Annotated in this window: 51 protein-coding genes (2 of these 51 only partly in view); 24 read left to right on the top strand and 27 right to left on the bottom strand. The window is 72.1% G+C overall.

Annotated elements, in window-relative coordinates:
- The 5 genes from AB0M95_RS05075 to AB0M95_RS05055 all read right to left on the bottom strand — a co-directional run.
- On the bottom strand, positions 1-470 hold the 5' portion of the coding sequence (locus AB0M95_RS05075; RefSeq protein WP_363759674.1) for a glycosyltransferase family 39 protein. Its footprint begins 1,780 nt before the window's first position; 470 of the gene's 2,250 nt are visible here — the first part of the coding sequence; its start codon is at positions 468-470; its stop codon lies beyond the left edge, outside the window.
- Entirely contained in the window at positions 467-1,762 is a 1,296-nt protein-coding gene (locus AB0M95_RS05070; RefSeq protein ID WP_363759671.1) for a bifunctional glycosyltransferase family 2/GtrA family protein, read from the bottom strand. The genes AB0M95_RS05075 and AB0M95_RS05070 overlap by 4 nt, the downstream gene beginning before the upstream one ends.
- Before the next feature lie 75 nt (positions 1,763-1,837).
- Positions 1,838-3,232, bottom strand: a complete 1,395-nt coding sequence (locus tag AB0M95_RS05065; RefSeq protein WP_363759668.1) for a HAMP domain-containing sensor histidine kinase — start codon at positions 3,230-3,232, stop codon at positions 1,838-1,840.
- Positions 3,233-3,243: 11 nt separating this feature from the next.
- A complete protein-coding gene (locus AB0M95_RS05060; protein ID WP_363759665.1) occupies positions 3,244-3,978 on the bottom strand; it encodes a response regulator transcription factor in 735 nt (244 codons plus the stop codon).
- A 78-nt stretch (positions 3,979-4,056) separates the two neighbouring features.
- Complete coding sequence (locus AB0M95_RS05055; RefSeq protein ID WP_363759662.1) at positions 4,057-5,601, bottom strand: NAD(P)/FAD-dependent oxidoreductase; 1,545 nt, start codon at positions 5,599-5,601, stop codon at positions 4,057-4,059.
- Positions 5,602-5,692: 91 nt separating this feature from the next.
- On the opposite strand from AB0M95_RS05055, the gene AB0M95_RS05050 reads away from it, so the two are divergent.
- The 3 genes from AB0M95_RS05050 to AB0M95_RS05040 all read left to right on the top strand — a co-directional run bounded on the left by AB0M95_RS05050 (position 5,693) and on the right by AB0M95_RS05040 (position 9,529).
- On the top strand, positions 5,693-6,628 hold the full coding sequence (locus AB0M95_RS05050) for a pseudouridine-5'-phosphate glycosidase (protein ID WP_363759659.1): 936 nt from the start codon (positions 5,693-5,695) through the stop codon (positions 6,626-6,628).
- Positions 6,629-7,570 (top strand): PfkB family carbohydrate kinase, encoded by a 942-nt coding sequence (locus AB0M95_RS05045; protein ID WP_363759656.1) that lies wholly within the window; start codon positions 6,629-6,631, stop codon positions 7,568-7,570.
- Positions 7,571-7,648: 78 nt separating this feature from the next.
- A complete protein-coding gene (locus AB0M95_RS05040; protein ID WP_363759653.1) occupies positions 7,649-9,529 on the top strand; it encodes a hypothetical protein in 1,881 nt (626 codons plus the stop codon).
- 92 nt (positions 9,530-9,621) lie between these two features.
- Here AB0M95_RS05040 and AB0M95_RS05035 read toward each other — a convergent pair whose 3' ends face one another.
- The gene (locus AB0M95_RS05035; RefSeq protein WP_363759650.1) at positions 9,622-9,987 is read right to left on the bottom strand and encodes a hypothetical protein; all 366 of its coding nucleotides are present in this window, start codon (positions 9,985-9,987) and stop codon (positions 9,622-9,624) included.
- Positions 9,988-10,172: 185 nt separating this feature from the next.
- On the opposite strand from AB0M95_RS05035, the gene AB0M95_RS05030 reads away from it, so the two are divergent.
- Entirely contained in the window at positions 10,173-11,024 is an 852-nt protein-coding gene (locus AB0M95_RS05030; protein WP_363759647.1) for a helix-turn-helix transcriptional regulator, read from the top strand.
- Between the two features lie 8 nt (positions 11,025-11,032).
- A complete protein-coding gene (locus AB0M95_RS05025) occupies positions 11,033-11,248 on the top strand; it encodes a DUF397 domain-containing protein (RefSeq protein WP_363759644.1) in 216 nt (71 codons plus the stop codon).
- Positions 11,249-11,334: 86 nt separating this feature from the next.
- Here AB0M95_RS05025 and AB0M95_RS05020 read toward each other — a convergent pair whose 3' ends face one another.
- Together AB0M95_RS05020 and AB0M95_RS05015 are read right to left on the bottom strand one after the other, a co-directional pair.
- Positions 11,335-11,736, bottom strand: coding sequence for a PIN domain nuclease (locus AB0M95_RS05020; protein ID WP_363759641.1), 402 nt, complete (start codon positions 11,734-11,736; stop codon positions 11,335-11,337).
- A complete protein-coding gene (locus AB0M95_RS05015; protein ID WP_363759638.1) occupies positions 11,733-11,957 on the bottom strand; it encodes a type II toxin-antitoxin system VapB family antitoxin in 225 nt (74 codons plus the stop codon). Before AB0M95_RS05015 ends, AB0M95_RS05020 begins: the two co-directional genes overlap by 4 nt.
- A 341-nt stretch (positions 11,958-12,298) precedes the next feature.
- Between AB0M95_RS05015 and AB0M95_RS05010 the strand changes: the two genes are divergently transcribed.
- From AB0M95_RS05010 to AB0M95_RS04990, 5 genes are all read left to right on the top strand, one after another.
- Positions 12,299-12,439 (top strand): hypothetical protein, encoded by a 141-nt coding sequence (locus AB0M95_RS05010; RefSeq protein WP_363759635.1) that lies wholly within the window; start codon positions 12,299-12,301, stop codon positions 12,437-12,439.
- Positions 12,440-12,476: 37 nt separating this feature from the next.
- Entirely contained in the window at positions 12,477-12,713 is a 237-nt protein-coding gene (locus tag AB0M95_RS05005) for a hypothetical protein (RefSeq protein ID WP_363759632.1), read from the top strand.
- 2 nt (positions 12,714-12,715) lie between these two features.
- Positions 12,716-13,231, top strand: coding sequence for a DUF6879 family protein (locus AB0M95_RS05000; RefSeq protein WP_363759629.1), 516 nt, complete (start codon positions 12,716-12,718; stop codon positions 13,229-13,231).
- Positions 13,179-14,093 (top strand): helix-turn-helix transcriptional regulator, encoded by a 915-nt coding sequence (locus tag AB0M95_RS04995; protein WP_363759626.1) that lies wholly within the window; start codon positions 13,179-13,181, stop codon positions 14,091-14,093. The genes AB0M95_RS05000 and AB0M95_RS04995 overlap by 53 nt, the downstream gene beginning before the upstream one ends.
- 578 nt (positions 14,094-14,671) lie before the next feature.
- A complete protein-coding gene (locus AB0M95_RS04990) occupies positions 14,672-15,106 on the top strand; it encodes an NUDIX domain-containing protein (RefSeq protein WP_363759623.1) in 435 nt (144 codons plus the stop codon).
- A gap of 137 nt (positions 15,107-15,243) precedes the next feature.
- On the opposite strand, the gene AB0M95_RS04985 is transcribed toward AB0M95_RS04990, so the two are convergent.
- Positions 15,244-16,692, bottom strand: a complete 1,449-nt coding sequence (locus tag AB0M95_RS04985) for an amidohydrolase family protein (protein WP_363759620.1) — start codon at positions 16,690-16,692, stop codon at positions 15,244-15,246.
- Between the two features lie 211 nt (positions 16,693-16,903).
- Here AB0M95_RS04985 and AB0M95_RS04980 point away from each other — a divergent pair, with 211 nt between their 5' ends.
- The 5 genes from AB0M95_RS04980 to AB0M95_RS04960 are packed head-to-tail and all read left to right on the top strand — an operon-like array spanning position 16,904 to position 21,116.
- The gene (locus AB0M95_RS04980; RefSeq protein ID WP_363759617.1) at positions 16,904-18,094 is read left to right on the top strand and encodes a CoA transferase; all 1,191 of its coding nucleotides are present in this window, start codon (positions 16,904-16,906) and stop codon (positions 18,092-18,094) included.
- Positions 18,087-18,947 (top strand): citryl-CoA lyase, encoded by an 861-nt coding sequence (locus tag AB0M95_RS04975; protein WP_363759610.1) that lies wholly within the window; start codon positions 18,087-18,089, stop codon positions 18,945-18,947. The genes AB0M95_RS04980 and AB0M95_RS04975 overlap by 8 nt, the downstream gene beginning before the upstream one ends.
- Positions 18,940-19,803, top strand: a complete 864-nt coding sequence (locus AB0M95_RS04970) for an extradiol ring-cleavage dioxygenase (RefSeq protein ID WP_363759607.1) — start codon at positions 18,940-18,942, stop codon at positions 19,801-19,803. Before AB0M95_RS04975 ends, AB0M95_RS04970 begins: the two co-directional genes overlap by 8 nt.
- A complete protein-coding gene (locus AB0M95_RS04965; protein ID WP_358509483.1) occupies positions 19,800-20,159 on the top strand; it encodes a hypothetical protein in 360 nt (119 codons plus the stop codon). The genes AB0M95_RS04970 and AB0M95_RS04965 overlap by 4 nt, the downstream gene beginning before the upstream one ends.
- A 3-nt stretch (positions 20,160-20,162) precedes the next feature.
- On the top strand, positions 20,163-21,116 hold the full coding sequence (locus tag AB0M95_RS04960; protein ID WP_363759604.1) for a zinc-binding alcohol dehydrogenase family protein: 954 nt from the start codon (positions 20,163-20,165) through the stop codon (positions 21,114-21,116).
- Between the two features lie 21 nt (positions 21,117-21,137).
- Here the strand turns inward: AB0M95_RS04960 and AB0M95_RS04955 are convergent, their stop codons facing one another.
- The 4 genes from AB0M95_RS04955 to AB0M95_RS04940 form a co-directional block, all read right to left on the bottom strand.
- The gene (locus AB0M95_RS04955) at positions 21,138-21,938 is read right to left on the bottom strand and encodes an IclR family transcriptional regulator C-terminal domain-containing protein (protein WP_358509489.1); all 801 of its coding nucleotides are present in this window, start codon (positions 21,936-21,938) and stop codon (positions 21,138-21,140) included.
- A 370-nt stretch (positions 21,939-22,308) separates the two neighbouring features.
- Positions 22,309-23,214 (bottom strand): hypothetical protein, encoded by a 906-nt coding sequence (locus AB0M95_RS04950; protein ID WP_358509492.1) that lies wholly within the window; start codon positions 23,212-23,214, stop codon positions 22,309-22,311.
- Between the two features lie 409 nt (positions 23,215-23,623).
- Positions 23,624-24,727 (bottom strand): glycoside hydrolase family 43 protein, encoded by a 1,104-nt coding sequence (locus AB0M95_RS04945; RefSeq protein WP_363759601.1) that lies wholly within the window; start codon positions 24,725-24,727, stop codon positions 23,624-23,626.
- Positions 24,728-24,794: 67 nt separating this feature from the next.
- A complete protein-coding gene (locus AB0M95_RS04940) occupies positions 24,795-25,247 on the bottom strand; it encodes a GNAT family N-acetyltransferase (protein ID WP_363759598.1) in 453 nt (150 codons plus the stop codon).
- Between the two features lie 159 nt (positions 25,248-25,406).
- Between AB0M95_RS04940 and AB0M95_RS04935 the strand changes: the two genes are divergently transcribed.
- Positions 25,407-26,435, top strand: a complete 1,029-nt coding sequence (locus AB0M95_RS04935; RefSeq protein WP_363759595.1) for a HAMP domain-containing sensor histidine kinase — start codon at positions 25,407-25,409, stop codon at positions 26,433-26,435.
- Between the two features lie 27 nt (positions 26,436-26,462).
- Here the strand turns inward: AB0M95_RS04935 and AB0M95_RS04930 are convergent, their stop codons facing one another.
- From AB0M95_RS04930 to AB0M95_RS04915, 4 genes are read right to left on the bottom strand one after another with little or no spacing between them, the layout of a single operon-like run.
- A complete protein-coding gene (locus tag AB0M95_RS04930) occupies positions 26,463-27,632 on the bottom strand; it encodes an acyl-CoA dehydrogenase family protein (RefSeq protein ID WP_358509506.1) in 1,170 nt (389 codons plus the stop codon).
- 3 nt (positions 27,633-27,635) lie between these two features.
- Positions 27,636-28,589 (bottom strand): hydroxymethylglutaryl-CoA lyase, encoded by a 954-nt coding sequence (locus tag AB0M95_RS04925; protein WP_363759592.1) that lies wholly within the window; start codon positions 28,587-28,589, stop codon positions 27,636-27,638.
- Positions 28,586-30,700 carry a biotin carboxylase N-terminal domain-containing protein gene (locus tag AB0M95_RS04920; RefSeq protein ID WP_363759589.1) on the bottom strand — a complete coding sequence of 705 codons (2,115 nt, stop codon included), beginning with the start codon at positions 30,698-30,700 and terminating at the stop codon, positions 28,586-28,588. Before AB0M95_RS04920 ends, AB0M95_RS04925 begins: the two co-directional genes overlap by 4 nt.
- Before the next feature lie 2 nt (positions 30,701-30,702).
- The gene (locus AB0M95_RS04915) at positions 30,703-32,289 is read right to left on the bottom strand and encodes a carboxyl transferase domain-containing protein (protein WP_363759586.1); all 1,587 of its coding nucleotides are present in this window, start codon (positions 32,287-32,289) and stop codon (positions 30,703-30,705) included.
- Between the two features lie 85 nt (positions 32,290-32,374).
- Here AB0M95_RS04915 and AB0M95_RS04910 point away from each other — a divergent pair, with 85 nt between their 5' ends.
- From AB0M95_RS04910 to AB0M95_RS04890, 5 genes are all read left to right on the top strand, one after another.
- A complete protein-coding gene (locus AB0M95_RS04910; protein WP_363759583.1) occupies positions 32,375-32,971 on the top strand; it encodes a TetR/AcrR family transcriptional regulator in 597 nt (198 codons plus the stop codon).
- 180 nt (positions 32,972-33,151) lie between these two features.
- On the top strand, positions 33,152-33,322 hold the full coding sequence (locus tag AB0M95_RS04905; RefSeq protein WP_358509520.1) for a hypothetical protein: 171 nt from the start codon (positions 33,152-33,154) through the stop codon (positions 33,320-33,322).
- Positions 33,319-34,302 (top strand): ATP-binding cassette domain-containing protein, encoded by a 984-nt coding sequence (locus AB0M95_RS04900; RefSeq protein ID WP_363759580.1) that lies wholly within the window; start codon positions 33,319-33,321, stop codon positions 34,300-34,302. The genes AB0M95_RS04905 and AB0M95_RS04900 overlap by 4 nt, the downstream gene beginning before the upstream one ends.
- A 4-nt stretch (positions 34,303-34,306) precedes the next feature.
- Positions 34,307-35,179, top strand: coding sequence for an ABC transporter permease (locus tag AB0M95_RS04895; protein ID WP_358509526.1), 873 nt, complete (start codon positions 34,307-34,309; stop codon positions 35,177-35,179).
- Positions 35,180-35,324: 145 nt separating this feature from the next.
- On the top strand, positions 35,325-37,535 hold the full coding sequence (locus AB0M95_RS04890) for a thiamine pyrophosphate-dependent enzyme (RefSeq protein ID WP_363759577.1): 2,211 nt from the start codon (positions 35,325-35,327) through the stop codon (positions 37,533-37,535).
- A gap of 157 nt (positions 37,536-37,692) precedes the next feature.
- Here the strand turns inward: AB0M95_RS04890 and AB0M95_RS04885 are convergent, their stop codons facing one another.
- The 3 genes from AB0M95_RS04885 to AB0M95_RS04875 form a co-directional block, all read right to left on the bottom strand.
- Positions 37,693-38,262, bottom strand: coding sequence for a TIGR03086 family metal-binding protein (locus AB0M95_RS04885; protein ID WP_363759574.1), 570 nt, complete (start codon positions 38,260-38,262; stop codon positions 37,693-37,695).
- 68 nt (positions 38,263-38,330) lie between these two features.
- Positions 38,331-39,482: a magnesium and cobalt transport protein CorA gene (locus tag AB0M95_RS04880; protein WP_363759571.1), complete on the bottom strand. Its 1,152-nt coding sequence runs from the start codon at positions 39,480-39,482 to the stop codon at positions 38,331-38,333.
- Positions 39,483-39,541: 59 nt separating this feature from the next.
- The gene (locus AB0M95_RS04875) at positions 39,542-40,054 is read right to left on the bottom strand and encodes a nuclear transport factor 2 family protein (protein ID WP_358509535.1); all 513 of its coding nucleotides are present in this window, start codon (positions 40,052-40,054) and stop codon (positions 39,542-39,544) included.
- 494 nt (positions 40,055-40,548) lie between these two features.
- On the opposite strand from AB0M95_RS04875, the gene AB0M95_RS04870 reads away from it, so the two are divergent.
- Positions 40,549-41,214, top strand: coding sequence for a M50 family metallopeptidase (locus AB0M95_RS04870; RefSeq protein WP_358511327.1), 666 nt, complete (start codon positions 40,549-40,551; stop codon positions 41,212-41,214).
- 157 nt (positions 41,215-41,371) lie between these two features.
- Here AB0M95_RS04870 and AB0M95_RS04865 read toward each other — a convergent pair whose 3' ends face one another.
- The 6 genes from AB0M95_RS04865 to AB0M95_RS04840 form a co-directional block, all read right to left on the bottom strand.
- Positions 41,372-43,462: a DUF3488 and transglutaminase-like domain-containing protein gene (locus AB0M95_RS04865; protein WP_363759568.1), complete on the bottom strand. Its 2,091-nt coding sequence runs from the start codon at positions 43,460-43,462 to the stop codon at positions 41,372-41,374.
- Positions 43,463-43,623: 161 nt separating this feature from the next.
- Positions 43,624-44,991, bottom strand: a complete 1,368-nt coding sequence (locus AB0M95_RS04860) for a DUF58 domain-containing protein (protein ID WP_363759565.1) — start codon at positions 44,989-44,991, stop codon at positions 43,624-43,626.
- A gap of 387 nt (positions 44,992-45,378) precedes the next feature.
- Positions 45,379-47,220: an AAA family ATPase gene (locus AB0M95_RS04855; protein WP_363759562.1), complete on the bottom strand. Its 1,842-nt coding sequence runs from the start codon at positions 47,218-47,220 to the stop codon at positions 45,379-45,381.
- Positions 47,217-47,525 carry a hypothetical protein gene (locus tag AB0M95_RS04850; protein ID WP_363759559.1) on the bottom strand — a complete coding sequence of 103 codons (309 nt, stop codon included), beginning with the start codon at positions 47,523-47,525 and terminating at the stop codon, positions 47,217-47,219. The genes AB0M95_RS04855 and AB0M95_RS04850 overlap by 4 nt, the downstream gene beginning before the upstream one ends.
- Positions 47,526-47,642: 117 nt before the next feature.
- Entirely contained in the window at positions 47,643-51,929 is a 4,287-nt protein-coding gene (locus AB0M95_RS04845; RefSeq protein WP_363759556.1) for an AAA family ATPase, read from the bottom strand.
- Between the two features lie 74 nt (positions 51,930-52,003).
- Complete coding sequence (locus tag AB0M95_RS04840) at positions 52,004-53,131, bottom strand: exonuclease SbcCD subunit D (protein WP_363759553.1); 1,128 nt, start codon at positions 53,129-53,131, stop codon at positions 52,004-52,006.
- Positions 53,132-53,336: 205 nt separating this feature from the next.
- On the opposite strand from AB0M95_RS04840, the gene AB0M95_RS04835 reads away from it, so the two are divergent.
- Together AB0M95_RS04835 and AB0M95_RS04830 are read left to right on the top strand one after the other, a co-directional pair.
- Positions 53,337-54,827 (top strand): prolyl oligopeptidase family serine peptidase, encoded by a 1,491-nt coding sequence (locus AB0M95_RS04835; RefSeq protein WP_363759550.1) that lies wholly within the window; start codon positions 53,337-53,339, stop codon positions 54,825-54,827.
- A gap of 213 nt (positions 54,828-55,040) precedes the next feature.
- The gene (locus tag AB0M95_RS04830) at positions 55,041-56,597 is read left to right on the top strand and encodes an LCP family protein (protein ID WP_363759547.1); all 1,557 of its coding nucleotides are present in this window, start codon (positions 55,041-55,043) and stop codon (positions 56,595-56,597) included.
- A gap of 141 nt (positions 56,598-56,738) precedes the next feature.
- Here AB0M95_RS04830 and AB0M95_RS04825 read toward each other — a convergent pair whose 3' ends face one another.
- A protein-coding gene (locus AB0M95_RS04825) for an enolase C-terminal domain-like protein (RefSeq protein WP_363759545.1) crosses the window boundary here: on the bottom strand, positions 56,739-57,003 show its end. It continues 857 nt past the right edge of the window; 265 of the gene's 1,122 nt are visible here — the last part of the coding sequence; the start codon falls outside the window, past its right edge — the gene reads right to left on this strand; it ends in the stop codon at positions 56,739-56,741.

The raw sequence follows: 57,003 nt of genomic DNA, 5'->3' as shown, positions 1-57,003 counted from the left end.
CCGGTCACGGGGCCCGTCGCGCGGCGGGCGCGCGCGGCCCGCCCGGGGCCGTCGAAGGCGCGCCGGACGGCGGAGTACAGGACGCCGGTCGTCGCCACGCCCGCGAGGGCCTGCGGCAGCAGCATGCTCCAGGTGCCGAACCCGAAGATCCGCGCCGACAGGCCCATGACCCACAGCGCGAACGGCGGCTTGTCCACCGTGATGAACGACCCCGAGTCCAGCGCGCCGAAGAAGAACGCCTTCCAGCTCCGCGTCCCGGACAGGACGGCGGCGGCGTAGTAGTCGTTGGCGTACCCGTTGCGGCCGAGCCCCCAGGTGTAGAGCGCGGCGGCCAGGGCGAGCACGGCGAGCAGCGCGGGGCGGGCCCAGCGGGGGTGCTCCGGCGGGCCGAGGACGATCCGGGCGAACCTCCCGCGCGGGGCGTGCCGGCCCGCGGCCACGCCCACCGGAGCCTCGATCTTCAGCGTCATCGGCCGTTCTCCTTCTGGCTGGTGGGCCGCGCGTTACTCCGGTCCGGGCCGTGGCCGCCCGGGCCGCTCGGTTCGGGACCGCTCCGCTTGTGGCTGCGCGGGGTGAACACCCAGGCGCGCAGCAGCAGGAAGCGCAGGAGGGTGGCGAGCGCGTTGGCGCAGACGACCCCGGCGAGCTCGGCCGTCCGGGAGGCGGTGTCAGGGAGCAGCGCCAGCGCGCAGGTGGTCAGCGCCAGCCCCGCGGCGAACGCGACCAGGCCCTGGACGTGGTGCCGCAGCGCCCCGGCGCGCCCGGAGACGCCGAAGGTGAAGCGCCGGTTGGCGGCGGTGTTCGCGACGGCGGTCACCAGCAGCGCGATCGCGTTCGCCGCCACCGCCGGCATGAATCCGCGCAAGACCCAGAACAGGGCCGTGTAGGCGAGGGTGCAGGCAACCCCGACGGCGGCGAAGGACGCCAGGTGGCGTACCAGCCCGGGCCGGATCGCGCGAGTCTCACCGGGAGGGGGCTCGGAGGCGCGCGGGCCGTCCGAGAGGGCGGCGCGGGCGACCCTGGCCATGCCGCGCAGGTCGTCCAGGGCGGTGCGGACGATGTCGACGCGGCTGTCGGGGTCGTCCACCCAGTCGACCGGGACCTCGTGTATGCGCAGGCCGTGGCGTTCGGCGAGCAGCAGCAGCTCGGTGTCGAAGAACCATTCCTCGTCCTCGACCGCCGGGAGCAGGGCCTGGACGACCTCGGTGCGCGCGGCCTTGAACCCGCACTGGGCGTCGGAGAAGCGGGCGCCCATCGCCGAGTGCAACAGCATGTTGTAGGAGCGCGAGATGATCTCCCGCTTCGGGCCCCGGACGACGCGGGACGCGCGGGCGAGCCGGGTGCCGATCGCCAGGTCGCTGTGCCCGGACAGCAGGGGCGCGACCAGCGGCAGGAACGCGTTGAGCCCGGTGGACAGGTCGACGTCCATGTAGCAGACGACGTCGGCGTCGCTCGTGGCCCACACCCGGCGCAGCGCGCGGCCCCGGCCCTTCTCGTCCAGGCGGACGGCGCGCACGCCCGGCAGGTCGCGGGCGAGCGCCTCCGCGATGGCGCCGGTGCCGTCGGTGCTCGCGTTGTCGGCGATCGTGATGCGGAAGCCGTAGGGGAAGGTGCCGCTCAGGTAGTCGTGGAGGTGGCGGATGCTGCCCGCGAGCGCCCGCCGCTCGTTGTACACCGGGACGACCACCTCGACGAGGCGTCCCCGCGCGTCCGGCGGCGGGGCGGGGCGGGTCTCCGGGGGCGATGAGATCGGCCCGGTCATCGGCGGGGTCACCGGGGGCGGCCCTGGGTCGGTTCGTTCATGGGTCCAACCTCGGCGGGCCGGATTGAACCGCTCTTAGGCGTTCATGAACCCCGTCTGAGAATGCGCGCGCCCGGGGAGGCGGACGGCGGCCAGGATCCCGCCGCCCGGCGCGTTGGCGAGCGTGACCTCGCCCCCGGCGTCGCGGACGGCCTGGGCGACGATGGCGAGGCCGAGGCCGGAGCCGGACATGCCGCGGGCGGCCGAGGACCGCCAGAACCGTTCGAAGACGTGCGGCAGCTCGTCCTCGGGGATGCCGGGGCCGTGGTCGCGCACGGTCAGCTGTCCCCCGGCCAGCCGCACGGCGATCACGCCGCCCGGCGGGCTGAACTTGACGGCGTTGTCCAGCAGGTTCACGACCGCGCGTTCGAGGGCGCCCTCGCGGCCGTGGACGTACCACTCGGCGAGGTCGGCGTCGATGCGGACCTCCCCGGCGCGCAGGCGGGCCCGGGCCAGGGCGGTCTCGACGACGTCGTGGAACGGCAGGCCGGGGACGGGCTCCTCGGCCTCGGAGACGCGGGACAGCTCCAGCAGGTCGCCGACGAGGCTGGACATCTCGGTCATCTGCGCCTTCAGCCCGGCCAGGAGCCGCCGCCGGGCGCCGGGGTCGAGCGGGCGGCCGGAGTTCTCGCTGTGCAGCAGCAGGTCGACGTTGGCGCGCAGGCTGGTGAGTGGGGTGCGCAGTTCGTGCCCGGCGTCGGCGACGAGCATGCGCTGGCGTTCGCGCGAGCCGGCCAGCGCGGCGGTCATGGCGTTGAAGGACGTGCCCAGCCGGGCGATCTCGTCGTCGCCGTCGACGGGGATGCGCGTCGCGAGGTCCTCGGTCCTGGCGATGTGCTCGACGGCGCCGGTGAGCCGTTCGACGGGGCGCAGCGCGGCGCGGGAGACCAGCCGGCCCGCCGTGGCGGCGCCGAGGACGCCGAGGGCGGCGACGCCGGCGAGCGTCAGGGCCAGGACGCGCAGGGTGGCGTCCATCCCGGAGAGCGAGCGGGCCGCGCTGACGGCGATGCCCGGCCCGATGTTGACGGTGAGCACGCGGACGGCGTCGCCGCTCTCGGTGACGCCGTCCCGCAGCAGCCGGCCTCCCGGCGTCTGGGCCACGCGCGCGTCGGCCGGGACGACCTTGACGGCGTCCCACCCCTGCGCGCAGCGCGTCCGGTCGGCCGTGACGATCTGCTGGAGCCGCAGGAACGGTCCAGGCGGCTCGCTCCCGCTCGGCTGTTCCGCGCAGTCGCGGCGGATCATCGCCGCCGTCCTGCCGTCCAGCGGGGGCTGGTTCAGGGAGTCGTTGAGCTGGCGGTCGAGCACGTCGCGGACGAGGAACCAGCAGGTGGCCGCGCAGACGGCGATCGCGAGCGCGACGGCCGCCGCGACGAGCAGGGTGAGCCGCGATCCGAGCGACCGGCGCCCGCCGCGCGTCAGGCCTTTCATCAGGCCGTTCATCAGGCGGGCGTCCGCAGCGTGTAGCCGACGCCGCGCACGGTGTGGATCAGGCGGGGCGCGCCTCCGGCCTCGGTCTTGCGGCGCAGGTACATGACGTAGACGTCGAGGGAGTTGGAGGACGGCTCGAAGTCGAAGCCCCACACGTCGCCGAGGATCTGCTCGCGGGTGAGCACCTGCCGCGGGTGGGCCAGGAACAGTTCGAGCAGCAGGTATTCGGTGCGGGTGAGCTCCAGGGGGCGGCCGTCGCGCGTGACCTCGCGGGTCGCGGTGTCCATGCGCAGGCCGCCGTAGGCGAGCACGCCGGTCTCCTCGGGGGGCCGCCGGGCGCCGCGCCGCAGCAGGGCGCGGACGCGGGCGAACAGCTCGTCCAGCTCGAACGGTTTGACCAGGTAGTCGTCGGCTCCGGCGTCGAGCCCGGACACGCGGTCGCCGACGGCGTCGCGGGCGGTGAGCATGAGGACGGGCACCTCCCGGCCCGCCGCGCGCAGCCGCCTGCACGCGGTGAGGCCGTCCACGCGGGGCATCATGACGTCGAGCAGGACCAGGTCGTAGGTGTCGCCGGCCAGCGTCTCCAGGGCCTCGGCGCCGTCCTTGGCGAGGGTGACGTCGTACCCCTCGAAGGTGAGGCTGCTGTGCAGGGCCTCGCGCAGGGCGGGCTCGTCGTCCACCACGAGGACGCGGACGGCGTCCCGGCGCGCGGGATCCTGGAGGTCACGAAGGTCGGAGGTGCTCACCGGCCCACGGTAGCCGCGAATCGTGAGAAGCCGGTTAAGCACCATGAGAACCCGATTAAATGGCCCCGGCGGGGATCGTCAGGAGCCCGCGCCGAGGACGGCCATGGCCGCGTTGTGCCCGGGGATGCCGCTGACGCCGCCGCCGCGCCGGGCGCCCGCCCCGCACAGCAGGACGCGCGGGTGGGCGGTCTCGACGCCCCACCGCCCGGCCTCGGCGGGGTCCTCGGCGAAGGGCCAGGACAGGTCCCGGTGGAAGATGTGCCCGCCGGGCAGTCCGGCCTCGGTCTCCAGGTCGACGGGCGTCTTGGCCTCCAGGCAGGGGGATCCGTCGGGGGCGCGCAGCAGGCAGTCCTCGATGGGCTCGGCGAGGACGCTGTTGATCGAGGCGAGGGTGGCGGCCAGCGCCTCCTCACGCGCCTTGTCCGGATTTTTCCGGAAAAGGCGGGCGGGCATGTGCAGGCCGAACAGCGTCATCGTGTGCGCCCCGGCCTCCCGCAGCGCCGGCCCGAGGATCGACGGGTCGGTCAGCGAGTGGCAGTACACCTCGGCCGGTGGCAGCGCGGGGATCGTCCCCGCCCCGGCCTGCGCGTACGCCCGGGCGAGCGCCTCGCGCCCCTCGTTGATGTGGAACGTGCCGCTGAACGCCTCGGCCGGGTCCACGAACGGGTCCTTCAGCCGGGGCAGCCGCGCGAGCACCATGTTGACCTTGAGCTGCGCCCCCTCGGGGTCGTCCGCGCCGCCCTCGCCGAGCAGCCGGGCCAGGATGACGGGCGAGGCGTTGACCAGCACGTGGCCGCCGGTCACGGTGTGCTCGTCGCCGGACGCGTCCCGGAGGACGACCTCGCCGCCCGGGTCGACGGCCAGTACCTCGGTCCCGGTGCGGATCTCCGCGCCGTGGCGCGCCGCGGCCTCGGCGAGCGCGCCGCTGACCGCGCCCATGCCGCCCACGGGGACGTTCCAGTCGCCGGTGCCGTCCCCCACGACGTGGTACAGGAAGCAGCGGTTGGCGAGCAGGTCCGCGGACGGGTCGGCGAAGGTGCCGATCAGGGCGTCGGTCAGCACGACGCCCCGCACGGTGTCGTCGGCGAACCGCTCGTCCACGACCTCGCCGATCGGCCGCTCGAACAGGTCGCGCCAGGTCTCGGCGTCGGCGACGACCTCCTCGCGCACGGCGGCCCGGTCACGCAGGGGCTCCAGCAGGGTCTGGGCCAGGCGGCGGGCGACCCGGGCGGTCATCGCGTAGAAGCGGTCCCAGGCCGCGAGGTCGCCGGTGCCGCCGGTCACGTTGGCGAAGGACGCGGCGGTGCGGGCCGCGTCGCCATTGTCGACCAGCAGCCCGGTGTCGCCGACGGGGGTGTAGGAGGCGATGCGCCGCCGCCGCAGGTCGAGGGCGAGGCCGAGGTCGGCCACGACCTTGCCGGGCAGCAGGCTGACGAGGTAGGAGTAGCGCGACAGCCGGGCGTCCACCCCGGGGAACGCGCGGGCGGAGACGGCGAGGCCCCCGGTGTACGGCAGGCGTTCCAGCACCAGCACGCGGCGGCCGGCGCGTGCCAGGTAGGCCGCGGCCACCAGGCCGTTGTGCCCCGCGCCGACGATGACGGCGTCGTACTGCGACCGTCGCATAAAAAGCCCCCTAACAGGACAGTACGGTGAGACGGCACACCCGGGAACAATCTCCCTGGGAGCGTACATACAGAGAGGACCCAGAGCGAGCATGCACATGACCGGCCCCGGCACGGCGATCCGCACGTCCGAGGAGGTGTCCGAGGCCTTGGCCGCGGGCGCCCCCGTGGTGGCGCTGGAGACGACGATCATCTCCCACGGCCTGCCCCGGCCCCGCAACCTGCGCGTCGCGATCGAACTGGAGGAGCTGGTCCGCGAGGCCGGCGCCGTCCCCGCGACCATCGCCGTGCTCGACGGGGTGGCCCGGGTCGGCCTGGACAAGAACATGCTGGAACGCGTCGCCACCGAGCCCGGCCTGCGCAAGCTGGGCTTCCGCGACCTGCCCGTCGCCGCCGCGCTCGAGGCGAGCGGCGCGACCACCGTCTCGGCCACCGCGTTCCTCGCGGCACGCGCCGGGATCCGGGTATTCGCCACCGGCGGCCTCGGCGGCGTCCACCGCGAGTGGACGGCCGACCAGGACGAGTCCGCCGACCTGGACATGCTGGCCAAGACCAGGATCACGGTCGTCTGCGCGGGCGTGAAGTCGATCCTGGACGTGCCCGCCACCCTGCAGAGGCTGGAGACGCGCGGCGTGACCGTCGCCGGGTACCGCACGGACGCCTTCCCCGGCTTCTACCTCCACAGCTCCGGCCTGCCGGTGGACTGGCGGCTGGAGACCCCGCAGGACGCCGCCGCGGTGATGCGCGCGCAGGACCGCCTCGGCGGCCCCGAGACCGCGCTGATCGTCGCCAACCCCGTCCCCGAGGACGAGCAGCTCGACCCCGCCCTGCACGACCGCGTGCTGGCCGAGGCGCTCGACGCCGCCACGCGGGAGGGGATCACCGGGCAGGCGATCACCCCGTTCCTGCTGGACTTCCTCGTCCGGGGCACCGCGGGCGCCTCGCTGGAGGCCAACCTGGCCGCCGTGCGCGGCAACACCCGCCTCGCCGGGGCCATCGCCGCCGCCTGGACCGGTCCGGAGAGCTGAGTGGGCGGCCTGCTCGTCATCGGCGACACCGTCACCGACGTTGTGGCGGTCCACCACGCGCCGGTCGCCCCCGGGACCGACACCGCCGCCGACATCGTGGTGCGGCCGGGCGGCTCGGGGGCCAACACCGCCGCCTGGGCCGCCCACCTGGGCGCGGACGCGCGCATCCTGACCCGCGTCGGGTACGACACCGGCCCCTGGCACGTCGCCGAGCTGTGCGGCGCGGGGGTGCGCCCGCACGTCCAGGTCGACCCCGGCCACCCCACGGCGGTCGTGATCGCGATGGTGGACGCCGCCGGGGAGCGTTCCATGCTGACCAACCGGGGCGCGGGCGGGCACATCGGCCCCGGCGACTGGGACGACGACCTGCTCGACGGCGTGGCCCACCTGCACGTCTCGGGGTACACGCTGTTCGCCGAGCCGGGTCTCGCGCTGTTCAGGACGGCCGTGGGCGCCGCACTCGGCCGCGGCCTGCGGATCAGCGTGGACCCGGCCTCTACCGGGCCGCTGACGGGCTTCGGCGTCGAGCGGTTCCTGAGCGAGACCCGCGCCGCGTCCCTGATCTTCCCCAACCGGGACGAGGCCCTGCTGCTCACCGGTGAACGCGACCCCGAGCGGGCCGCGTCCGCCCTCAGCGCCCGTTACGGGACCGCCGTGGTGAAGCTGGGGCCGGACGGCGCCCTGCTGGCGGTGGACGGCCGCGTCGTGCGCCGCGCCCCCGCCGCCGCGGCGCGGGCCGTGGACTCCACGGGCGCCGGGGACGCGTTCGCCGCCGGGTTCCTCACCGCGCTCCTGGACGGTCACGCCGCGGAGTCCGCCCTGGAAGCGGGCTGCCTGGCAGGCGCGCGGGCGGTCGCCGGGCTCGGCGGGAGGCCCGGCGGGACGGGCGGGATCCGCGCACCGGCGGGCCCGGGGGTCGCTGAGCCGCTATGTTCTCCCTAGACGGCGCTAATTGATAGCCTCCGGCGTAAGCTGCACCATTAGCAACATGCGTCACACTCGGGAGGATGCGGTCAGCCGATGGACGCCGATTCAATGATCTGCCTGAGTGATCTGGTGCCGGTTCTGCGCTGGAGCCGGCCTCAGCAGGTCGCCGAAGTTCTCGCCGACCCCCGGCTGCCTGGGGGCTGGTGGGCGTCGATCGCTCTCGGTCGCGCCCTCGGCACGACCGGTGTCGAGTGGCTCTGTGACCGCCTCTCGCGGCTGGCGGTCAGCCGCTGGGAGCACCTGGCGCTGATGGACGTGCTGCCCGCGCTGCAGGTCCACAAGGTCGACCCGGCCCTTCCCGGCTGGCCCGAGCCCGCGCGCTCGGCCATCAGCGGCATGGGCGGATGGCAGCGGCTGCGCAGGCTCACCGCCGCGGACCTGCGGGTCCCGTCGGCCCCCGCCTCCCCCGAGGTCATCATCACGGCGATGTTCCGCGAGGTGCTCGGCCGGGTGCCCGCCGTGTCCCCGCAGGTCCCGTCCAGCCCGCCGACCGGGCCCCATCCCACGCAGCCCACCGGCCCTCACCCCGCCCAGCCCACCGGGCCCCATCCCACGCAGCCCACCGGCCCTCACCCCGCCCAGCCCACCGGGCCGCACCTCACGCACCCCACCGGCCCTCACCCCGCCCAGCCCACCGGGCCGCACCTCACGCACCCCACCGGGCCCCATCCCGCCCAGCGGACCGGGCCCCACCCCGCGCTTCCCGCCGCCGCCCGGACGGCGCCGACCGGCCCGCACCCGGTGCAGCCGACCGGCCCACACCCCGTCCAGTCCCCGGCCGCCGGGGCTAACGGCGCGCCGCAGGCCCCGTACGCGCCCCAGGCGCCCGCGCAGCCCGCCGTCCCTCCCCCGCCACCTGTCTCGGACAACCCGCTCGTCCGGCTCGTGGACGCGGTCTTCCGCGAGTGGACGCCGCTGGAGCGGGCCGTGGCCACCGAGCGGCTGTTCGCCGAGGAACCGGTCAGCCTGCGCACGCTGGCCCACGAGTTACACGTCGACCGCGACGTGCTGTCCCAGGCGCAGCGCGCCGCCGAGGAGCGCGTGCTGCACTGGCTGCGCTCGCCGGAGTCCACCGCCGTCACCGGCCACCTGTTCCGGCTCACCGAGTGGCTCGGCAACGCGGCCACCGAGGACCAGCTCATCGGTGCCGACCCCGCGCACCCGATCGAGGTGCCCTCGCTCGGCACCCCCCTGTGGCGGGTGCTGGTCGCGCTCATGCGCGACCGCCGCCTGCAGGACGGCTGGCTGGTCGTCGGGGACCTGGGCCGGCTGCGGGAGCGCACCGCGCAGATGCTCGGCGGTAAGACCTCCGGCGAGGACGCCGTCGAGCTGCTGGCGCAGGTCGGGATCCGCGCCCACTCGGCCCAGGCGTGGATCGACGCCCTGCCGAAGGCCGCGGTCCCGCCGCCCGACCCCACGGCGACGGGCGGCTTCGCACCGCTCCCCCGCCGCACGCCCGGCGCGAACGGGCACCAGATGCGCGGCGGCGTACCCGTGCCGTCCGTGACGCGCAACCTGCCGGACGCCCAGACCGCGCTGGCGGCGCTCACCGCGCTGTCCGGCCCGCCGCGACCCCACCTGGTCCCCGAACCACGCGCCGCGACCCACGCGCCGCCGCTGCCGAGCCCGGCCTCCGACCCGCGCCGCTGGCAGCGCATCGACGTCACCAGCGAACACCTGCGCGGCGAGCCGGTACCGGTCCCGGAGGGATACGCCACCCAGCTCGGCATGCGCCCGGGCACGCTGCTGTCGGTCACCGGCCCCGGGGACAACGCGGTGGTGCTGGTCTGGCGCGACCGCCAGCCGGTGTTCGACTCACTGCAACCGGTGCTCATGCGCCTCAACGCCCGCCCCGGCGACTCGGTCTACGTCACCGTCGACGGCTACCGCCTGGACGCCCAGCTCACCGCCTGACCGCGCACCTTGAGACACCCGAGCACGAGGCGCTGGACGGCCGGACATGCGCGGGGCTCAGAGATGCGCAGCCCAACCTCGTGGCGCAGGCTTCAGCTTCGCGGGTCGGCTGAACCCTCCTGGAGGGCGACGCCGCCCGTCCTGTTGAACGTCAGCCAGAGCAGCCGGACGGTGACGTCTGGTCGTCGGCTGAATCGATGTACCGTGCGTTCCGGCGAGTCGAGGATCATGCGCGCTCCGTCCTCGGTACAGATGACCTGCGTCTGCTCTCTGAACGCCATTCCCCAGGCCGCGATCCTGCCGTCCGATCGCCGACCGTACTCCTGAACCACGGCGAATACGCGCGGCGCCTCCTCGACCACCATGTCGTGTACCAGCGCGTCGAACTCCGCCGCACCGCAGAGCGGCGCGAGCGGGAAAAGACCCGCGGCCGGTTCATCCTCGAACGGAGTCGCCATTTGTCGCTCCAAGTCTTGTTGTGGACCCTGTAGGCCGTATTGACCGTGTCGTCCGTCGGAGAGTAACCGTCCGACCACGATTTGACGTTAGTTCTTTACATCAAAGATCACAATCGAGTCGGCCTAACTTCCCCTACGATCTCGTGCCGGTAGGGTTCCTCACTGAGCCCTACGGAAGGTGACCAATGACCGGCTCATCAGCCCCCTTGCGGCGGCTCGGCATGGAGTTGCGGCGTCTGCGAACGATGACCGGACGCACACAGGCTGACGTAGGCAAGGCGATCGGGCGAACGCACGCGACACTGGTCAACTGGGAGCACGGCAAGACCAAGATCAGCAAGTCTGACCTCCTGTGCCTCATGACCGAACTCGGCGTACCGAACGACGTACGCGCTGGCCTTGAACAGTTACGAGACGAGTCCGGCCCAGGCGCCGGCCAGTGGGCCGTCTATGGACTTCCCGACTCGCTCAAGCCCCTGATCAGCTTCGAAGCAGACGCAGTAGCGGTCACGGCATTTGAGCCGATCATCATTCCCGGCCTCTTGCAGACCGAGGACTACGCACGAGCCATCCATATCGCCGGGCCGCACACCGTCGCACCGGAGAACGTCGAAAAGTGGGTCGCAGCCCGGATACAGCGCCAACGGCAACTCACGGGTGCCGCACCACTGAAGTTTCATGCCGTGATCTCCGAGGCCGCCCTCCGGCTGCAGGTGGGCGGTTCCTCGGTGATGACCACCCAGATCGAGCATCTTCTCGAATCGTCCCGCTTGGACAACATTACGATCCAGATACTCCCCGCCGCCGCGGGGGCACATCCCGCACTCGCGGGAAACATCACGGTCCTGCACTTCGCCGACCCCAGGTCCGATCCACCGCTGGGCTATTTCGATGGCCCTCTCGGCGGCTACATGATCAGCGACGAAGCCCAGGTCACCGCCATGGCCGACATGTTCGACGACATATGCGTGAAAGCGGCGACCGAGGCCGAGTCAACCAGGATGCTGGCGACCGCCCTCAGAGACATCAGGAAGTAGAACGACACATGTTTGACTTATCCGCAGCAACATGGCGCAAATCCAGCCACAGCACCGCCGGCGGCAACTGCGTCGAGGTGGCGTTCCTCGATGGTGCCGTCGGTCTGCGTGACTCCAAGGACAACAGGCAAGGCCGCCTTCTCGTCTGCACACGTGCCGAGTGGGACGCCTTCGCCGAAGGGATTCGCAGGACGGCAGTCGTAGCGGATAGCGACACGGCATGATGCCCAACGCGGCTTGACCCAGGAAAGCTTGCGGCTCAGCCACAAGCGGCCTTTAACGGACCGCTGAGTTTGTCGGGTGAACGCGGTCAACTGATCCGGCGCACTGGCTGCCCCGTCAGGCGGGAGATGGTCTCGAAGTCGTTGTCCGCATGCAGCACGGTGAGCTTGTGATGTCGTGCGGCTACCGCTACGAGGAGGTCGACCGGAGAGGCGGATTGATGCCACCCCTTGTCTGCGAGGTCGCGCTGCAACTCGCCTGTCTCGTCCCATGCCGATTCGGGGAGAACGTAGTAGGGGAAGGTCTCCTGGAGCAAACTGTCTGCCTCGTAGAAGGCTGGTCGGCCGCCGACAGCTCGGAGATACTCCTGCTTGACCGGCTCACAGATACCGACAAGCCCGGCAGTGACGGTCTGATCCCATTCAGTACCGACCTGACCGCGGTAGAAGAGGATCAAGGCACTGGTATCTACGAGATAGAGCTCCGTCACGCCACGGCCTGCTGCGTGCCGGCATCCTGTCCGATGGCCGAGAAGTCGATCTCTCCCTCAGCCACCATCTCACGCATGCGCGCCACAGCCGCTGCCCGTCTGCGTCGGTCGACGATCTCGCGTAGGGCAGCGTTGACGGTGTCTTTCTTAGAGGAGGTGCCGAGCAACTTCGCCGCCTCTGCCAGGGCCTCGTCGTCAAGGTCGATCAGGGTCTTGGTCATGATCTCGCCTCTCCGTATATATGAATGGAGATTAGTATATCAACGGGCATCGATCTCCAGTGGGCTCGCCGCTCCAAGATGTCGATCGCGGTCGTGGGCGTCGACTGGTCGTGCCAGTATCGGATCAGGGCGTCGTAGTAGCGGTGGGCATCGCCGACGGTGACCCGGTCTGCCGCGGTCAACACTCCCACCTGGTCGCGCTGGCCCCCGCCGACTCGCCAAGCGGTTCTCGACCGCCTAGCCCACGGCCTCTTCTCCCACGCCGCTCAGCCTCAGGTGGATCTTGCTCGATACCTGCCGCACCGCGACCGGCGGCACCGCCGAGCTGAAGTGGGTGGGCCATGACTTCCCTCAGAGCCCAGCGCGTCCCCCAGTGGACGGAACTGCCGCTGTGGCGCCCGTACCCGGGCACCTGGCGCGTCGACGCCGCCCACGCCCGCGCGCCCGTTGACCTTCGCGGCTTGTTCGGTCATCATGCGTAGCAAGTTTCTCCAACTTGGAGCAAGGAAGGATCAGCTCATGCGCGCTCACTTCCTCGGCAAAGACCCCGAGTCCATCGAGGGCGAGTCGCCCACGTTGTTCGCCACCGACCGCACCGACCGTACGACCTACATCGCCCAGGGCTGGAAGGTGACCGACCCGCAGGCGCTTGCCGACATCGGGCCGGTACCGGATCACGAGACCCTGATCGAGATCCCGGAAGAGGTGCTGAAGTACTACGCGCGCCGGTACGCGGAGCAGGAGGGAGAGCACTGAGCTTGCTCATCGGGGACGACTTCAATCAGTTGTTCCGCACCTTCGAGCACACAGCGTTCCGCTTGGAAGTGCGTGAGAGCTACAACGCACCGCGTGAGGTCGAGTCGTTTCGGCGGTTCCGAGCTGGTGAGCCGGTTGACCTGTCGTGGGCCGAGACCTGGTTCAACATGATCAGGGAGGCCACCGCGGAAGGCCGACGGTTCGCTCGCGTGCGCGTCGTCAGCGTGCCGCTATCCGACTACAGCCGGTTCGGTCTGTGGGCGGCTCAGCGGACCAGCGACGCGGGTGAAGATATCCGTTACCTACCTCGTGACGTAGCCGAACAGCTTGGTCTGCCCAATCACGACTACTGGCTGTTCGACTCACGCAAGCTGGCGCGGATGCACTTCGGCGAAAAAGACAAGTTCCGAGGCGGCGAGATCATCACTGACGCCGCCGAGATCGTGCGGCACAACTATTGGCGGGATGTTGCCCAGCATCACGCCATTCGGCGGGATGAATTTGAGGCCAAGGTCTAGCGGTTCGGGCGGCGTTGAAGAAGCACGCAATGCCCTCGGTCAACGGCTCCGCGAGCTACGGCGTCGAGCACAACTAAGCGGCAAACAGCTCGCGGAGTCGTTGTCATGGCAGCCGTCCAAGGTCAGCAAGATCGAGAACGGCAAGCAGACGCCGACTGACGATGACATCGAGGCGTGGACACGGGCAACCGATACTGAGCACGAGACAGAGGCGCTGCTTGCCTCACTGCACACGCTTGAGGTGCAGCACGCCGAGTGGCAGCGCGTTCTCAAGGCTGGGATGCTCGGTCACCAGCTTGAGCTATCCGAGCAGGACGCTAAGACAAGGTTGTACCGGTCGTTCGAGCCGGCCGTGGTACCGGGGCTGCTGCAAACTGCCGAGTTCGCGCGTGCGCTCTTTTCGCGGGCCATCATGGTCCACCGAGTACCTAACGATGTTAACGACGCGGTGGCCAAGCGCATGCAGCGGCAAGAGATGCTGTATCGCACGGATAAGGCATTCCATTTCGTCATCACCGAGGCGGCGCTTCGCTACCGGCTATGCGCGGTGGATACAATGCTCGGTCAACTTGACCGGCTGGTCTCTCTAACGTCGTTGCGTAATATGCGGCTCGGGGTTATCGGGTACGAGACGCAATACGTCGTCGATCCCCGTCACGGCTTCATGATCTATAACTCCGACCTCGTGCGCGTCGAGACGTACTCGGCCGAGTTGAACCTACGGCAGTCGCATGAGATCGGGCTGTACACCTCCACGTTCGAGAAGTTGGCGGCTGTCGCGAGCTACGACGCGGCGGCCAGGGCGGTCATCAATCGGGCCATCGCCGACCTTGCCTCAGCTCAGCCCGAGGATGGCGAGTGATTGCACGACACTCAGGTCGGCAATGCTCTTTCGAGCAATACTGAGCAATTTTCTTCCCAATACCATCATTCCTTCCTACTCTCCCTTCCAAGGCGGTAACTACAGGGCTACGGGAGAGAACCAGGTGAGCATCCGCGTTGTAATGGTGGGCTTTACCCCGTCGGCCTGGCACGGCCGGCCTGCTGGCCGCGCCATCGGCCGAAGATCTGGCGGTCCGGTTGATCGATCCCAGCAGCGTGAGAGCGGAGTCGTCTCATGCCCGCGGTAGAGGTCAGCGCGGCTACGCGAGTGAGCGCACACCCGAGCAGATGCCGACCCGGATTCGAATGGGTCGGGCGGGGACAAGGAGAGTCGGCGCCGACCTGGCGCGGGCAGGGCGACGGTACCGCATTTTCCCTGTTCATGAGGCTTATGTAGCCGGTTTCGCTCAGCTGTGACGTCCTGTTACACGGTCTAGACTCAAGATCGTTCGTGAGGTGCCCCGCGTCCGCCGGACAGCGGTGCCGGCGTCTTTGCTCCATGGCCTCGGGTGCCGCCCTGATCTCGCCCGGTCCCGATGAATGAAAAGGAGTGTTCCCGTGCCTGAGAAAGTCACCAAGGACAAGGTGCTGTGCTACGTCGTGCGCGACGGTCGGCTGCTGGTGTTCCGGCACACCGATTACAGCTACGAGGAGGTCGGCATCCAGGTTCCGGCCGGCGGCATCCGCGCGGGCGAGACGCCCGAGGCAGCGGCCCTGCGCGAGGCGGGTGAGGAGACCGGCCTGAAGGACTTCAAGATCGTGCGGAAACTCGGCGAGACCACCTATGACATGAGCCCCTACCGGTTCGAGCTCCAGCGCCGTCACGTCTTCCACCTGGAGGTGACCGAGCCCACCGCGGAGCGGTGGGCCAGCCAGGAGGACCACGACGGCGAGCAGGAGCCCACGCACTTCGAGTGTTTCTGGATCCCGCTGGAGGCCGCCCACATCCTCCAGTCAGGCCAGGGAGCCCTGCTGGGGCGCCTGTACGACTGAGTCCAGTCCGGTCACGGTCACGCCAGGAGGCAGCCGATGGACCACACCACCCGACAGAGGGTAGTGGTCCGTGACGGTCACTTGTACGACCTCCGTTGACAGCCGGCGCTTCTGTTACAGGTGTTGATGGGTCGCGCTCAGCGGCTGTGCGTCGAGGCGCTGTGGTAGTCGGTGTAGGTGTAGGGATTGTCGAGGATGGTCGTCTCGGGGATGTCGGGGTTCATCCCCTTCTGCCACTCCTCCTCCCCCATCGTCGACCGTAGGTGTTCGACGGTCTGCTCGACCTGGCGCCGGGCCGCGGCGAGGTCGACGCCGACCAGGCGGTGCTCGTGCTTCACCACGCGACCGTTGACGAGGACGGTGTGCACGTCCCCGCGCTGGGCCTGGAACGCGACGTGGCCGAAGGGGTTGAGCAGCGGGAAGGAGACGGGCGAGTGCTCGTTCTTGATGAGGACGATGTCGGCCTTCTTGCCGACCTCGAGGCCGCCGAGCTCGTGGTCTCGGCCGAGGGTGCGTGCCCCGCCGCGGGTGGCCCAGTCGACGACCTGGTCGGCGCGAAGGGCGCAGTGCGTGACGGTGCCGCCGTTGGCGTGTGCTTCCATGTGCTCGCGGGAGCGGTCGGCGCCGAGCGTGGTGCGCATGGCGGAGAACAGGTCGCCGCTCCACCAGACGCTGGTGTCCATCGAGAGCGACACCGGGATGTCGTGGGCGCGGATGGCCCAGGTGGGCGGGTAGCCCTGGCCTGCGCTCTGCTCGCTCTCGGTGGAAACCGAGATGGAGCCGCCGGTGGCGGCGATGCGGTGGTAGGAGTCCGCGGAGAGCGAGGCGGCGTGCACGTACACGGTCTCGGGGGTCATGTAGCCGTGGTCGTACATGAGCCGGATGCCGTCGTCGCCGGTGGCGCCCCACACGCCGGCGTGGGTGGTGACCGGGACTCCGAGTTCGCGGGCGACTTCGAAGGCGGGCTTCTCGGGGAAGGCCGGGTCTCCGGTGACGTCGAACGCGATCTGGAAGCCGAGCATGTCGTCACCGGTGATCCGTCGGCGTACGAAGTCGCGGAACTCCGGCGCGGCGGTCCACTCGGCGGGGGCCTGCTGGATGTTGCCGTAGGCGAGCACGAACCGGCCGGGCACCGACCGAAGCGCGTCGGCGGCGGCGTCGGCGTGGTCGACGGTCCGCAGGCCGTGCGACCAGTCGACGACGGTGGTGACGCCGGCGTCGATGGCCTCGATCGCGGCGAGCACGTTGCCCGCGTGCACGTCCTCGGGGCGGAACAGCTTCCCGTGCTCCAGGTAGTACCAGACGAAGTACTGCGTCAGGGTCCAGTCCGCGCCGTAGCCGCGCATGGCGGTCTGCCACATGTGCCGGTGGGTGTCGATCATGCCGGGCATGACGATGCCGTCGGTCGCGTCGATCACGACCGTGCCCTCCGGGACCGGTAGATCGGGCCCCACCGCGGCGATCCGGTCGCCGGCGACGAGGACGTCGGTGCGGGCGAGCACCTGGCGCCTGTCGTCCATGGGCAGCACCGTTCCGCCCCGCAGCACCACGGGGCGTCCGGGTACGAACTCGGTCCGCTCGTTCATCGAGAACTCCTCACCGCACGTCCGACCGGGTTACGCGGCACAGGCCGATCTTCCGAACGATTGTCCGCCACACGGTCACCTCTGTTCGCCGTTACTTTACGAGCGCCGATGAAGGTGTCAAGGGGCAGAGCTCTTTTGGCGTACGCTCCGGGTGTGCCAGAATCGGTTTGGCGGACGGATGTCCGTTAAGCGGACAAGGAGGGGCAGTCGGATGACAGAAGGCGCCGCGCCTGAGCGGCCGAGCGGGGGCGGGCCACTGTCCGGCGTACTGGTGGCCGACTTCTCCCGGATCCTGGCCGGCCCGTATGCCACGATGCTCCTGGCGGACATGGGCGCCGACGTCATCAAGGTCGAGGGGCCGAAGGGGGATGACACCCGCAGCTGGGTGCCCCCGATGCGCGAGGGGGTGTCGACCTACTACCTCGGGGTCAACCGGGGAAAGCGGTCGATCGCGCTCGACCTGCGCGACGAGGCCGACGCCGAGGTGGCACGGGAGCTGGCCCGCCGCGCCGACGTGCTGATCGAGAACTTCAAGCCGGGCGGGCTGGACAAGTACGGGCTCGGCTTCGAGTCCGTACGGTCCGCCAACCCCGGCGTCGTGTACGCCTCCATCAGCGGGTTCGGCTCCGGCGCCGGCAGGAACGTGCCGGGTTACGACCTGATGGTGCAGGCGATCTCCGGCCTGATGAGCCTCACCGGCGACCCGGACGGCCCGCCCTACCGCGCCGGCATCTCGGTGTTCGACGTGATGGCCGGCAACCACACCGTAATAGGCGTCCTGGCCGCGCTGCGGCACCGCGACGCCACCGGCCAGGGCCAGCACGTCGAGGTCAATCTCCTGTCGTCGGCGCTGACCGGGCTGGTCAACCACAGCTCCGCCTACGTCGCGGGAGACGTCGTGCCCTATCGCATGGGCAACGCGCACCCGAGCGTGTTCCCGTACGAGCCGCTGCCCACCGCGGACAACGACCTCATCGTCACCGCCGCCAACGACGGGCAGTTCCGCAGGCTCTGCGAGGTCCTCGGCATCCCCGAGATCGCCGACGACCCGAGGTTCGCCGGGAACGCCGACCGCACCGAGCGCCGCGAGGAACTGCGTCCCATTCTCACCGAGCGGCTCGCCGGGCGCGGCGCGGTCGAATGGTTCGAGCTGCTGGTCGAGGCCGGGGTGCCGAGCGGGCCGATCAACACCATCGACGGCGGGTTCGCGATGGCCGAGCGTTTCGGGCTCGATCCGGTCGTCGAGGTCGGCGAGGGCGACCGATCGGTGCCGACGACGCGGAATCCGATCCGGTTCTCCGAAACCCCGGCCGGTTACCGGCTGCCGCCGCCCGAGCTGGACGAGCACGGCGAGGAGCTGCGCGAGTGGCTGACCGCTCCACACGGGGACGGCCGTGGCTGAGCAGGCGAACAGGCCGGAGCGAATCGACCGGCCGGAGTACCCCACCGCGCTCGGGGCGTCGTCGCTGAAGTCGATCACCCTGCTCGGCCACGACCTGGCCGAGGACGTCATGGGCAAGGTCGGGTTCGGCGAACTGGCCTTCTGGCTCGCGACCCAGCGGCGGCCCACGCCGGGCGAGACCCGGGTGTTCGAGGCCGTGCTCGCCGCGCTGGCCGACCACGGGTTCACGCCCACCGCGATCGTGACCCGGCTGACCTACCTATCGGCGCCGGACTCCATCCAGGGAGCCCTCGCGGCCGGGCTGCTCGGCGGCGGATCCCGCTTCCTGGGCGTCACCGAAGACTGCGGCCGGTTCCTGCACGACGTGCTGACCTCGCTCGACGGCGAGCCACCGGCCGACGACACCGGCTGGGACGCCCTCGCTCTGGAGACCGTGCGGGCCCAGCGGGAGGCGAGAAGGTTCATCCCCGGCCTCGGCCACCATGTGCACAAGGAGGGCGATCCGCGCACCCCGCGGCTGCTGCGGATCGCCGCCGAGGAAGGCCTGTACGGGCCGCACCTGTCGCTGTTCGCCGCGATCGGCCGCGTCCACCCGCAGGTGCTGGGCAGGACGTTGCCGCTCAACGGGGCCGGCGTCTGCGGTGCGGCGCTGGCCGACCTGGGCCTGCCGCTGGAGCTGCTGCGCGGCTTCGCGCTGCTCGCCCGCACCGCTGGGCTGATCGGGCAGCTCGCCGAGGAGCTGCGCCGCCCGGTGGGCAACGAGATCTTCCTGTCGGTGGACCTGAACAACCGGTCCGTCGCGCCGGAGCCGTACACCCCCGCCGTCGATGCCACTGGAGGTTCGCATGGCTGAACTGGTCGCGGTGATCGCGTCCACTCATCACCCCTTCTACTACCGCGCCAGCACCTCCACCGGGGAGGACCGGCCGCCGTTCGCCGACGAGTGGGTGCGCAAGGTGGAGGCCTTCCGGGAGACGCTGACCAAGGCGCGCCCGGACGTGCTGGTCATGGTCGGCTCCGACCACTTCCACCAGTTGTGGCTGGACAACATGCCGCAGTTCCTCATCGGCAAGGCCCCCTTCTACGACGCGAACTTCTACAACGAGGAACGCGAGTTCGGCCTGCCGAGGATGTTCTTCACAGGCCAGGAGGACCTCTCGGCCTACATGCTCAGGGAAGGGCTGGACGCGGGATTCGACCTCGCGTTCTCCAACGAGCTGCGGATCGACCACTCCATCACCTGCCCGATCATCACCCTGCGCCCGCAGAACGACCTGCCGATCGTGCCGATCTACACCAACATCTTCGCCCCTCCCCTGCCGCAGCCGAAGCGGTTCGTGCAGCTCGGACGCACGATCCGGCAGCTTGTCGAATCCTGGCCCGAGAACAAGCGGGTCGCGGTCATCGGCACCGGGCACCTGTCGCTCGAACTCGGCGGACCGCGGCAGTTCGGCCCGCACGGACCGGATCCGCGGTTCGACCAGAAGGCCGTCGAGTGGATCTCGTCGGGGGACATCGAAGGCTGCCTGGCCGAGGTCACCCTCGACAGCCTCCACCTGCCCGGCAACGCCACTCACGGCTTCATGGACTTCATGCTGATGATGGGCGTCGCAGGCGAGGGCAGTAAGGCCGACTACGTCGACACCTACGACCTGTTCCACACCATGGAGGCCTACTTCACCTGGTACCCGAACGGAGGTCGGTCGTGAGCAAGTACCTGCTGAACAAGTTCCTGTTCACCGTCGACCGCGACCCCGAGCTCGTCGAGCGCTACCGAGAGGACCCGAGGGCCACGGTGGAAATGTGGGAGGGCGAGTACGCCAACCGCATCCTCAACTGCGTCGACGGCGAGTCGTCCACCTGGCTGCGGTTCGACGACACCGAGCGCGAGGCCCTGGCCACCCATGACTACCCGAAGCTGTTCGATCTGGGCGCGCACCCGTTCCTGACGCTCACGCTGTTCATCGCCATGTTCGAGCGCGACCACGAGCCGATGGGCTTCCAGACCGAGTACGCCCGGCGGCTCGCCCACGTGACGATGCCCTACCCCGACATCGCGACCTGAGCCGTGCGCGCCGCGGAGATCCAGGAACCCGGCCGGCCGCCGCTGCCGGCCGACCGGGCCGCGCCCGTGCCCGGGCCCGGCGAAACACTTGTCAAGGTCGGCGCCGCCCCGATCACCCCGCTGGACGTCCTGTGCGCGAGCGGCACGTCCTACTTCGGCAGGCCGGCGACCCCGTACGTGCCGGGCGTCCAGGGGGTCGGGACCGCCGGCGGGAGGCCGGTGTGGTTCACGACCTCGGCCGGCATGGCCCCGGGTGACGGGAGCATGGCCGAGACCGTCTCAGTGCCCACGGAGGACCTCGTCGAACTGCCCGAGGGGGTGGACCCGATCGCCGTCGCAGCGCTCGGGCTCTCCGCCGTCGCCGCCCACATGGCTCTGACCTGGCGTGGCGGGCTCGCCGCCGGTGAGCAGGTCCTGGTGCTCGGCGCCGGTGGAGTGGTCGGGCAGGCCGCGGTCCAGCTCGCCCGCATCGCCGGCGCGCGCAGGATCGTCGCGGGCGCGCGCTCCCCGGCCGCGCGGGACCGTGCGAAACAGGCCGGTGCCGACGCCGTCGTCGCGCTCGACACCGACGACGTCGCCGAGCTGGCGGCACGCTTCGCCGCCGTCGCCGACGGGCCGGTCGACCTGGTGCTCGACCCGCTCTTCGGCCCACCGGCGGCGGCAGCCGCCCGCACCCTGCGCGCGGGCGGCAGGCTGGTCAACCTCGGAAGTTCCGCCGCCGAGACCTGCCCCATCGACTCTTCCACGCTCCGCAGCAGATCGCTGCGGCTGCTCGGCTACACCAACAACGAACTGAGCCCTGAGCAGCGCGCCGCGGCGATCACCATGGTCGCCGAGCAGGCCGCGCTCGGGCGGCTGAAGGTCGCCCACGAGATCGTGGCGCTCGACGACGTCGAGCGGGCGTGGCTGCGCCAGGCCGGTGGCGCGGCGGCGGGCCGGATCGTCCTGGCTCTGTGAACGGCCTACGGGCGACCCCGTTCAGGACGCCGGGACCTGCGGAACCGCCTCGTACAACGCCCAGTCGGCGCTTATCGCGCCCGCGGTCTTGAGTAGCAGCGGCAGGTGCTCCTCGGTCAGTTTCTCCACCGACGTCTCGGCGGCGTGCGAGTTGACGTTGACGGCGGCGATCACGTTTCCCAGCCCGTCGCGCAGCGGAGCGGCCACAGACCTGATCCCCAGGGCGAGCTGCTCGTCCGTCAGCGCCCAGCCCTTCGCCCTCACCGCGCGCAATGCCGCCTCACGCTCCTCTGGGGTCGGGCGCCAGCGCGGCTCGATGCCCGACCGGCTCGGCTCCGCGAGGACCCGTTCGACCTCGGCGGGCGGAAGCGAGGCCAGCAGCACCTTGCCGAGGGACGTCTGCAGCGCGGGAAAGCGCGTCCCGATCTGCACCGAGAGGGTGACGATCTTCGGCACGGCCACCCGGGCGACATAGACGACGTCGGACCCGTCAAGCTGGGCGAGGGACGAGGACTCATGCGTCTGCGCCACCAGTCGTTCAAGATGCGGCCTGGCGATCTCCCAGAGGCCCATCGAGCGCACGTAGGAAACGCCCAGTTCGAGCACCCTTGGGGTGAGGGCGAAGCCGCCCCGCTCGGCTCTGGCGTAGCCCAGTTCTTGCAGGGTCAGCAGGATGCGCCGGGCCGTCGGCCGGGCCAGCCCCGCGGCGGCGGCCACCTCGGTCAGTGACATGACGGGACGTCCTGGCTGGAACCCTCTGATGACCTCGAGGCCTCGGGCCAAGGCCTCGATGAAGTCGGGTCCGGTGTCAGCACGTGCCATGAGCGCCTCTCCTGGTCGGTTTCGCTGATCCGACTCTAGACCGCGGGAGCGGCTGCTTGTCCGCGTCGCGGCAGCCGTGCTCGCACCGGCCAAGACCACTGCGGCTTTCAATGTCGCAGGTGCCGGCACCACCGAGGAAGACCACCATCGTTACAGCAACGTTTCAGTGTCCGCTAGACGGACCTCCGTCCGCCACACTATGCCCTGTCGGTCATCCGGGTGACCGCGACGCTCGCCGCAGCACAGACCGGCGGGAAGCCGCCGGGCCTCGCAGCCACTGACGGCGAGCAGCGCGCTCCCACTCAGAGGTAATGCATGCGTGGGGTTCTGGGCGGTTCCGTCCTGCTCGCCGTCAACGACCGGCCTGTCGTCATGTGGAGGCGGTGGCCGACCCGCCGAAGTTGCTCTTGACGGTGATGCGTCCGGGGTTGCCGATCCAGCCCCGCTGATCCGCATAGCGGCCGCCGCCGAGGTTGGTGAGCCTGAACATGAAGGAGTCGGACGAGGTCAGGTAGACGCTGAGAATGGCGTCGGGATTGGTGCTGGTGGCCTCGATGCGCAGGAGGCGGTCCTTCCAGGTGGCGCGCTTGATCTGGACCACGTCAGGGACCGGGGGCGTGGTGGCGGGGACGACGGTCAGCGTGCCGGTGCGGGTGACGCCGAAGGCGGTGGCGGTGACGGTCACCGTGGTGCCGGCGCTGACGGAGGCGGTGGTCACCGGGAAGGCACCGGACGACTGGCCGCCGCTCACAACCGTCTCGGCGGGGACGCCGACCACGGCCGGGTTGCTGCTGGTCAGCGTGACCACCGCGCCATCGGTCACGGTGGCGAACCGGACCGTGCCGGTGGCCGGGCCACCTCCGGCGACCGTCGCCGGGCTGAACGTCACCGAGGACAGGACCGGGCCGGAAGGCACCGGGTTGACGTTGAGGCAGTCCGCCTGGGTGATCCCGCCGGCCGTGCCGTTGACGCACGCGAAGTCGCCCGGGCCGGTGAAGGGTACGGTCGTCACGGTGAAGTCGGTGCTGACGGCCCCGGCCGGGATGGTCACCGAGCCGGGGACCCTGACGACGTCGGTGTTGGTGCTGGACAGGATGACCACCGTGTCTTCGCCGACGGCAGCCGCCAGCGTCACCGTACCCTGCGCCGAGGTGCCCGCGACGACCGTGCGCGGGGAGATCGACAGGCTGTCGAGCGTCCCGGCGCCGAGCCCGTACGCGGTGGAGGGGAGGCCCGCCAGCGAGCCACCGCACAGAACGATCGCCGAGGCCGCCACGACGGACAGCCTTCTGAATAAGCGTGAAATCACCTTCACCACAGCCTCCGCTGAGATCATGTCGGGATATGTCCGTAATACAAACGGATGGCCGCCACCCGTGGTTCAGAGCGCGAGAGCCGGCCGGCGCTCTGCGGTCTGCGTGACTCCAAGGACCCCGGACAGGGCCGCCTTCTCGAAGGGTCATGCCGAAACAGCGACCCCGACCTCACGCAGGCCGTCCTACGTGAGGACGGTCCGCGCCTGCAGGCGCCCGCCTCAAGAGGGACCTCACCCTCGAGGCGCTCGCCAAGACGACCGACATCCAGCGCTGGACGATCGACGCCGTCCATGGCGAGCGCCGCCACCACCGGCACGAAGTGTCGGTGGTGGCGGCGCCAAGGACGGGAGATCAGGTGTCGTGGGTGCGTTATTCGAAGAACTTGAGGCTGAACCCGGTGTTGGTGTTGTCGCCGGGCACGTTCGCCCGCCGGTAGGTGGTCTTGCCCCACCAGACGGCCGTGCCGGTGTACCAGTACCGGTTGGACCATGCGTACGGCGTGCCCTTGGCGACAGCGTGGTACATGGTCGGGAACCGGTTGCCGGACGGCGGGCTGGTGGCGATGTCCCCGCGCTCCAGCACGAACGTGTGGTGGCCGGGGCCGTCCACCCACAGCGTCGGGTCCCAGCCGTCCATCATGTACTCCGCGTACGAGCCGAACAGGCAACCGTTGCTCTTGTACCAGTCCCACACGTACGTCGGGTCACCACCGGAGCGCAGCCGCAGATCGGCGATGCAGTACTTGCTGCTCCAACTGCCGTTCGCGGAGTACACGATGTGCAACTGCCCGTTCGGGTCGAGGATCGGCTCGGGGGCCTCGTTGATGAACGGGTCGCCGACGACCCGCTCCCACGGCTCCCGCGGCTGGGAGATGATGTAGCGGCCGCCGGTGGTCGTGGTCGGGCTGCTCATCCGGGCGATGTAGAGGTTCTGCTCGACGTTGGTGTCGCCCGCCCAGCCGGACCACACGAACCAGCGCTCGCCGTTGAAGGTGAACGGCGCGCCGTCGATGGCCCACTTGTCGCCGGGCAGGGCGACCTTCGTCGCGGCGGAATACCCGGAGTCGGCGGTGGCGGAGCTGATGTGGTACATCCGGTGGGCGGCGCCGGTGCCCGCCCCGAAGTAGATGCGGTAGCGGCCGTCGTGGTACACGATCTCGGGCGCCCACACCTCACCGAGGTTGCCGGTGTCGTTCCACACCTGGCGCCGGGGCGCGTCGGCGATGCCCTCGAGAGTGGTCGCCGTCCGTACGGCGATGCCGCCGTTCACCGACTTGGCCGCGACGTAGAGGTTGCCGACCCGGATGACGCTGGGGTCGGCGCCACCCAGTGCGGTGCGGCCGAGGGTCACGGACTGCTTGGCGGACGCGGCGGCCGGTGCGGCGTTGGCGGGGGATGCAGGGGAGGCGGCGATGCCGCCGATGGCGGTCAGGGCGAGGGCGATGATCACTTGCCGAAGAGCATGTCTTCTCATGAGGCTCCTTCTACCTGCGGACCCCCCATAACTTTAAATAAAGTTTACTAATAGATTCGGTCCTCATTCAAGGGGTCGCCCGAACGGTCTTTAAGACCTTGCGGTAGTACGTTCCGGCGGACTCGTACTTGAGCGCCTGGTAGAACTCGGGCGCCCTGCGGGTGGCCAGGGCGATGTATCCGGCGTCGCGGGAGCGGGCCCAGGTCTCGAACTCCTCCAGCAGCGCCCGCCCGAGCCCGCGCCTGCGGAAGCCGTGCTGGGTCATGGCCTCCTCGACCCAGGCGACGTGGCCGTTGGCGAACAGGGTGAGGTGGACGAAGCCGAGTAGGTACCCGCGCACGTGGCCGTCCACGCAGACCACCAGCACCTGCGCGTCGGGGTTGGCGAGCAGCGCCGGGAACGCCGCCTGGAAGGCCTCCCGTTGGGGCCGGAAGGAGAGCGCGAACTCTCGCGTCAGCTTGTAGATCTCCTCGACGTCGTCCCCGCCCGCCCTCCGCACCAGGAGATCATCTGAAGTCATGAAAAGGACTTTAGGGACTCGCACGCCTGTTCGTCCATTCGAGGACCGGGACGGTCAGGCATCGTGTAGTCGGCGGCGATGTCCCCGGTGTCTGGAAATGCCACGTATATGTATACAGTGTACTGTAGGGAAATCGGAATCCGGAGGGAAGGTGACGCCGTGCCATCCGCGCACTCGATCCGAGCAAGATCCACGCCGGCCACCTCGGCGCTCCTCACGGAGGCCGGGCGCCTCCTCGCCGCGGGCGGCGCCGTCCTGCCGGCCTTCGGGGTGTGGATGACCTGGTCCCTGATGGGCCGCTCCCTGCGCCCGCCGGCGGCGATCCGCACGCGGATGTCCCAGATCATGCCGGGCCACCTCGGCCTGCGCGTGCCCGTACCACCGCACGAGGACGAGATCGCCCTGCTCGCCCGCTCCGCCGACCAGGCCCTGGACCCGCTGGAGACCACCGTCGAACAGCAGCGCCGTTTCGCCCTCACCGCCTGCCACGAGCTCGGCGCCCCGGTCGCCGACCTGCGCGAGCACCTCCGGGAGTCCCTGCTCCGGCCCGGCGAGGCCGATCCGCGCGACGCCATCCGCCTCGCCCTGTCGGCCACTGGGCGGCTGGAGACGATCGTCGACGACGTGCTCTACCTGGCCCGCCTCGGCGCCGGCGACGCCGCGGGCGCGCCCCGCGAGCTGATCGACACCGGTGCGCTCGTGCTGGAGCGCGCGGCACGGCCGCACGGCGTACCGGTACGCGTCCACGCCACCGCCGGCATGTGGGTCTGCGGCGTCCGCGCCCAGCTCACCCGGATGCTGGACACCATCCTGGACGGCGCCGGGCGCGCCGCGGAGACCCGCGTGGACGTCATGGTCCGGTCCCACGGCGATGAGGTGGTCGTGACGGTGACCGACGACGGGGCCGCCGTCTCACCCGCCGACCGGGCGCGCGTCTTCGACCCCTTCTCCGGGCTCGACGACCCGCGCCGCCGCGACCCGGACGGCAGCGGGCTCGGCCTGACCATCGCCCGTGAGATCGCCCGCGCGCACCACGGGACCGTGGAGGCCGAGGACTCCGCACGGGGCCTGCGTTTCGCCATCCGGCTGCCGCTCATGAACGCGGGAGATCCCGGGCCCGGCCGCCCGGGGGCCGAGCGCGACGGGAGCGGCACCGTCCACGCCGGGACCGGCTGCCCCTCCCGCTGAGGGCGCCCGCCCCGGCGCGCGGGGCCGCTAGGCGCTCAGGCCGAGCTGGCGGGCGATGAGCATGCGCTGCACCTCGCTCGTCCCCTCGCCGATCTCCAGGATCTTCGCGTCGCGGTAGAAACGGCCCACGGGGTACTCGTTCATGAAGCCGTAGCCGCCGAAGATCTGCGTGGCGTCGCGGGCGTTGTCCATCGCGGCGTTGGAACTCACCAGCTTGGCGATCGCCGCCTCCTTCTTGAACGGCTCGCCCGCCAGCATCTTCTCGGCGGCGTGGTAGTAGGCCAGGCGCGCCGTGTGCGCGCGGGCCTCCATGTCGGCGACCTTGAACTGGATGGCCTGGTAGCGCCCGATCGGCGTCCCGAACGCGTGGCGCTCCTTGACGTAGCGCAGGCTCTCGTCCACGCAGCCCTGCGCGAGCCCGACCGACAGGGCGGCGATGGCGACGCGGCCCTCGTCCAGCGTCCGCAGGAACTGGGCGTATCCGCGCCCGCGCTCGCCCAGCAGGTTGGCGGCGGGCACCCGGCAGTCGGTGAAGGACAGCTCGCGGGTGTCGGAGGCGGACCAGCCGACCTTGGAGTACTTCTTGGACACCGTGAACCCCGGCGTGCCCGACGGGACGATGATCGTCGAGATCTCCGGCGTCGCGGACCCGCCCTCGGCGTCCTCGCGCCGCCCGGTGAGGGCCGCGACCGCGACGAACCCGGTGATGTCGGTGCCGGAGTTGGTGATGAACGCCTTCGAGCCGTTGATCACCCACTCGTCGCCGTCCAGCACCGCCGTGGTCCGCATGCCGCCGGGGACGTCGGTGCCGCCGCCCGGCTCGGTGAGGCCGAACGCGCCGAGCGTGCGGCCCGCCGCGAGCGCGGGCAGCCACTCGGCCTTCTGCTCCTCGGAGCCGAACCGGTAGAGCGGCATCGCGCCGAGGGAGGTCGCGGCCTCCAGGGTGATGGCCACCGAGGAGTCGACGCGGGCCAGTTCCTCCAAGGTCAGGCACAGGGCGAAGTAGTCGCCGCCCATGCCGCCGTACTCCTCCGGGATCGGCAGGCCGAACAGTCCCATACGCCCCATCTGGGAGACGATGTCGTACGGGAACGCGCAGCGCTCGTAGTAGTCGCCGATCACCGGGGCGACGACGTCCCTGGCGAACTCCTCGACGGTCTTGCGCAGCGCCTCGTACTCGTCAGTGAGCCGATGCATGCCCTACTCCTCATCCTCTGAAGCGAGTTCCTTCGCCAGCGCGCGGACCACGCGGGAGGGGCTCGGACGGCCCAGCTCCCCGGCCAGCCACACGCTGGTCGCGACCAGCGACCGCAGGTCGACGCCGGTCTCCACGCCGAGCCCTGCGAGCATCCAGAGCAGGTCCTCGGTGGCGAGGTTACCGGTGGCGCTCTTGGCGTACGGGCAGCCGCCGATGCCGCCCGCCGACGCGTCCACGACGGTCACCCCGGCGCGCAGGGCGCTCAGGGTGTTGGCCAGCGCCTGGCCGTAGGTGTCGTGGAAGTGCACGGCCAGCCGCTCGGGGCCCACGCCCGCCTCGCCGAACGCCTCCAGCAGCGCGGTGACGTGGCCGGGGGTGCCGACGCCGATCGTGTCGCCGAGCGAGAGCTGCGCGCAGCCGAGGTCCAGCAGGCGCCTGCCGTTGCGGACGACCTGCTCGATCGGCACCGGCCCCTCCCACGGGTCGCCGAAGCACATCGACAGGTACGCGCGCACGGCCAGGCCGTTCTCGCGGGCGCGGGCCACGACCGGGGCGAACATCTCGATCGAGCCGTCCACGCTGCGGTTGAGGTTGCGCTGGGCGAACGTCTCGGTGGCGCTGCCGAAGATCGCGATGTCGGTGACGCCCAGGTCCAGCGCGCGGTCCAGGCCGCGCTCGTTGGGCACCAGCACGGGGTAGCGGACGCCCGGCACGCGCTCGACCCGCTTGAGCAGTTCCTCGGCGTCGGCGAGCTGCGGCACCCATTTGGGGTGGACGAAGCTGGTGGTCTCAATGGTGGTCAGCCCCGCCGCGGTCAGGCGGGCGACCAGCTCGGCCTTGATTTCCAGGGGGACGACGGACGGCTCGTTCTGCAGGCCGTCGCGGGGCCCGACCTCGTAGATCGTGACCCGTTCGGGCAGTCCGTCCGCCGGCACGCGCATCGGTTCGAACATCATTCCCCTCCCCCGTCCGTTCCCGCCGGACCGCTTTTGCCCGCGGATCCGCCCGCGGCCTCGCCGGGGGGACCGACGACGGCGAGCACCGCGTCCATGTCGACCGGCTGCCCGGCGCGGACCGGCAGCTCGGCGACCACGCCGTCGGAAGGCGCGGTAACCGTGTGCTCCATCTTCATGGCCTCGACGATCAGCAGCGGCTGGCCCTCGGTGACCCTCTCGCCCGGCGTCACCTTGACCAGCAGCACCGTGCCCGGCATCGGGCTGCGGACGACACCGTCGCCGGCCCCGCCCGTCCCGGCGCGGTCGCCCGGGTCGCCGGGCAGGTGGCGGGTGAGCGCCCAGGCGTGGCCGTCGCGTCCCAGCCACACCGTGCTCCCCTTGCTCCCCACGCTCCCCGCCGTGCCGCTTCCGCCGATCGCGCAGGCGTAGCGTGTGGTCACCCCGTCCATCGTGACCAGCACGTCGCCGCGCCACTCGCCCGGCGCCGCCCCGGCCGCGTCCTCGCGGGACAGCCGGGCCGCGGACGCGGGGCCGTCCCCCACGGCTACCTCGGCGGCGCGTCCCGGCAGGCCGCGGACCCGGACCGCGACCGGCTCGCCGCGCGCCGCGAGCAGCCAGGTCGTCCAGGCGCGCTCCCCGGCCCGCCAGCCGTCCGGAACCTCCCACGGGTCGTCGCCCGCGTCCTTGGAGAGCCGGTCGTGCAGGACGAGCGCCGCCGCGGCGAGCACCTCGTCCGGCGGCGCGCCGGTGCCGTAGGCCGCGGCGAGCAGGGCGTCGAGGCGCTGGTCGATCAGGCCGGTGCCGAGGTGCCCGGCGGCGACGTCGGGGTCGGCCAGCAGCGCCCGCAGGAAGGCGATGTTGGTGGTCACGCCGAGCACCGCGGTCTCGCGCAGGGCCGCGTCCAGCCGGCGCAGGGCGCTCGCGCGGCCGGGGCCCCAGGCGATCACCTTGGACAGCATCGGGTCGTAGTCGCTGCCGACGAGCGCGCCCTCGAAGAGCCCGGAGTCCACGCGCACGCCGTCGCCGTCCCCGGGCTCGGCCAGGGCGAGCACCCGCCCTCCCGTGGGCAGGAAGTCCCGCGCGGGGTCCTCGGCGTAGACCCGGGCCTCGATGGCGTGGCCGTTCAGGCGCACGTCCTCCTGGGCCAGGGGCAGCGGCGCGCCCGCCGCGACGCGGAGCTGCAGTTCGACCAGGTCCAGGCCCGTGACCATCTCGGTGACGGGGTGCTCGACCTGGAGCCGGGTGTTCATCTCGATGAAGTAGCCCGGGTGCCCGGGCCGGTCGCCCGGGACGATGAACTCGACGGTGCCCGCGCCGACGTACCCGACCGCGCGGGCGGCGCTGACGGCGGCGGCGCCCATGCGGCGGCGGGTCTCCTCGTCCAGCAGCGGGGACGGGGCCTCCTCGATGATCTTCTGGTGGCGGCGCTGGAGGCTGCACTCGCGCTCGCCGAGGTGGATCACGTTGCCGTGCGCGTCCGCGAGCACCTGGATCTCGATGTGCCGGGGGTCGCCGACGTAGCTCTCGACCAGCAGGGTGCCGTCGCCGAACGCGGCCTGGGCCGTGCGCCGGGCCGAGGCGATGGCGTCGGCCAGCCCGTCCGCCGAGCGGACCACGAGCATGCCCTTGCCGCCGCCGCCCGCCGAGGGCTTGATCAGGACCGGGTAGCCGATGCGCGCGGCGGCCTCGGCGAGGTCGTCGCCGGGCTCGGCGCCGCCGGGCACCACGGGCACGCCGGCCGCCTCCACCGCGGCCTTGGCGCGGATCTTGTCGCCCATCGCCTCGATCGCCTCGGGCGGCGGCCCCACGAACACCAGGCCCGCCTCGGCGCAGCGCCGGGCGAACGCGGTGTTCTCGGCCAGGAACCCGTACCCCGGGTGGACGGCCTGGGCGCCGCTCGCCCGCGCGGCCGCGACGACGCCCTCGATGTCGAGGTAGCCGGAGGCCAGCCGCACCGCCGTGTCGGCCTCGCGGACGTGCCGGGCGCCCGCGTCGGCGTCGCTGTGGACCGCGACCGACCGGATGCCGAGCCGGCGCAGCGTCCTGATCACCCGGAGCGCGATCTCTCCCCGGTTGGCCACCAGCACGGTCTCGAAAAACCCAGAGTTCATGGTCACATCCGGAAGACGCCGTAGCCGATGGGGTCGAGAGGGGCGTTGGCCGCGGCCGACAGGGCCAGCCCGAGCACCATGCGGGTGTCGAGGGGGTCGATCACGCCGTCGTCCCAGAGCCGCGCGGTGGAGTAGTACGGGTTCCCCTGCGCCTCGTACCGCTCGCGGATCTCGCGCTTGAACTCCGCCTCCCCGGCGGCGTCGCCGCCCGGGCGCACGGTGGCCAGCACGTTGGCGGCCTGCTCGCCGCCCATGACCGAGATGCGGGCGTTCGGCCACATCCACAGCAGGCGCGGCGAGTACGCCCGCCCGGCCATGGCGTAGTTGCCCGCGCCGAACGAGCCGCCGATCACCACGGTGAACTTGGGCACCCGGGCGCAGGAGACGGCGGTGACCATCTTGGCGCCGTGCTTGGCGATGCCCCCGTGCTCGTAGGCGCGGCCCACCATGAAGCCGCTGATGTTCTGCAGGAAGACCAGGGGGATCCCGCGCTGGTCGCACAACTCGATGAAGTGCGCGCCCTTCAGCGCGGACTCACTGAACAGGATGCCGTTGTTGGCGACGACGCCCACCGGGTGGCCGTGGATCCTGGCGAAGCCGGTCACCAGCGTGGTGCCGTACTCGGCCTTGAACTCCAGGAACTCGCTGCCGTCCACCACCCGGCCGATCACCTCGCGCACGTCGTAGGGGGTGCGGGTGTCGGACGGCACGATGCCGTACAGGTCGCGCGGGTCGTGGACGGGCTCGCGGGACGGCGCGCGCTCCCAGGGGGCGGGGCTCCTCGGGGCGAGGGTGGCGACGATGTCGCGGACGATGGCCAGCGCGTGGGCGTCGTCCTCGGCGAGGTGGTCGGTGACGCCGCTGACCCGGGCGTGGACGTCGCCGCCGCCGAGCTCCTCGGCCGAGACCTCCTCGCCGGTCGCGGCCTTCACCAGCGGCGGACCGCCGAGGAAGATCGTGCCCTGGTTCCTGACGATGACGGCCTCGTCGCTCATCGCGGGCACGTACGCGCCGCCGGCCGTGCAGGAGCCGAGCACGGCGGCGATCTGCGGGATGCCGCGCCGGGACATGGTGGCCTGGTTGTAGAAGATGCGGCCGAAATGCTCGCGGTCGGGGAAGACCTCGTCCTGCAGGGGGAGGAACGCGCCGCCGGAGTCGACCAGGTAGACGCACGGCAGGTGGTTGTGGAGGGCGACCTCCTGGGCGCGCAGGTGCTTCTTGACCGTGATCGGGTAGTATGTGCCGCCCTTGACGGTGGCGTCGTTGGCGACGATCACGCACTCGCGGCCGGAGACGCGCCCGATGCCGGTGATGATGCCGGCCGCGGGAGCCTCGTCGCCGTACAGGCCGGTGGCGGCCAGCGGCGAGAGCTCCAGGAAGCGGGACCCGGGGTCGAGCAGCGTGCCCACCCGGTCGCGGGGCAGGAGCTTGCCGCGCTCGACGTGCCGGGCGCGCGAGCGCTCGGGGCCGCCGAGGGCCGCCAGCGCGAGCCGTTCGCGCAGCTCGGTGGCCAACCGCTCGTTGACCTCGACGTTGCGCTTGAACTCCTCGCCGCCCGGACTCACCAGAGTCCGGAGCACAGGGGCCATGGTGCGCTCCTTCCACCGGTTAATGAACGCTAACTCCGTCCTGAATGTTAGTCATCATTAACCGGTTCGTCTACCATTGCTGGTCATGACCGTCATGCGAAGTCCTACCCGCGTACCCAGCCCCCGGCGCAGGGAGATTCTGGACGCGGCCGCCGCGCTGTTCGCGGCCCGGGGCTTCCACGGCACGCCCATCGAGGAGATCGGCGGGGCGGTCGGCATCTCGGGCCCGGCGCTGTACCGCCACTTCAGCGGCAAGGAATCGCTGCTGTCGGAGATGCTCCTGGACGTCAGCCAGCGCCTGCGCGACGCCGGCGTCGAACGGGTGACCCGGGCGGGCTCGGCGGCCGAGGCGCTGGACGCGCTGATCAGCGGCCAGATCGACTTCGCGCTCGACCATCCGGCGCTGATCACCGTGCACGACCGCGAACTCGGCAACGTGCCCGAGCCGGCCCGGCGGCAGATCCGCCGGCTCCAGCGGCTGTACGTCGAGGAGTGGGTCACGGTACTGACCGAGATGTACCCGGACGCCCCCCCGCCGCGCCTGCGGGCCGCCACGCACGCGGTCTTCGGGCTGCTGAACTCCACCCCGCACAGCGCCGGGGAGCTTCCCCGGGAGGCCATGGCCGCGCTCCTGCACGGCATGGCCCGCGCCGCGCTCGGCGGCCTGGTTAATCTGGACTAACTTTCCGCCGTCCCACCCACCGCCCGGCCCCCCGGCCGCGGCGGGCGTCCGCATGTCCGGAAATAGCCCCTTGTTGTGCCGCTATCTAGATATATCGTTAACATATCTCGATAGATCGCCGGTCACCGCGGCGAGCCGCTCACCCCCTGGCCGGGGGTCACGGGCAGCCCGCCCGAGGAGATGATGGAGTTGCGCATGCTCTGGGCGCGGCTCGGCGAGACGTTCGCCCAGCTCACCCAGGTCTCCACTCCAGAGCAACCGGCCGCGGCGCGCAGGCCGCTCAAGACCACCAGACGGTCGGTCTTCGCGATCCTCGCGGAAGGCAGGGACGAGGAGGAAGAGGAACAGTGACGACAAGCGAGGCACCCGCCGTCGCCGTACGGGGGCTCAGGAAGAGCTACGGCACGCTGGAGGCCGTGAAGGGCGTCGAGTTCGACGTGCGGCCGGGCGAGGTCTTCGGCTTCCTCGGCCCGAACGGCGCCGGGAAGACCACGACCATCAGCATGCTGTGCACGCTGGTGAAGCCGACGGGCGGCAGCGCCCTGGTGGCAGGGCACGACGTCGTCCGGGAGCGCGACGAGGTGCGGCGCAACATCGGGCTGGTGTTCCAGGACCCGACCCTGGACGGATACCTGTCGGCCGAGCAGAACCTGCGCTTCCACGCCGAGCTGTACGGCGTGCCGAGGGACGTCGTCGGCGAGCGCATCAAGCAGGTCCTGGAGATGGTCGCCCTCTGGGACCGCAGGGAGGCCAAGGTGAACACCTTCTCCGGGGGCATGAAACGCCGCCTGGAGATCGCGCGGGGGCTGCTGCACTCGCCCCGCGTGCTGTTCCTGGACGAGCCCACGGTCGGGCTGGACCCGCAGACCCGTTCCGCGATCTGGGGGTACATCAACAAGCTGCGTCACACCGAGGACATCACGATCTTCATGACGACGCACTACATGGACGAGGCCGAGTACTGCGACCGCATCGCGATCATCGACCACGGCGAGATCGTGGTGATCGACTCGCCCGAGAAGCTCAAGGCCGGCGTCGGCAAGGACCGCGTCCAGATCCAGACCGCCGACGACGAGACGGCCATCGCCGCGCTCAAGGAGCGCTTCGCGCTGGACGCGGCCGTCCACGAGGGCATGGTGACCTTCGCCGTCGCCTCCGGGGAGGCGTTCGTCCCCCGGCTGTTCTCCGATCTCGGCGTGCCGATCCGCTCGGTCAGCGTGTCTCGCCCGTCGTTGGACGACGTCTTCATGAACTACACCGGCTCCACGATCCGTGACGCCGATGGCGAATCCGGCGCGTCGGCCATCATGCGCGCCCGGGCGAGGAGGTGAACCGATGGCGACCGGAGTGACCGCGCCGGGTGTCGTCCAGGTGCGCGTGCCGGGACGCAGCGTCCGTCACGACCTGCGCGCGATCAAGATCGTGCTGCACCGCGAGCTGCTGCGGTTCGTCAACGACCGCACCCGCATGGTGTCCACGCTGGTCCAGCCCGTGCTGTGGCTGTTCGTGATGGGCACCGGCCTGAGCACGCTGATCGCGGGCGGCGCCCGGCAGGGCGTCGACTTCCGCACGTTCATGTACCCGGGCGTGATCGCGATGACGGTGATCACGACGGCGATGTTCTCGGCGGGCTCGATCGTCTGGGACCGCGAGTTCGGGTTCCTGCGCGAGATGCTGGTCGCGCCGGTCGGGCGCGGCTCGATCGTGATCGGCAAGTGCCTGGGCGGCGGCATCGTCGCGACCGCCCAGGGCGTCATCATCCTGGCCCTGGCCGGCCTGGTGCACGTGCCCTACTCCCCCACGCTGATCCTCACGCTGCTGGGCGAGATGTTCCTGGCCTCGGTCACGATCACCGCCTTCGGCGTCAGCCTGGCGGCGCGCATGAAGAACATGCAGTCGTTCTTCGGCATCATGCAGATGGCGATCATGCCGATGATCTTCCTGTCGGGGGCGGTGTTCCCCCTGGCGAACCTGCCCGGGTGGCTCGCGCTGCTCACGAAGATCAACCCGCTGACGTACGCCGTCGACCCGATGCGCCACGCCGTCTTCAGCCACCTGTCGGTGAGCCCGCAGGTCGTGGACGCGCTCAACCCCGGCGTCCACTGGTTCGGCTGGCACGTCCCCGTCGGCGTGGAGCTCGGCATCGTCGCCCTGATGGGCGTGGCCCTGCTCGGCGTCGCCATCGCCCAGTTCCGCCGAACCGAGTGAACCGGACAGCCCCGGGCAGCCGCCCCCGCGCCCTTGTCGGGCAAAGAGCAAATATTTGCACCAAGGGGAACGATCCGCATCCGTGATCAGACGGTTCCGGCAAGCCCCGGGACGCCGCCTCGCCTGGGGCGACATAATCTGCCTTGTGGGCCGAGACGCAGTAGAGACGCACTTCACCGAGTCGGTCGCCGCGCTCTCCCCGGGTACGCGACGCGATCCCGCCCTGCCCATACGACCGGGCACGACGCTGACGGGGGCGCGCTGCCGGGAGCTCTTCGAGATCCAGCTCACCAGCCGGCTGCTCGACATCGCCGCCCGGTGGCTGCGCGAGCAGGGCGAAGGGTTCTACACGATCGGCTCGGCCGGCCACGAGGGCAACGCGGCGGTCGCCGCGGCCGTGCGCGCCACCGACCCGGCGCTGCTGCACTACCGCTCCGGGGCGTTCTACCTGGCGCGGTCGGCGCAGGCGGGCCGTCTCGCCGAGGAGGGCCTGCGCGACGTCCTGCTCGGCCTGTCCGCCGCGGCCGAAGAGCCGATCTCCGGGGGCCGTCACAAGGTGTTCGGCCACCCCGACCTCGCGGTCATCCCGCAGACCTCGACGATCGCGAGCCATCTGCCGCGGGCGGTGGGGGTGGCGTTCGCCATCGAGCGGGCGCGCAAGATCGGCGTCGCCTCCGCCTGGCCCGCCGAGGCGATCGCGGTGTGCAGCTTCGGCGACGCCTCCGTCAACCACGCGAGCGCGCTGACCGGCTTCAACACGGCCGCCTACTGCGCCTACCAGGGCCTGCCGCTGCCCGTTCTGTTCGTCTGCGAGGACAACGGCATCGGCATCAGCGTCCGCACCCCGCCGGGGTGGGTGAAGGCGTCCGGCCATCCGCTGATCCCGAAGTTCCAGGCCGACGGCTGCGACCTGGCCGAGACCTACGACGCCGCCGTCCGGGCGGCCGAGCACGTGCGCACCCGCAGGTCGCCCGCCTTCCTCCACCTGCGCATGGTCCGGCTGATGGGCCACGCCGGGTCGGACGTCGAGTCGGCCTACCGCTCGCCGCGCGAGATCGCCGAGTCCCTGGCCCGCGACCCGCTGGTCGCCACGGCCAGGCTGCTGGTCGAGGCCGGGCTGACCGACCCGGAGGAACTGCTCGGGCGGTACGAGACGATCCGCGAGCACGTGCTGAAGCTCGCGCTGGAGTCCACCCGGCGGCCCCGGCTGCGCTCGGCGCGCGAGGTCATGGAGCCGCTGGCCCCCCGCCGCCCGTCCCTGGTCGCGGCGCAGGCGGCGCGGCTGCCGCGCGACCGCGCCGCGCTGTTCGGCGAGGCGCCGCCCGAGCACGAGGGCCCGCTCACCCTGGCCCGGTCGATCAACCGCACGCTCACCGAGATCCTCGCCGCCTACCCCGAGGCCGTGTTGTTCGGGGAGGATGTCGCGCGCAAGGGTGGCGTGTACGGCGTCACGCGCGGGCTGCTGAAGCGCTTCGGCGCGGCCCGAGTCTTCGACACCCCGCTGGACGAGCAGGCGCTGCTCGGCCTCGCGCTCGGCGCGGGCGCCTCGGGGCTGCTGCCGATCCCGGAGATCCAGTACCTCGCCTACCTGCACAACGCGCTGGACCAGATCCGCGGCGAGGCCGCCTCGCTGCGGTTCTTCTCCAAGGGCGCCTACCGCAACCCGATGGTGGTGCGGGTGGCCTCGTACGCCTACCAGAAGGGGTTCGGCGGCCACTTCCACAACGACAACTCGGTGGCGGCGCTGCGCGACATCCCCGGCCTGGTCATCGCCTCCCCCGCCCGGCCCGACGACGCCGCCGCGATGCTGCGCACCTGCGTGGCCGCGGCCAAGACCGACGGCGAGGTCTGCGTGTTCCTGGAGCCGATCGCGCTCTACGGCACCCGCGACCTGATGGACGAGGGCGACAACGGCTGGCTCACCCCGTACGCCCCGCCGTCGAGGTGGCCCGAGACGCACGTGCCGATCGGCCGGGCGCGCTCGTACGGCGACGGCCGCGACCTGACGATCGTGACGTTCGGCAACGGGCTGCGCATGAGCCTGCGCGCCGCGATCCGGCTGACGTCCGAGGGGTACGGCTGCCGCGTGCTGGACCTGCGGTGGCTGGCGCCCCTGCCGGTGGAGGACCTGATCCGCGGCGCCGAGCTGACGGGCCGGGTGCTCGTCGCCGACGAGACCCGCGGCTCGGGTGGCGTCTCGGAGGGGGTGCTGGCGGCGCTCGCCGACAACGGGTTCGGGGGGAAGGTCGCCCGGGTCACCTCCCGGGACAGCTTCATCCCGCTGGGCGACGCCGCCGCCCACGTCCTGCTCTCGGAGGCCGCGATCGAGGACGCCGCCCGCCGGCTACTGTCCTGACCGCCAGGGCGCCCGGGCACGCGGCGGCCGACCGCGCCGCGCTCGGCGTGGGCGGGGACGACCACCAGGGAGTACCGGTGCAGCCGGCCGACCAGCGCCACGCGTAGGCGGCGCAGGACCCGTACCGCCGCGCGCCGGAGCGCCCGACCACGGGGCGTCAGGGGCGGCGGCCGGTGAGGGCCAGGGCGCGGTCCTGCGGTCCCGCGTCGTCCGGCACGGGGACGGGCGGGGCGAACATCCCGCTCGCCGCCAGGGCGTCCTTCATCGGCGCCAGGTAGTCATAGACCTCGGCCATGAGCCCGGGGTCGATGCGGCTGTCCACGCCGAGGGCGCGGGCCAGGTCCCAGGCGTGGACGGCCAGGTCGCTGGTCATCTCCATGCAGTAGTGCCGGGCGCTCACCGTCCCGTAGGACAGGTGGACGTCGCGGTCCAGGGCCCCCGGCTCGGCGAAGGCGCCCTGCGCGGCGGCGCTCGCCTCCGTCCACCGCTCCACGGGGTCGTCGCCGAGCTGGTCGCCGTCGAAGCGGTCGCCGACCTCCTCCACGGTCTCGCCGGCCAGCAGCGGCGGCGCCCAGAGCTGCTCGGTCACCAGGTGGCCGACCAGGTCGCGGACGCTCCACTCCTCGCACGGCGTCGGAGCGTCCCACCCGTCCTCGCGGATCATCGCGACGCGCAGGCCGAACTCGTCCATCGCGACGGCGTGCAGTTCCAGGACACGATTCTCCATACCGGCGGACCTACCCCGTTCACCGGGGTTTACCGGCGTTTACGCGGTCCGGCCGGTAAGTTGACCGATCACAGCCAGTCGCGGCGTTTGAAGATCAGGTAGAGCGTGACGCAGACGGCCGCCATGAGCGCGACGGCGAAGGGGTAGCCGAGCCGCCACGTCAGCTCGGGCATGTCCTTGAAGTTCATGCCGTAGATCGTGCCGACGAGCGTGGGCGCGAACAGGATGGCCGCCCAGGAGGAGATGCGCTTGACCTCCTCGCTCTGGGCGTAGCTGGCCTGGGTGACGTTGCGGATCTCCTCGTTCTGCGCCTGGCTGACCAGTGTGGAGTTGACGATCAGGATGTCCTGGAGCATCTGGCGGAAGTTGTCCACCCGCTCCACCACGGTGATCGCGTGGTCGGCGACGTCGCGCAGGTAACGCTCGAGCTCGCCGTCCACGCCGTACTTGGAGGAGCCCGCGATCAGCCCGTTGAGCATGTCGAGCAGCGGCCGGGTGGCGCGCTGGAACTCGATCACCTCGCGGGACAGCGCGTAGATGCGCCGCGGCGCGGCCGGGTCGCCGCCGAACACCTGCACCTCGATCTCGTCGATGTCCTTCTGCAGGCCCGCCACCACCGGGGCGTACCCGTCGACGACCGCGTCCAGGATCGCGTACAGGACGGCCTGCGGGCCCTGGCGCAGCAGGTCGGGGTCGGTCTCCATGCGGCGGCGGACCTTGCTCAGGTCGGGGGCCTCGCTGTGGCGGACGGTGAGCACGAAGTCGGGCCCGACGAAGACGTGCAGCTCGCCGAACTCGACCTTCTCCGGCGAGTCGAGGTACTGGGCCGCGCGCAGCACGAGGAAGAGCGTGTCGCCGTACCGGTCGGCCTTCGGGCGCTGGTGGGCGACGATGGCGTCCTCGACGGCGAGCTCGTGCAGGTGGAACTCCTCGGCGACGTTGAGGATCTCGGCCTCCGCCGGGCGGTACAGGCCGATCCACGCCATGCTGCCCTCGTGCGAGCGCAGCGCCACGACGGCCTCGGCCAGCGACGGCGGGGTGGCCACGCGCTGGCCGTTCACGTAGACGGCGTTGTCGATCAGGCTCTGGTGCGAGGTCACCTCGCGTTCGGCCGCGCGGGGGTCCATGGAATGTTCCGGCGGCGCCTGCTCGTGCTCGCCGCCTCGCAGCGGCGGCACCCGCATGAGATCCCTCAGCCCGCGTACCCGACGCTCTGCCATGAAACCCTCCCCTCGGACGATGGGGACGCGCGGTCAAGCGACTCCGCCCGTGTCAGACCTTAACCTGATATGGGCGAAGTACTCCGCAGGTACTCCTCCAACCGCCCGCGGGCATGGTCACGTACCCCGCGCCGCAGGGCGGGAGTCCAGCCCAGCAGAACCCCGGCGGGGACGCCGAACGCCATCTTGCACCACCGGCGGAAGTCGAACACGTCGTGGTGGCGGACGATCAGCCCGTCCTCGAAGCGGAACTCCGCGTCCACCTCGTTGAGCACCCGCCGCCCGTTCTCGCGCAGGACGTACCGCGCCGTCCAGTGGGCCGCCCCGGTGTGCTCGCCCGCCACGATGTCGCGGGCCGACACCTCGACGTCACGGCTGCGGAGGATCATCAGCCGCCACATGCCGACCACGCGCTCACGCCCTTCGAGCTCCGGGTAGAGCGGGTCGCCGAAGCTGATATGCGGGTGGTAGCACCTCCCCATGGCGTCGTAGTCGCCGCGGGTGAAGGCGTCGAAGAAATCGTGCAGCAGTCTTTGGTGCTCCCGGCCGAGTGAGGCCGACGTAGGGCGCATTCCCCCAGCTTAAACGGCACTTCCCAGCAGCTTCAGCCCATTGTCCCAGCAGACGGCGCGCAGCCGGTCGTCGCCGAGGTCCAGCCGCGCGAGCCCGTGGAGCAGATGAGCGTAGGCGTAGGGGATGTCGGGGAAGTCCGAGCCGAGGACGATCTTCCCGGCGAGCCCGAGATCGCGCAGCGCCGGGCGCAGGCGCGCGGGGAACGGGCTCAGGGCCTCGCAGGACCGGTGCGCCGTTCGTTCTCAGGCCGTCCTCCCGCGCGTCCAGGGCGCCGCGTTCACCACGCCACCCGGGCGAATCATGCCCTAGCATCTCGGGCAAGAGCACAACCCCGCGACTTCCCGGCGATGCCCGGGGGATCGTGCGACGCCATGTCCGCGCGATTCCCGCCCGCGCCCACGACACGACGGCATGGCACCGGAGGTGCACCCTGCAGACGCTCAGCACGCTGCTGGCCAAGCTGGCCGACGTGCAACCGGGGCCGCCGTTCTGGATGACGGCCCTGGCCGCGCTCGTCGCCCTCGGCGTGGTCGTGTACCCGACCTCCTGGCACATCTCCCGGGGCCTGATCACCGTCGCGCACGAGGGCGGGCACGCGCTCGTGGCCCTGCTCACGCGGCGCAAGCTCCAGGGCATCCGCCTGCACTCCGACACCTCCGGCGTCACGCTCACCCGCGGGCGCCCCACCGGGCCGGGCATGATCTTCACGGCCGCCGCCGGGTACGTCGCCCCCTCGCTGCTCGGGCTGGGCGCCGCCTGGCTGGCCGCGGCCGGATACATCACGCTCCTGCTCTGGACGGTCCTGCTGCTGCTCGCGTGCATGCTGCTGATGATCCGCAACCTGTTCGGCGTGGTCTCGCTGCTCACCATCGGCGGAGCGGTGTTCGCGCTGACCTGGCTGGCCACGCCGGACATCCAGGCCATCGGCGCGCAACTCGCCGCGTGGTTCCTGCTGATCGGTGGCATCCGGCCGATCCTGGAGCTGCGCCGCAAGCGCCTTCAGGGCCGGGCGCCGGAGTCCGACGCCGACCAGCTCGCCCGCCTCACCCCGTTCCCGGGCGGCTTCTTCGTCTTCCTGTTCCTGCTGGTCTCCGCGGGCGCGCTCGTCGTGGGCGCGTACCTGCTCACGCCGTCCGACCTGCTGGCCCGGCTGAGCTGACCTCTCGATCGCCTCGTTGTCCCCTCGCCCCTCAGCGGGCGGCACCAGGATCTCCGGCGACGGGGACATATGGGGAGATTCGCGGTGGGACCACTCGATGACGCCCCCGGTTACCGCATCCTTGGCCAGGCGGGGCAGGGGGCTGCTTCGCCATCGTCTACCGCGCCCGGCAGGCGCCCAGGACACGGGGGTGGAGGCGACGGCCGAGCCGCCTGAGCGGCGGGGTGCCGCGCCGGACGAGCGCGCTCACCGCGTCCGCGTGGCGCCACGCGGTCTCGGGCGTGCCGGGGCCGACGTCCCGTCCGGCGAACTCGGCGTGGTTCACCAGCTCCGCCAGCGCCCCGATATGAGGTGATATTTCGGGCCCAACCCGGTCCAGCGCGCGCGCCGCGACCTCGGACGCCGTCAGCGCCGGCTCCCCCGCCAAGCCCAGGTCCTCGCGCACCTGCCGCCAGGCGCCCCTCACCCGCTCCGCCGGATCACCACGACGGCGGCGGCGCCGTCGCAGCAGCGGCACGGTCACGACGGCGAGGCCGTAGACCAGGACGGCCGCAGCGACCACCCCGGCGCCCACCACCAGGCCGGACGCCCAGGACGGCCGAGCGCCGTCCTCACGGGCGCGCGGCTTCGGCGGCGGCGTGGGCCGACTCGTGGGCGCGGCCTGGATCCGCTCGGCCAGGCGCTCGCGCTCCTTGACCTGCGTGCTGACGACGTCCTGCCCCGCCCGCGCGCCGCTGCGCTCGGGGGTCGGGTCGAACGCCGTCCACCCGAGGCCCCTGAACTCGATCTCCGGCCAGGCCAGCACGTCGCCCGAGGCCACGTGGTAGGCGCCGTCGGCGCCCGGCGTCCCGGGACGGAAACCCACCACCACGCGGCTCGGCAGGCCGAGCGTGCGGGCGAGCAGGGCGAACGACGCGGCGAACTGCTCGGACGTCCCCCGGTGCGTCGTGCGCAGGAAGTACTCCAGCACCGCCAGCGAATGGCCCGGCGGCGAGGTCACGTCGTACTTGTGCCGGGTGCGCAGGTAGTGCTCCAGCAGCGACGCCTGCTCGTACGGCGAGCGCGCGTTGCGGGTCACCCGCTCGGCCAGCGACCGGAACACCCCCACCTTCGGCGGCAGCGCGGGCGGCGCCCCCACGGGCGTGGCGTCCCGGCGGCGCTCGGCCGAAGGGACGGGAACGTGCGAGGTGACCCGGTACGTCCTGCCGGGCGAGCCTCCCGGGGCGGACAGCAGCGTGCCGGACTCGTCCACGGCGACGCCGATCCCCGACACCGAGACGGGACGGTCGGCGGCGGGGAGCCAGCCGCCGGGAAGCCCGTCCAGCGTGACCGTCTGCTCCACCGTCACGTACTCGCCGCGGTACGGCCCCGGCGGCACCGGACCGCCGGTCATGCGGTAGCGGGACGAGGACGTCCAGCGCACGCCGTCGTAGCGGTCGAGCACGGCCAGCCGCCAGTTCGCGGGGTGGGACGCACGCACGGTGAACATCGGCGTGGTCGGGACCTGCAGCCAGGCCGACACCCGGTCCAGCGGGCTCACGCCGTCGAACCGCGTCACCGGAGGCTCGTCGACGAGCGTCCGCGGGTCGTACGGCTCGCGCGCCACAGGCAGCGAGGGGGCCACGAGCACGCCCGCCAGGCCCAGCGCCGCCGCGACCGGGACCGCGGCGAGCGACCGCGGCAGACTCCGATCGCCGCGCACCACCGCCAGCGCCGCGACCAGCCCCAGCAGCACGCCCGCCACGGACATGACCGAGCCGGGCCCGTTCACGCCCACCGCCACGGCGACGGCGAACACCACGACGGCGGGCAGCGCGGGCAGGACCCGCGACCGCGAGCGCAGCGCCAGTTCGGCGCCCGCGGCCCCGGCCAGCCACACCAGCAGGTGCACCACGACCAGCAGCGCGGGCTCCGCCGGTGCCGGGAGGATCGTCGTCAGCAGGGTACGCCAGGAGTTCAGCAGCGCCTCGGCGACGGCCGAGGCGGTCGCGGGGGACGGCAGGAAGCCGGCCACGGCCGTGGCGTGGAACAGCGTCGCCGACACCGTGAGCAGCCACACCACCAGGTGCGCCGCCAGGGACCGCCACAGCGGCCCCCGCCTGCAGAGCGCCGCCAGCAGCACCGGCACCACGGCGGCCACTCCGGCCACCGGGGCCAGGGCCCTCGGCTCGAATACCCGCAGAAACCCGAGTCCCGCCACCGCGGCCATCGCCGCGACCACCACCAGCGCCCCGACGACCTCCGCCATGCCCCCACGTCCCGGCTGACGCGGATCATCCCCTGCGGGGGACGTCTCCCCATGTGTCCTCGTGGACGCCCCTCTTTCTGGGGCGAAGCCGGGTGAATCCGGGTGGGCGCCGCGATCCACGCCGTGCGGGGATCCGTAAGGCGAGGAAGGCAAGGTGGTGGTCATCGGGCGACTCCCGTCCAGACGACGGCGAGCGTCTCCAGGTCCGGGACGTCCAGGACCGTCACGCCGGGCACGGACACCGGGCCGCCGGACGGGGCGACGCGCAGGCAGACCGTGCGCTCGTGGCGGCGGCGCGCGGCGGCGACCCCGGCGACGGCGGACGGATCACCGGTGACGACGACCAGCGAACCGCCGGGACGCGCGAGCCGCACCGGGTCGGTGCCGGGGTCGTCGCCGAGCCCGACCAGGGCGAGGGCGTCCAGCACCGCCTCGACGTCGCCCGCCCCGCCCCTCAGGTCGAGCAGGACCCGCTCGCCCGTGACCACGCGCACCGGGAACCCCGCCCTCGCGGCCCCCACCGCGACGGACGCGGCGACGTCCACGGCCAGCTCGAACCAGGCCCTGGCCACCGGCCCGGCCTCGGATCCGACCCCGATCCTGGACGCCGGCCCCGCCCCGGACCCGGTCGCGGACGACGCGGACCTCGCCCCGGACACGGCCCTGGACACGGCCCTGGACACGGAGCCCGCCGCCCCCTCGATCCCCGACGCGGACCCCGCTGCCGCCGCGGCCCTGGACCACGCTTCGGCGGAGAACGCGCGGGTGTCCAGCGCGACCGTCGTGACGGGCAGGCTCGCGTCCACGAGCCTGCGGACCATCAACGTGCCCGTGCGCGCGGTCGAACGCCAGTGGACGTGCCGCATGTCGTCGCCGGGGACGTACTCGCGCAGCGTTTGGAACGTCGCGGTCCCACTCGGGGCGCGGTCCCCGCTCGGGCCCTCCAGGTGCGGGGCCCGCCCGGACGGCAGCACGCCGAGCGGCACGACACGCGGCCGCACCAGCAGGCGGGCCCGCTCGCCGTACTCGGTCACGTTGCGCGTCAGGCCGAACGGGTCCTCCCGCACGACCGCCAGCGGGCCGACCTCGATCTCCCCGCGCGTGTCCGTGGGGAGGGTGTAGGAGACGACGCGCGCGCGGCCGCCGCGCAGGGTGGGCAGCTCCACGACGTGCTCGGCCGCGCCGACCCGGTCGCGGGCGCGCAGGCCCGCCGGCGCGAGCCGTCCCTGGTTGTGGACACGGAGCACGGCGACGGCCGCATCGCCCCGTGAGACCTTCAGCGGCGTCACCTCGCGGCCGACGTCCAGCCTGGCGCGGGGCAACGTCCACAACAGCGCGACGATCAGGCCGATCACGCCCCCGGACGCCAGCACGACCGTCTCCCGGTACCCCAGCGCGAACGCCGCCGCGTACAGCAGGACAGAACCGGCCAGCACACCCTTCCCCGCCCGCGTCAGCACCGCCCCCGTCGCCCGTCCCACGCCGTCGCCGGCGTCGGCCGGGGAGGCAGTGGCATTGGGAGGAGTCACGACATCGGCAGACCTTCCCGGTGCGGGGCCGTCTGCCCGGCGGCGGCGACCCGCCATCACGATCCCCCACCCCTCGGACCGGCCGATCGGCCGGACGAACCCGATCCGTCACGCCCCGGCGGACGAACCCCGCCCACCCGGCCCGCCATCACGGCCTGGATTGCCGTGGACAGACAGGAGTATCCCGCCGCCATCCCGGCGGCACTCCCCCGTCCCTGGACGATCCCCGCCGTGGCCCGGCCCCGGGGCGACTTCGGAACCGGCGCCCCTCCACGTCCACACAGCGTCGTCGCCACGGCGAGCCTCCTGCACGTCAGCGAGGGACGACGCGGCGGGACGGCATGGCGAAGGGCTCTGGGCGGCCGGTCGGGGGGCGTCGGCACGAGATCAGACTCCCGCGAGTGCCTGGGGGCCGGGCGTCGTCGCGAGGGTGTCGGCGACGATCGCCATCGCGGTGCGGTCGCGCAGCTCGGCTTCGGCCGTGAGCAGGAGCCTGTGGGCCAGGACCGGCACCGCCAGCGCCTTGACGTCCTCGGGGACGACGTAGTGCCGCCCGGCCGCCGCCGCCCTCACCTTGCACGCGCGCAGCAGCGCGAGACTGGCCCGGGGGCTCGCGCCCAGCCGCACCTCGGGCGAGCGCCGCGTGGCGCCCACCACCGCCACGATGTAGTCGTAGATGGAGTCGGCGACGTGGATGCGCGCCGCGAAGTCGATCATCCCGGCGACGTCGGCCGCGCGCGCGATGAGCGGCAGGCGCTCCACCTGCGGGCCGGTGGGCATGCCCTTGAGCACCTCCACCTCGGACGCGTGATCGGGGTAGCCCACCGCTACGCGCATGAGGAAGCGGTCGAGCTGCGCCTCGGGCAGCGGGTAGGTGCCGTCCATGTCCACCGGGTTCTGGGTGGCCAGGACCATGAACGGGCGCGGCACGGGGTGGGACTCCGCGTCGACCGTGACGCGTCGTTCCTCCATGACCTCCAGCAACGCGGCCTGCGTCTTGGGCGACGCGCGGTTGATCTCGTCGGCGAGGACCAGGTTGGCGAAGACCGGACCCCAGTGGAACGCGAAGCTCTGGCTCGCCTGGTCGAAGATGGACACGCCGGTGATGTCGGACGGCAGCAGGTCGGGGGTGAACTGCACCCGGCGCACCTCGGCCTGGATGCTCGCCGCGAGGCTACGGGCGAGCGTGGTCTTGCCCGTCCCCGGCACGTCCTCGATCAGCACGTGGCCTTCGCAGAACAGGCAGATCAGCACGAGCTCGACGATCTCCCGCTTGCCCCGGATGACCTGCTCCATGTTCGCGGCGAGCGCCTGGAACCGCTGCTGAAACTGCAGCGCCAGCCCCGCCATGTCAAGGTCATCCTGCCCGACCTGCCCGATCGGCCCGACCTGACTGCTCAGACTGCTCAGACTGCTCTGACCGCCCAGTCCGACCTGACCACTCTGACCAGCCTGACCACCTTGCCCGATCGGCCCGACCTGACTCCCCGGGATCTGCCCGACCTGACCAGCTTGACCGCCCTGGACCTGACCGGCCAAAACGGCCTGCCCAGACTGCCCCACCAAACCACCTGGGGTCTGAGCAGGCTGACCGCTCAGCCCGATCTGGTTCGCCTGCGCGTCCTGACCGATCGAATTCGGCTGACCGATCAGGTCAAGCTGACCGCCATGCCCGGAGTGGCCGCCGTGCGTGCCCCCGGGAGCGCCGTGGCGGGAGCCCCTGTCCTCCTCGCCCACCTGGTACGGCGCCGCCACAAGATCGGCGACCCCCATCCCGCCGTACCCGGCCCCCAGAGCGCCTCCCTGGCCCGGAAGCCCCGCGCCGCCGTACCCGGCCGCCTGGCCGGGGATGATCATGCTCGGGTCGGCCTCGACGGGTGCGCCGTACGGCACCGGCCGGCCGACATGCTCCGGGAGATACGGACGGCCCGGGTACCCCGCGCTCGCGTAGTCCGGGTTTCCGTACCGGGCACCGGAAGGCTCGGAGGTCCCGTACCGCGCGTCGGAAGGCTCGGCGTTTCGGTACTGGGCACCGGAAGGCTCGATGTTCCCGTACTGCGTGCTGGAAGGCTCGGCGCCGTACGGGCCGCCGGTGTACGGCCGGTCGTCGGTGCGGGCGCCGGCCTGCGCGGCTCCGCCCGGTGGCGGGCCGCCGTAGGGCTGGTCCACAGGAGCGCGTGGGTCGGCCGGTGGCCGCGCGTGGTCACCGTGCCGCGGTGTGTGGCTCACGACGTCGCTCCCCCTGATCGGTCGTCGCATTGGTACAACGGCGCGGCGGGGAATCCGCCGCGCGGTGTCTTCATCAGCGTGTCGCTGAGGTACGCGACGCCGCCGTTCCACTCGATGCGGTCCCAGACGCTGGTCTCCCCCGACTCGGTGTGCGAGCTCCACAGCCATGCGCCGATGTCGGCGAGCTTCGGGCCGGCGCTGGACACGCCCACGCCGACCAGGGCGGCCGTGACCCCGAGCGCGCCGACGACGACCGCCGCGATCACCCCCGTGAGCCGGTCGCCGCGCGGCTTTGCGACGTTCATCCCCGTGCTCTCCCCAACTGATCGAACCTGTCCCGCCGTACCCGCTATCCGTTGGGTCTCATTGACCTCCTAGGCACCAACCGTCCCAAGCGCGACAACGTTCCCATAGGCGGCGGTCTATCCGGGAACGGCCATGGAAAGACGGGAGCCGAAGCGGTTCTTGACGACCCGCAACTGTGCCGGGACGCGCGCGCGGAGCTCCCCGACATGGCTGACGATGCCGACGGCCCTCCCGCCGTCCCGCAACTCGTCCAGGATGTCGAGGACGCCGTCGAGGGTCTCGTCGTCGAGCGTGCCGAACCCTTCGTCGATGAACAGCGTGCCCAGCTCGACACCGCCGGCCTCGGCGGTCACCACGTCGGCGAGCGCCAGTGCCAGCGCCAGGGACGTCATGAATGCCTCGCCGCCGGACAACGTGGCCGGATCGCGGTCGACGCCCGTCCACCCGTCCAGGACCCGCAGGCCGAGGCCGCCTCCGGCCCGCTTGCGGTCGCCCGCCGCCTTGCGCGGGTCGTACAGCAGGACGTAACGGCCGCCGGACATGTGGTCGAGACGAGTGTTGGCCGCCGCCACGACCTGCCGCAGCCGCTCCCCCAGCACGTACGACGACAGGCGCATGTGCGGGACGTTGTCGGAGGACGTGCCGATGGCCAGCTCGGCGAGCCCCTTGGCGAGCTTGTGGCGCTCCTCGGCCGGGCGCCAGGACGCCATCGTGTCCTCCAAAACGCCGGTCAGCGCGGCGAGCTGGTCGCGGCGAGCGGCGGCCTGGTCGCAGGCCGAGGCGCGCTCGCCGTGCTCGCGCTCGGCGCGCTCGAACGCCTCGGCGAGCGCGGGCAGGTCGGGCGCGGGCCGCGCGGCGGCCTCCGCGAGCTCGGGGTCGGCCAGGAGCTTGGCCACCGCGGCGTGCTCGGCGTCCAGCGCGCGCAGCCGCTCGGTCATGCCCTGCCGGGCCGCCGTCGTGCGCGTCGCCGCGCGGGCGTCCTCGACCCCCGCGAACCCGGCCTCGGCCGCCGCGCTCTTGGCTCTGGTGGCGGCGGCGTCGCGCTCGGCGTCGGCCGAACGGGCGTGGCGTCCGACCTCGGCGGCGTCCCGCAGCAGTTCGGCCTCGTCGGCGAGCCGGTCCAGGCGCGCGGCCAGCGTGGCGTCCTCGCCCCGGGCGTCGCCGAGCCGTGCGGCCAGGCGATCGGACTCGGCCGTGAGCCCTTCCTGCTTGACCGCCTCGGCGGCGAGCTCCACACCCGCGCGGGCGAGCCGCTCGTTCAGCTCGGCCAGCTCGGCGTCGATACGCGTCACCGCCTCGGCCAGCCCGGCCTCCCCGTCACCGACCTCCCGCAACACCCCGAGCGCCTCCTGCGCCCGCCCGGCGATGCCCTCGGCCCCCGCCGACGTCGACCACCCGTCCTCGTCCCCGCCGACCATGCCCGCGCCGGCCTCGGGGGCGCCGACGCGGTTCCCGGCCTGGGGATCGCCGGTCCCGGACCCGCCGGATTCGACGTCCGGGTCCGGCGTGACGCCTGACGGGGCCCTGGCCTGGCGGGCTGCGGTCTCCGCGGCGTCGAGCAGGCGGACGACCTCCGGGACGTCGCGGCGCACGGCGGCGCCGGCCTCCTCGTGGGCGGTCGCGACCTCGCCGAGACGGGCCGCCGCCTCGATGGCGAGGCCGAGCAGCCGCGCCTCCTCACCGACGCGGTCACGACGGGCGGCCACCGACGCGTCGTCTCCCCGGGCCGCGTCGAGAACGACCGTGAGGCGGTCGAGCTCCGCCTGGAGCGCGGCGCGGTGAGTGCGATGCCCGGCCGCCAGCAGGCCAAGATCACTCGCCTCGACCCGCGCGGCCTCGAGCGCGTCGCGGACCTCCCGGGCCCGTTCGGCGAGCTCATCGACCTCCTCGGCCGCCACGGCGAGCGCGGCCAGCTCGCCCTCGGCCTCCTCGCGCTCGGCGAGCGCCTCGCTCGCCGAGTACCCCTCGGCGCGCGCCTCGGCCTCGTCGAGCTGGGACGACAGCACCGCCACCCGGCCCTCGGCGGCCTGGCGGGCGTCCTGGGCGGCGTCGGCCAGCGCCTCGGCCTCCAGCTCGTCGTCGACCGTGGGCATGGACTCGGCCGCGAGGGCGGGCTCGGGGTGGTCGGTCGACCCGCAGACCGCGCACGGCTCCCCGGGCACCAGCCCCTGTGCCAGCTCAGCGGCCATGCCCTCGATGCGGGCCTGCCGGATGGACTGGAGGCGGTCGCGCATGTCCTGGGCCTCGTCGGTGGCCGCGCGCCGCTCGGCCTCGGCGGCCTCCAGCTCGGCCGCCACCGCGTCGCGGCGCTCGACGTGCTCCAGCCGGGCGCAGGCGGCGTTGAAGGCGTTCTCGGCGGCGGGGATCCGCGCGGCGCGCTCGTGTGCGGCCGCGAGGCGGTCGTCGATCTCGGCGAGGCGCGCGGGCAGCTCCGCCTGGGCGGCGGTCAGGGCCGCTTCCTGCTCGGCCAGCGCGGCCAGCCGCTCGCCCGCCTCCGCCAGCTCGGCGCGCACCTCGGCGAACCGGGCCTCGTCGGCGCGGCGGTGCTCCAGGCCCGCCAGCTCGTCCCGGTGGTCCCGTTCCAGCGCGACGAGCCGCTCGCGCACCGCACGCACGACCTTCTTCACCTCGGCGGACGCGACCCGCACCGACCCGGCGCCCCCGGACCGGCCAAGCCCCGCGGACGCGGCCCGTCCCGGCTGGACGGACGGGGCGTTCGTGAGCGCGGCGATGTCGTCGGCGAGCGGGCCGCCGGTCAGGGGGGCGGGCAGGTGGCCGAGAGCGGCGAGGAGCTCGCCGCGGGCGGCGGCGACGTCACCGGCCAGCGCTTCGCGGCGGCGTACGGCCTCGAGGTGGCGGGTGGCGGCCGACACGGCGGCGCGTGCCGTCGGAAGGCCGGAGATCGCGAGGCGCGCCAGCGCCAGACGCTCGCCCGTCTGCCTGCGAAGCTCCGGGAGGACGGCGAGCCGCCCGTTCGTCTCGGCCTCCTCGCGCGCCAGCTCCCGCAGGCGGCGGCCGGCCCCGGCCAGCTCGTCGTGCAACCGCGCCAGGCGCGACTCTTCGGGCACGAGCTGGTCGAGCCGGGCGATCTCGTCCCTGCGCACGCGCTCCAGTTCGGCCAGCCGCTCTGGGTCCGGCCACGCGGACAGCCTTTCGAAGCGTGCCCGCTCGCTTTCGGGGAGCAGGGGCAGCGCGCGGGCGGTGGCGTCGGCGGCGAGGCGATGGGCCTTGGCCGCGGCCTCGCCGCGTTGCTCTGCCTGCTGGAGCAGGGGTGCGACCCTGTCGGCGCGGGCGGCCTCGGCGAGGATCGTCTCCAGGTCGGAGCGTTCCTCGGCCGCGCGGTCGAGCTCGTCGCGCCTGGCCTGGGCGTCGGCGTGGGCGCGGCGGCGCCGGTCCAGCTCGCGACCGGCCTCCAGTTCGGCCCTGGCCGACTTCAGGACGTCTTCACCGGTCGCGCGCTCGCCCGCGTACGCGGCCCAGGCCCGCTCGGCCGCCGCGAGCAGATCGCGCGCCCACTCCAGCGGCTCCTCCCGCGGGTCGTGATCCACGCGGACGCCTCCACCGGGCTCCGGGGCGCCGAGGGCGGAGAGCACGTCCAGCTCGCCCTGGCCGGATCGGACGTGGGGTTCGTCCCGCCGGGACCGGGCGACACCTGCGTCCCTCCCGGACCGCCCGATACCTCCGTCCGGCCCGGACCGCGAGTCGTCACCGGACGGCGCCGCCAGCAGCGCGGGGCCGGCCGCGCCGCGCATCTGGTCGATGATGGAGTCGACGCGCGCGCGGAGTTCCTGGCGCTCCTGCCAGGTGGCGGTGCGGTGGTCGGCGAGCCAGTGCTCGACCTCGCTGTAGATCTTGACGGAGAAGAGCTTCTCCAGGAGCTTGCGCCGTTCCTCACCGTCGGCGCGCAGGAAACGGGCGAAGTCGCCCTGGGGCAGCATCGCGACCTGGCAGAACTGGTCGGCGTTCATGCCGAGCAGCCCGCCGATGAGATCGCCCGCCTCGTCGGCGCGGTTGGTCAGGAACGAGGGCTCGCCCGAGGCGGGCAGTTCCTCGACCAGGACCTTGGCCTTCTCTTCGATGACCCCCTCGCCCCGCAGCTTGGGCCGTTCCCAGACCGGGGAGCGCGTGACCTGCAGGCGGCGGCCGCGCAGGGTGACCTCGAGCGTGACCTTCGGCCCGCGGTCGGCGGGAGCGTGGTCGCAGCGCAGGCGCCGGGCGTTGTTGCGCAGGCCGGGCACCTGCCCGTAAAGCGCGTAGCAGACGGCGTCGAGCACGGTGGTCTTGCCCGCGCCCGTGGGGCCGTGGACGAGGAACAGGCCCGCTTCCCCGAGCGCGTCGAAGTCGACCTCCTCGCTGCCGGGGAAGGACCCGAAGGCGGTGAGCCGCAGCCGGTGCAGCCTCATCTCAGGGAGCCTCCCGGCGCGGGGGTAATCGAGGGCATGACAACATCACGCGCTCCAGCCTGGCACGAACGCATTCAGACCAAGGCCTCTTTCAGCCGACACGCCTCGACGGCCGTCTGGAGGAGGCGTTTCTCATCGGCGTCCGCGGGCTCGCCGCGCACGGCGCGCACGAAGTCGAGGGCGACGTCGATCTCGGGACGGCCTTCGAAGCGGGGCGTCTCGGGCACGGCCTCGGGGCCGCCCTCCGGCTCGAAGGCCAGGGCGAGCGTGTGGGGGAAGCGCTGCCGCAGCCGCTCCATGGCGGCCTTGGGACGCTGGGGGTCGGTGAGCGTGACGTGCAGCCAGTGGTCTTCGTGGCGGGCCCAGGCGTCCGAGGTCAGCAGGGCGTCCAGACGGCCCGCGATCTTGGCGATCGGGCGCGGCACGGGGGCGGGGACGAACTCGGCCGAGGCGAACCCCTGCGCGCCGATGTCGACCAGCCAGGACCCCTTGAGCTGCCGCTCCTCCGAGAAGGAGTAGGCGATCGGCGAGCCGGAGTAGCGGACGGACTCGCTCATGCGCTGCCGGCCGTGCAGGTGGCCGAGCGCGACGTAGTCGACGCCGTCGAAGGCGGAGACCGGCACGTGGGAGACGCCGCCCACGCTGATGTCGCGCTCGCTGTCGCTGCTCTCGCCGCCGGTGACGAACGCGTGGGCCAGCACGACCGCGCGCGTGCCGCGACGGGAGAGGTCGGCGCGGATCAGGCCCATCGCGTGCTGGAGCGCGGCGGTGTGACTGCGCTCGGCGAGCTCCCAGGGCGTGCGTACGACCTCGGGCTCCAGGTAGGGGATGCCGTAGAAGGCGACGTCTCCGACGACGACCGGCTCGCCCACCCGCGCGGGGTCGGTGCGCAGGTGCACGCCCGAGGCGTCGATCAGGTCGGCGCCGAAGCCGAGCCTGCGCGCGGAGTCGTGGTTGCCGCTGATCAGGATGCTGCGGACGCCCTCGTCCTTGAGCCGGCCCAGGGCGTCGTTGCACAGCGCGACCGCGTCCACGGAGGGCAGCGCCCGGTCGTAGACGTCACCGGCCACGGCGACGACGTCGACGCGCTCGGAGCGGACCGTCTCGATCAGGTGGTCAACGAAGGCCGCCTGGGCACCGATGAGGCTTTCGCGGTGGAATGCCCGCCCGAGGTGCCAGTCGGAGGTGTGCAGCACACGCATGTCGCAGGAAGCTAACAGGTCCCACCGACAATTGCGGTACCGGCCGCACCATCGTTCATGCCCCGTGACTTAACCTGATGATCTGAGGTCGTGTGTGGGGATGTAATCCTGTTGTGCTCAGTGAACGTTCGATCCGGATCCCGTCGCGTGGGCGAAACACATGGGGGCGGGATACCGCGAGGAGGTCGCAGGAGTAGGAGGTGGCGTGACCGACCGTAGCCGGTTGAGCGTCGCGACGGCGGTGGTGCTCGCGATGCTCGGGTCAGTGGGCTATCTGCTGTCCCCGCCCGCGTTCGACCCGCCCCGGCTGTCCGAGAGCCTCCGATCCCTCCCGGCCCAGCCCGCGGCGGAATACCGCCCTGTCGCGCACGACGGCGCCATCACCAGCCAGGACATCTCCGTGCCCGTCGAGGGCACCGCGCTGACCGCGACGATCCGCGCGCCGCGCACGCCGGGCCGCCACCCCGCGATGGTGTTCGTGCAGGGCTCGGGCTCCGGCGTCCGCGGCGACTTCACGACGCAGTCCACGTGGCTGGCCAAGGCCGGGGTGGTGACGCTCACCTACGACAAGCGCAGCATCGGGTACGACTTCCGCCACCGCGACTTCGGCCTTCTCGCCGACGACGCCCTGCGCATGATCCGCGTGCTGCGCCAGCGTGCCGACGTCGACCCGCTGCGCACGGGTCTGTGGGGCGTCAGCGAGGGGAGCTGGGTGGTCCCCATCGCCGCCGCCACCAGCGCCGACGTCGGTTTCAGCGTCCTGGTGTCCTCCCCCAACGTGTCGCCCGTGCGCCAGGTCGCCTGGGCGCTCAACGAGCAACTGGAACGGCTGCACGCGCCGCTCGGCGTCCGCGAGCTGCTGACCAAGGCGATGGGCGGGGTCGGGTTCGACTTCCTGCGCTATGACAGCGTCCCCGAGCTGCGGCGCATGCGCCAGCCGGTCCTCGCCCTGTACGGCACGACGGACCCCTCGATCCCGTTCGTCGAGAGCATGAACACCCTGACCTCGGCGCTGGACGCGGGGCACAACCCCGACTACACGATCCGCTTCCTCGGCGGGGCCGACCACGCGATGCGCGTCAACGGCGGCCCGTACACGCGGGGTTACCTGGAAACGCTGGCGAACTGGGTGCTGGGGCTGCCCGCGACGGCCCGCCCGCAGCCGGGCGCGCAGATCGCGGGGGCGACGCCCGTGCAACGGTACGAGGCGAGCGACATCCCCCAGGCACCCTGGTACGCGCACAGCGCCATCCTGGGCCTGGCGCTGACGCTCACGGCGGTCGGCTACGTCGCGGCCCCTGTCACCGAGATGGTCGTGCGGCTGCGCGGCAGGGGTCCGCTGTCCTCTTCTGGGGTCGATCTGTGGCCGGCCGTCCGCCGCCGCCTGCGCCGCATCGCGTGGACGGGCGTGGGCCTGCTGGCCTCGGTGATGGCCTTCATCACGTTGATCGTACTGTTCTCGGTGAACCAGGCGGGGGCGTGGCCTGCGGTCCTGTCCGGGTGGCTGGTCGTCCGGGTGCTGGCGCTGTTCATGCTCGTGCAGGAGGTCGCCGCCGTGGCGGCGGTCGTGACGGCGTTCCGAGAGGGGTGGCGGCCGGGGCGCTGGCAGCGGTACACGATGGCGGCGGTGCTGGGCGGCAACGCGCTGCTGCTGGTGACGGCGGCGTACTACGGGCTGTTCGGCATTCCCTGGTAGCGCTTGGTCCCCGGTGGGGCTTCGTCCGGGTAGCGATTCATTCCGGTGGCCCTGCGTCCCGGCGGGGCTTCGTCGCGGGCGGCCGGCGTGGGTTCGCATCGGCCACCCGACCAGCCGATGTCCGGATAAATCGTGATTTGTTCGCGACGTGTTAACGTTCCGGACGGGTGATCTAGATACTGTGCCCCCCTGACTTGGGGGGAGCGGGGATCATTGCCTGGCACTAGCAAGCGGCCCAGAACGGCCGAGGTGATCGCCTGGACGGCCCTGTCGGCTCTGCTGCCCGGTTCGGCGCACCTGCGCGCCGGGCGCCACCGCACCGGCCTGATCCTCCTCGGCTCGTACCTCCTCGTCGTGGTGGCCCTCGGCGTGACGATGCTGACGGCGGGGGCCGGCCTCGCCACGCTCCTGGTCGACCCCGCGTGGCTGCGCGGCGTCATCGTGGGCGCCGCGCTGGCCGCGCTCGGGTGGTTCGCGATGCTCGTCCGCTCGTACGTCGTGCTCCGGCCGTCCCTGCTGTCCCAGACCGGCCAGGTCGTCTCCGGCGTCCTCGCGGGGACGCTCGCCGTCGCGGTGTCCCTGCCCTTCGTCGTGGTGGCGCAGTACGCCCTGGTCTCGGAGGACACGCTCAACACCGTCTTCGACGCCCCCATGCCCGTTGCCGCGGCCCCGAGCGGAGGCGCCTCCCCCGCGCCGGTCGAGGTGGACCCCTGGGAGGGGCGGACACGGGTCAACGTCCTGCTCATCGGGGGCGACTGGCAGCCGGACCGCGTGGGCGTCCGCACCGACAGCATCAACGTGGCCAGCGTGGACGTGCGAACGGGCGCCACCGTGCTGCTCAGCCTTCCCCGTAACCTCGAGAACGTCCGTTTCCGCCCGGGCGGCCTGATGCACCGCCGCTTCCCCGACGGCTTCCGCCTCCCCGCCAACCCGGACGGCTCCCGCGAGGACCTGCTCTTCTCCGTCTGGGAGTACGCCGAGACCCACCCCGAGCTGTTCGGGGGACGCACCGGCATGGGCCCCGAGACGCTGAAGGACACCATCGGGTACACCCTGGGCCTGAAGATCGACTGGTACGCGATGGTGAACATGTGGGGGCTCGCCAGGATCATCGACGCCCTCGGCGGGCTCAAGCTCACCGTCCCCACCGACGTGGTGTTCGGCAAGTACAACGAGGGCCTGATCAAGGCGGGCACCCGGCGGCTGCGCGGCGCGGACGCGATGTGGTTCGCCCGCTCGCGCACCTACAGCGACGACTACACGCGCATGGGACGCCAGCGCTGCGTGCTGGACGCGCTGCTGCACCAGGCCGACCCGGCGACGGTGCTGCTGCGCTTCAACCAGCTCGCCCGGGCGACCAAGGGGATGTTCCGCACGGACATCCCGCGGCGGATGCTCTCGCATCTGGTGCCGCTCGCCCTCAAGGTCAGGGACGCCCGCGTCGCGGGGGTGCAGTTCGTCCCCCCGCTGATCCACACCGGGAACCCGGACTGGATGCTGATCCGCAAGCTGACCACCAAGGCCGTGCGTGACTCGGTGCGGCGGGCGACGCCTTCCGGCTCGCCGTCGCCCGAGGCCGCGGCCACCCCGGGCGTCACGGGCACGTCGTCTCCCTCGCCGTCGCCGGGGGTCACAGGCACTCTGTCGCCGACGCCACGGGCCACGGGCTCGGAGCCGGACGCGGACCCGGGCGCGTCGGCCTCGCCGGAGCGCGGCACACCCGGGCCGTCCGCCACACCCGAGCGGGACGAGGGCATCTGCACCGCCTGAGCCGCCTCCCCATGGCGGTCATGGTTCGATAACGGCCTTCGGGCACGACCAGTCGATCGGCTGGGCCTCCGATCCGATGAGCCGTTCCCGGGCCGCCCCGCGCCCGGGCGCACGCCCCGCCTCAAAAGCGGCTCACAAGCGTCACAAGCGGAAGGAGTCGCGGGCGAGCCGCCGGACGCGGTCCTCGTCGACGAGGTGCCCGAGGCCCGGCTGGGTCAGCGGGACGGCCACCACGCCGCCGGACGCCCCGACCGGCGGCGCCACGATCTGGGCGCTGCGCGGCGGCTCGGTCACGTCGCTGGGCAGCGTGCAGCCGGGCAGGCTCGCGACGGCGACGGTCGCCGCGCGGGCCAGGCCGGTGCCCGCGCCGCCGGCCGCGGTGATGTCCCACCCCGCCGCCGCGGCG

Origin of the sequence: Sphaerisporangium sp. NPDC051017, assembly GCF_040683095.1 — a bacterium.
Taxonomy (GTDB): Bacteria; Actinomycetota; Actinomycetes; order Streptosporangiales; family Streptosporangiaceae; genus Sphaerisporangium.
The sequence above is the reverse complement of the archived record's forward strand: the minus strand, read 5'-3'. Positions and strand labels throughout refer to the sequence as shown.

Coding starts and splice junctions, on each gene's coding strand:
- AB0M95_RS04930 (WP_358509506.1), bottom strand. CDS start 27,632: ATGCATCGGCTCACTGACGAGTACGAGGCGCTGCGCAAGACCGTCGAG.
- AB0M95_RS04910 (WP_363759583.1), top strand. CDS start 32,375: ATGACCGTCATGCGAAGTCCTACCCGCGTACCCAGCCCCCGGCGCAGG.
- AB0M95_RS04940 (WP_363759598.1), bottom strand. CDS start 25,247: ATGACTTCAGATGATCTCCTGGTGCGGAGGGCGGGCGGGGACGACGTC.
- AB0M95_RS04985 (WP_363759620.1), bottom strand. CDS start 16,692: ATGAACGAGCGGACCGAGTTCGTACCCGGACGCCCCGTGGTGCTGCGG.
- AB0M95_RS04995 (WP_363759626.1), top strand. CDS start 13,179: ATGTTGCCCAGCATCACGCCATTCGGCGGGATGAATTTGAGGCCAAGG.
- AB0M95_RS05065 (WP_363759668.1), bottom strand. CDS start 3,232: ATGAAAGGCCTGACGCGCGGCGGGCGCCGGTCGCTCGGATCGCGGCTC.
- AB0M95_RS05025 (WP_363759644.1), top strand. CDS start 11,033: ATGTTTGACTTATCCGCAGCAACATGGCGCAAATCCAGCCACAGCACC.
- AB0M95_RS04920 (WP_363759589.1), bottom strand. CDS start 30,700: ATGAACTCTGGGTTTTTCGAGACCGTGCTGGTGGCCAACCGGGGAGAG.
- AB0M95_RS04870 (WP_358511327.1), top strand. CDS start 40,549: ATGACGGCCCTGGCCGCGCTCGTCGCCCTCGGCGTGGTCGTGTACCCG.
- AB0M95_RS04850 (WP_363759559.1), bottom strand. CDS start 47,525: ATGAACGTCGCAAAGCCGCGCGGCGACCGGCTCACGGGGGTGATCGCG.
- AB0M95_RS04840 (WP_363759553.1), bottom strand. CDS start 53,131: ATGCGTGTGCTGCACACCTCCGACTGGCACCTCGGGCGGGCATTCCAC.
- AB0M95_RS04845 (WP_363759556.1), bottom strand. CDS start 51,929: ATGAGGCTGCACCGGCTGCGGCTCACCGCCTTCGGGTCCTTCCCCGGC.
- AB0M95_RS04925 (WP_363759592.1), bottom strand. CDS start 28,589: ATGATGTTCGAACCGATGCGCGTGCCGGCGGACGGACTGCCCGAACGG.
- AB0M95_RS05010 (WP_363759635.1), top strand. CDS start 12,299: ATGACTTCCCTCAGAGCCCAGCGCGTCCCCCAGTGGACGGAACTGCCG.
- AB0M95_RS04885 (WP_363759574.1), bottom strand. CDS start 38,262: ATGGAGAATCGTGTCCTGGAACTGCACGCCGTCGCGATGGACGAGTTC.
- AB0M95_RS04970 (WP_363759607.1), top strand. CDS start 18,940: ATGGCTGAACTGGTCGCGGTGATCGCGTCCACTCATCACCCCTTCTAC.
- AB0M95_RS05055 (WP_363759662.1), bottom strand. CDS start 5,601: ATGCGACGGTCGCAGTACGACGCCGTCATCGTCGGCGCGGGGCACAAC.
- AB0M95_RS05030 (WP_363759647.1), top strand. CDS start 10,173: ATGACCGGCTCATCAGCCCCCTTGCGGCGGCTCGGCATGGAGTTGCGG.
- AB0M95_RS05070 (WP_363759671.1), bottom strand. CDS start 1,762: ATGACCGGGCCGATCTCATCGCCCCCGGAGACCCGCCCCGCCCCGCCG.
- AB0M95_RS04895 (WP_358509526.1), top strand. CDS start 34,307: ATGGCGACCGGAGTGACCGCGCCGGGTGTCGTCCAGGTGCGCGTGCCG.
- AB0M95_RS04915 (WP_363759586.1), bottom strand. CDS start 32,289: ATGGCCCCTGTGCTCCGGACTCTGGTGAGTCCGGGCGGCGAGGAGTTC.
- AB0M95_RS04955 (WP_358509489.1), bottom strand. CDS start 21,938: ATGGCACGTGCTGACACCGGACCCGACTTCATCGAGGCCTTGGCCCGA.
- AB0M95_RS04945 (WP_363759601.1), bottom strand. CDS start 24,727: ATGAGAAGACATGCTCTTCGGCAAGTGATCATCGCCCTCGCCCTGACC.
- AB0M95_RS04880 (WP_363759571.1), bottom strand. CDS start 39,482: ATGGCAGAGCGTCGGGTACGCGGGCTGAGGGATCTCATGCGGGTGCCG.
- AB0M95_RS04875 (WP_358509535.1), bottom strand. CDS start 40,054: ATGCGCCCTACGTCGGCCTCACTCGGCCGGGAGCACCAAAGACTGCTG.
- AB0M95_RS04980 (WP_363759617.1), top strand. CDS start 16,904: ATGACAGAAGGCGCCGCGCCTGAGCGGCCGAGCGGGGGCGGGCCACTG.
- AB0M95_RS05005 (WP_363759632.1), top strand. CDS start 12,477: ATGCGCGCTCACTTCCTCGGCAAAGACCCCGAGTCCATCGAGGGCGAG.
- AB0M95_RS04905 (WP_358509520.1), top strand. CDS start 33,152: ATGATGGAGTTGCGCATGCTCTGGGCGCGGCTCGGCGAGACGTTCGCC.
- AB0M95_RS05040 (WP_363759653.1), top strand. CDS start 7,649: ATGGACGCCGATTCAATGATCTGCCTGAGTGATCTGGTGCCGGTTCTG.
- AB0M95_RS04865 (WP_363759568.1), bottom strand. CDS start 43,462: ATGGCGGAGGTCGTCGGGGCGCTGGTGGTGGTCGCGGCGATGGCCGCG.
- AB0M95_RS05015 (WP_363759638.1), bottom strand. CDS start 11,957: ATGACCAAGACCCTGATCGACCTTGACGACGAGGCCCTGGCAGAGGCG.
- AB0M95_RS05050 (WP_363759659.1), top strand. CDS start 5,693: ATGCACATGACCGGCCCCGGCACGGCGATCCGCACGTCCGAGGAGGTG.
- AB0M95_RS05035 (WP_363759650.1), bottom strand. CDS start 9,987: ATGGCGACTCCGTTCGAGGATGAACCGGCCGCGGGTCTTTTCCCGCTC.